We start from the raw sequence: 44,375 nt of genomic DNA on the forward strand, positions 1-44,375 counted from the left end.
GCGCGCCTTCATCGGCGAGCTGCGCTTTCGCAACGAGGACATCCCCATCTACCTGTACGGGGAGACGCGCACTTCGCAGCACATTCCCAACGACATCCTGCGCGAACTGCATGGCTTCATCCACATGTTCGAGGACACGCCGGAATTCGTCGCGCGCCACATCATCCGCGAGGCGCGCGCCTACCTCGACAGCCTGCCGCCGCCCTTCTTCCGCGAACTGCTGGAATACGCCTCCGACGGCTCCTATTCCTGGCATTGCCCCGGGCACTCGGGCGGGGTGGCCTTCCTGAAGAGCCCCGTGGGACAGATGTTCCACCAGTTCTTCGGCGAGAACATGCTGCGCGCCGACGTCTGCAACGCCGTGGACGAACTGGGCCAGTTGCTGGACCACACCGGCCCGGTGGCCGAATCGGAACGCAATGCGGCGCGCATCTTCCACGCCGACCATTGTTTCTTCGTGACCAACGGCACGTCCACGTCCAACAAGATCGTCTGGCACGCCAACGTGGCCGCGGGCGACGTGGTGGTGGTGGACCGCAACTGCCACAAGTCGATCCTGCACGCCATCACCATGACCGGCGCCATCCCGGTGTTCCTGCGGCCCACGCGCAATCACCTGGGCATCATCGGGCCGATTCCCCTCGAGGAATTCGATCCCGAGAACATCCGCAAGAAAATCGAGGCCAACCCCTTCGCGCGCGAGGCCGCCAACAAGCGCCCGCGCATCCTGACGCTGACCCAGAGCACCTACGACGGCGTGATCTACAACGTCGAGATGATCAAGGAAAAGCTCGGTTCGGAAATCGACACCCTTCACTTCGACGAGGCCTGGCTGCCGCACGCGGCCTTCCACGAGTTCTATCAGGACATGCACGCCATCGGTCCGGACCGGCCGCGCAGCAAGGACACGATGATTTATGCGACGCACTCCACGCACAAGCTGCTGGCGGGCCTGTCGCAGGCCTCGCAGATCGTGGTGCAGGATTCCGAGACCCGCGCGCTGGACCGCAATCTCTTCAACGAAGCCTTCCTGATGCACACCTCGACCTCGCCGCAATACGCCATCATCGCGTCCTGCGACGTGGCGGCGGCCATGATGGAACCTCCGGGCGGCACGGCCCTGGTCGAGGAATCCATCCGCGAGGCGCTGGATTTCCGCCGCGCCATGCGCAAGGTCGAGTCCGAGTTCGGCAAGAACGACTGGTGGTTCAAGGTCTGGGGCCCCAACCGGCTGGTGTCCGACGGCATCGGCAACCGCGAGGACTGGATCCTGGGTTCGGGCGACGAATGGCACGGCTTCGGCGACCTGGCCGACGGCTTCAACATGCTCGACCCGATCAAGGCCACGGTGGTGACGCCGGGGCTGGACATCTCGGGCACGTTCGCCGATTCCGGCATCCCGGCGGCGCTGGTCTCGCGCTACCTGGTCGAACATGGCGTGGTGGTGGAAAAGACCGGCCTGTATTCCTTCTTCATCCTGTTCACCATCGGCATCACCAAGGGCCGCTGGAACACCCTGCTGACGGCCCTGCAGCAGTTCAAGGACGACTACGACCGCAACCAGCCGCTGTGGCGGGTGCTGCCGGAATTCAGCCGCTCGCACAAGCGCTACGAGCGCATGGGGCTGCGCGACCTGTGCCAGCAAATCCACGAGGCCTACCGCCATTACGATTTCGCGCGCCTGACCACGCGGGTGTATCTCAGCGACATGGTGCCCGCCATGCGCCCGGCCGACGCCTATGCGCGCATGGCCCACCGCGAGGTCGAACGCGTCCAGGTCGACCAGCTCGAGGGCCGCGTCACCGGGGTGCTGCTGACGCCTTATCCGCCGGGCATCCCGCTGCTGATCCCGGGCGAACGCTTCAACCGCGACATCGTCGATTACCTGAAGTTCACCCAGGAATTCAACCAGCAGTTCCCGGGGTTCGAGACCGATGTCCACGGGCTGGCCTACGAGACCGACGAGCAAGGGGTGCGGCGCTACTACGTGGACTGCATCCGCGAAGGCGCCTGATTTCCGTGGGGGACCGTTTCGACGCGGCCGTGGTCGGCGCTGGCGCGGCCGGCATGATGGCCGCCGCCGTGGCGGCCCGGCGGGGCCTGCGGGTGGTCCTGATCGACCACGCCGAACGGCTGGCGGAAAAGATCCGCATCTCCGGGGGCGGGCGCTGCAACTTCACCAACCTGGGTGCGAGTCCCGCGCAGTTCCTGTCGCGCAATCCCGATTTCTGCCGTTCCGCCCTGCGGGCCTACGGGCCGGGGGATTTCCTGGACCTGCTGCGCGCGCACCGCGTGTCCTGGCACGAAAAGCACCGGGGCCAGTTGTTCTGCGACGATTCCAGCGAATCCATCATCCAGGTCCTGCGCCGCGAGTGCGAGGCGGGCGGGGTGCGCTGGCGCATGCCGTGCGCGGTCCGGGCCGTGGGCCGGGAGGCGGACGGCTTCCGGCTGGATACCGTCACGGGTCCGATCCGGGCCGCCCGGCTGGTGCTGGCGACCGGCGGCATGGCGATCCCGCAGATGGGCGCCACCGACTTCAGCCTGCGGATCGCGCGCCAGTTCGGGCTGCGCATCGTCGAACCGCGTCCGGCCCTGGTGCCGCTGACCTTCGACCCGGACCAGTGGCGGCCCTATGCGGCCCTGGCCGGCGTGTCCCTGGAAGTGCGCCTGTCGCACGAGGCCGCCGCGCCCGAGGACGGCGGAAAGCGGCCCCGCCGCCCGGTGCGCGCCGAGTTCCTGGAGGATCTGCTGTTCACCCATCGCGGCCTGTCGGGGCCGGGCATTCTGCAAATTTCCAGTCACTGGCGTCCGGGCGATCCGATCCGCATCGACCTGTCGCCCGGGCGCGACATGGCCGAAGCCCTGGTGGCCGCCAAGACGGGCGGCCGCCAGACCGTGGCCGCCGCGCTGGCCCAGGTCTGGCCCCGGCGGCTGGCCGAGGCCTGGCTGGGGGCCGCGGGCCAGGCAGCCGGCCCCGAGGCGGGAGACGCCAGGGACCGGCGGGAACTCGAAGGGCTGGCCGGCCTGCGCCTGGCCGACGCCCCCGACCGCCGCCTGCGCGCCCTGGCCGGACACATCCATGGCTGGACACTGTGGCCCACGGGCACGGCCGGCTACAAGAAGGCCGAGGTGATGAGCGGCGGCGTGGACACCGACGAACTCGATCAGCGCAGTCTGGAATCGCGCCGCTGTCCGGGCCTGCACGTGATCGGCGAGGCCGTGGACGTCACCGGCTGGCTGGGGGGGTACAACTTCCAGTGGGCCTGGTCTTCCGGCGTGGCCTGCGGTCGGGCGCTGACGGCGGATTGATCGCGGGGCGCACCGTGGACGGTCGGGCGTTCGGCCTCGCGAGCGCGGCGCCGGCCCGGGGGCGATAGAATCGTCCGGTATTCATTGTCATCGGAGGACGGACATGCGCAAACCCCTGGACGGCATCCGGGTGCTGGAAATGGGCCAGCTCATCGCCGGACCGTTCGCCGCCAAGATCCTGGGCGAATTCGGCGCCGAGGTCATCAAGATCGAGCCTCCCGGCCAGGGCGACCCCCTGCGCAACTGGCGTCTGCTGCACGAGGGCACCTCGGTCTGGTGGCAGGTGCAGTCGCGCAACAAACAATCCGTGACCCTGGACCTGCGCCAGCCGGAAATCCAGGCTGTCGTGCGCCGCCTGGCCGCCGAATGCGACGTGGTGGTCGAAAACTTCAAGCCGGGCACCCTGGAATCCTGGGGCCTGGGCTGGGACGATCTGCGCGCCGTCAACCCGCGCCTGGTCATGCTGCGCGTGTCGGGCTACGGCCAGACCGGCCCCTATCGCGACCGGCCCGGCTTCGGCGTGGTGGCCGAGGCCATGGGCGGCCTGCGGCATCTCAGCGGCGAACCGGGGCGCGCCCCCGTGCGCGTGGGCGTGTCCATCGGCGATTCCCTGTCGGCCCTGCACGGCGTCATTGGCGTGCTGCTGGCGCTGCGCGCGCGCGACCGCGACGGCGCGGGCCAGATGATCGATGTGGCGTTGTATGAGTCGGTCTTCAACATGATGGAAAGCCTGTTGCCCGAATACGCCGTGTTCGGCGAGGTCCGCCAGCCGGCCGGCAGCAGCCTGCCGGGCATCGCGCCCAGCAATGCCTATGCCTGCCGCGACGGCTATGTGCTGATCGCCGGCAACGGCGACAGCATTTTCCGGCGGCTGATGCAGGCCATCGGCCGGCCGGACCTGGGCGACGACCCGGCCCTGGCGCACAACGCCGGGCGCGTCGCCCGGGTTGCGGACATCGACGGCGCCATCGGCGACTGGGCCGCGACGCGCACCCAGGACGAGGTCCTGGAAGTCCTGAACGCGGCGCGCATTCCGGCGGGGCGCATCTACGACATTGCCGACATCGCCGCCGACCCGCACTACCGGGCCCGGGACATGATCCTGGACCAGCCGCTGCCCGACGGCACGCCCTGCCAGGTGCCCGGGATCGTGCCGAAATTGTCGGCCACCCCGGGCGGCATCGACCGTCCCGCGCCGACGCTGGGCCAGGATACCGATGCCGTGCTGGAACGGCTGGGCGTCGATGCGGACACGCGCGCACGCTGGCGTGAGCAGGGCCATATCTGAAGCCCGGGGCCGATGGGGTAGCATGTCGTCTCCCGGACCATCAGGCGCGAAGCACAAGGAAAAAGGAGATTGGCGTGAGAGCGGTTGGATATGTGGACAGTCTGCCCATCGCAGACGAGCGGTCGCTGTTTGATTTTGAATGCCCGATCCCGGAACCCGGACCCCGGGATCTGCTGGTCAGGGTGGAAGCCGTGGCGGTCAATCCACGGGACATCAAAAGCCGCAACACTTTGCGGGGCACGCCGGAACAGCCGCGGATCATCGGTTATGACGCCTCCGGTGTGGTCGAACGGGTGGGCAAGGATGTGACGCTGTTCCGTCCCGGCGACGCGGTGTTCTATGCCGGGGTGCTCGACCGGCCGGGTTCCAATGCGCAGTTCCAGCGGGTCGATGAACGGATCGTGGGGCATAAGCCGGCCACGCTCAGCCATGCGATGGCAGCCTCCTTGCCGCTGACGTCGTTGACCGCGTATGAGATGCTGTTCGACCGTCTCGAGGTCGATGTGCCGCGCCCGGCCTTGCCAGGGCGGTCGATCCTGATTCTGGGCGGCGCGGGTGGCGTGCCGTCGATGGCGATCCAGCTGGCCCGCAGAGCGGGTCTGACCGTGCTGGCCACCGCCTCCCGGCCCGAAAGCGCCGCGTGGGTCCGTGATTTGGGTGCGGATCATGTGATCGATCACAGTCAGCCGCTGGAAGCGCAGATACGGCAACTGGGGTTCAAGACGGTCGATTATGTTTTTTCGTCCTACACCGGCACCCGGGCCTGGGCTGAGATCGCCCGCTTCATCACGCCGCAGGGCCGCTTCGGCCTGATCGACGACCCCGATCCGCTGGATTTGCGGCTCTACAAATCCAAGTGCGTGTCCTTCCACTGGGAAGCCATGTTCACGCGGCCGATGCAGGACACGCCCGACATGATCCGTCAGCATGAAATCCTGAATGAAATCGCCCGCCTCGCGGATGCCGGGGAAATCCGCGCCACCCGGGCACAGGATCTGGGGCCGATCCACGCCGCCAACCTGAGGGCCGCTCATGCGCTCATCGAAGGCGGCCACACCATCGGCAAGATCGTCCTGTCGGGGTTCTGACCGCCGTGGCGGTCATATCCGGCGGGCTCCGGATCTAGAGATGCGCGGTCTTGCCTTTGCGTTCGCGGCTGGCCGCGGGTGCGGCATTGAATTCCTGCTTGCGTTCCAGCAACCAGTCGCAAAACAGCTGCACCAGACGCGAATCCTTTTTGTGTTCCGGGTAGACGAAGCAGTAGCGTTTTTCGTGCCGCAGTTCGATGTCGAACGGGATGATCAGGTCCTGCCGGTGGATCTCGTTTTCCACATAGAAACGGGGGACGAGTCCCGCCCCCAGGCCGGAACGTGCCGCCTCGATGATCATGCCGTACATATCGAACCGGATGCCCAGCGCGGACGTGCCCCGGGCGTCCTGTCCGGACAGTTCGAACCAGTGCCGCCAGGCCTCCGGGCGGGTGGATTTGTGCAACAGGGGGATGCGCAGCAGGTCTTCGGGGGCCGTGAGCTGCGACACGTCGAAGAACGCGGGGTTGACGACCGGAACCAGGCGTTCTTCGAACAGGTCCACTTTGGCCACGCCCGTCCAGCTGGGATGCTCGAAATGCAGGGCCGCGTCGAATTGCGTGTCCTGGAACAGAAAAGGCAGTGGCTTTTCCGTCATGTTGATCGTGATGTTTGGATGCCGGCTCTGAAAACTGCGCAGCCGGGGCATGAGCCAGCGGTTGGCGAATGTGGGCAGCACAGCCAGTTCCAGGACGCCGTCATTGCCCTTGTTGTTCATCAGGGACAGGGTGTGCGCTTCGAGATCGGCCAGGCTTTTGCTGATGTTCTGCAGATAGGCGCGCCCCATGTCATTCAGGATGACCTGTCTTTTGACGCGCGTGAACAGCTTGAGCTCCAGATAGTGCTCCAGGGCCGCGATCTGCCGGCTGATGGCGCTTTCCGTCAGACAGAGTTCGTTGGCTGCCCGGGCGAAGCTGCCATGTCGGGCGGCGGCTTCGAAGACGGCGAGAGCGGTCGTGTTGGGGATCTTTCGCCGCATGCCCGGCTCCTGAATCGATAGTTGATGAAACCGCATCAACTATTGAATATTAATCAATTTACGCATCATCTTCGGGCCATCATACTCGATCCAGCCTTTCAAATTCGAGTGTCTTGTACAGGAGCCCAATGATGTCGCGTTATCAACTGTTCATCAACAACGAGTGGGTCGATCCGCATTCGTCCCGCTGGCTCGAAAGCCAGGATCCGTTTTCCGGAGAGGCTTGGGCCGAAGTGCCGCAAGCCGACACGGTGGACGTTGATCGCGCCGTCCAAGCGGCGGCCGATGCCTTCGTGGGCCCCTGGTCGCGCATCTCCGCGTCGGACCGCGGCTTGCTGCTCCACAAGCTGGGCGCGCTGGTCGAGCGCGATGCGGAGCGGCTGGCCTACGCGGAAAGCCGTGACAACGGCAAACTGATGAGCGAAGTACTGGGCCAGGTCAAATACATGGCCAAGTATTTCTATTACTACGGTGGCCTGGCCGACAAGATCCAGGGTTCGGTCGTGCCCATTGACAAGCCGGGCGTGTTCAACATGGTGCGCTACGAACCCATGGGCGTCGTCGCCAGCATCACGCCCTGGAATTCGTCGCTGCTGCTGACCGCCTGGAAGCTCGGCACCGCGTTGTGCGCGGGCAATACCATTGTTTGCAAACCGTCCGAATTCACTTCGGTGTCGATGTACGAGCTGGCAAAACTGGTCGAAGAGGCCGGTTTCCCGCCGGGGGTCATCAACGTCATCAGCGGCTATGGCAAGGACATCGGCGATCACATCGTCAGCCATCCCCAGGTGGCCCGGATCGCCTTTACCGGCGGCGACGAAGCCGGTCGCAGGGTCTACACCACCGCTGCCGCGCACCTGAAACGCGTGTCGCTCGAACTGGGCGGCAAGTCGCCCAACATCATTTTCGACGACGCCGACCAGGAAAAGGCCGCCAATGGCGTGATCACCGGCATCTTTTCGGCGGGTGGCCAGACCTGCATGGCGGGCTCCCGCCTGCTGGTGCAGGAGTCGATTCACGATGAGTTCGTCGAACGTCTGCTGAAAATCACCCGTGCCGCCAAGATCGGCGATCCGAGCAAGCCCGATACGCAAATCGGCCCCGTCGCCACCCGCCCGCAGTTCGAAAAAGTCCTGCGCTACATCGATATCGCCAAGAGCGAAGGGGCGCGCTGCGTCGCTGGCGGCCGTTCCCTGGAGGGGCCGGAATACGGCGCCGGCCAGTTCGTCGAGCCGACCATCTTCGTGGACGTGGACAATTCCATGCGGATCGCCCAGGAAGAAGTCTTTGGCCCCGTGCTGTCCATCCTGCGGTTCAAGGACGAAGAGGATGCGATCCGCATCGCCAATGACATCCGCTTCGGCCTGGCGGCCGGCGTCTGGACCAAGAGCCTGCACCGCGCCATGTTGCTGTCGGAACGCCTGCGCGCCGGCACGGTGTGGATCAACAATTACCGTTCGACCAGCTATACGACGCCTTTTGGCGGCTTCAAAGACAGCGGGCTGGGCCGGGAAGGCGGTGTGGAGGCCGTCAAGGAATACATGGAAGCCAAGAGCGTCTGGATTTCCACGGACCTGAACATGCCCAACCCGTTCGTGCGTCGTTACTGACGCACCCCGCCCCGAAAAACATCGCATAAGGAGGAAGTGCCATGTCCACGCATGCGGACAATTTGGATTTTGATGTTGTCATCGTCGGTTGTGGCGCGGCTGGTCTGTCGGCCGCGATGGAAGCCCTGGAGCAGGGCGCCAGCGTGGCACTGCTTGAGCGTTCGGATATTGAAAACCGTGGCGGTCAGACCCGCTGGACCGAGGCGCTGATGCGCATGAAAAGCGAAACGGAGGTCGCCGATGACCTGGAGAGCCATTTCGCCGAAAATGCGGGTCATTATCTGGACCCGGAACTGGTCGCCGAGACAGCCCAGGATTTCGAGAACTGGTCCTCGATCGTCAAGGTGCTGAATTTCACCGATCCGGAACTGATCGGCACCCTGGCCGATCGGGCGGGGCCCTCTTTGCAATGGTTGAAACGTTATGGCGTGCGTTTCGACAGCCAGCCGGGCTATTTCATCACGACCTGCACCACGCGCCTGGGACCGGTGGGCGGTGGCCTGGCCATCGTCGAAGCCCTGGCCCCCGCGGCCGAAAAGGCCGGCGCGCGGTTTTTCTACGAGACGACGGCGCGCCGTCTGGTGTTGAACGAAGCGGGCGTCGTCGTCGGTTTGGAGGCCAGCGGCAAGGGCAACCAGCGCCTGCGCTTCCATGCCAGGTCCGTCATCCTGGCATGCGGCGGCTTCCAAGGCAATGCCGAGATGCTGGTGCGCTATCTGGGACCGAACGCGCGCTATCTGCGCCCGGTGGCCCGAGGCGGCTATTACAACAAGGGTGAAGGCATTCGCATGGCGCTGGACATCGGCGCCGCGCCTGCGGGCGATTTCAGCGAAATCCATGCCGAACCGCTGGATCCGCGCTCGGGCGCGCCCGAACCGATCGTGCTGGTCTTCAATTACGGCATTCTCGTCAACAAGCGTGCGGAGCGTTTCATCAACGAAGCGCCCAGCACCGTCGATGCCACCTATGAAAACATCACGCGCCAGATTCTCAAACAGCCCGAGGGCATTGCCTGGGTGATTCTGGATTCGAAGATCGACGACGTGCCCAACTGGAAACGTTCCGTGCGTTCGGACCAGCCGCCTGTCAGCGCCCCCAGCCTGGAAGCCCTGGCCGAAGCGCTGGGCCTGGATCCCGCCGCCTTGCGGGCCACGGTCGGGCAGTACAACGCGGCCTGCACGGACGGTCCTTTCGATCCGCTGCGGAAAGATGATCTGGCGACTGCGCCGGGTTATCAACCGCCCAAGTCCCATTGGTCGCGCCGCATCGACCAGGGGCCGTTTTTCGCCTATCCGGTGATTTGCGGCAATTGCTTCACCTTCGGCGGCATCAAGGTCAGCCCCCGGAGCGAGGTCCTGAATACGGATGGCGAGCCGATCGATGGCCTGTATGCGGCCGGAGAGATGACCGGGCTGTACTACGGCACCTATACCGGTGCCACATCCGTCCTGCGCGGCGTTGTATTCGGGCGCATCGCAGGCGCCCAGGCGGCGGCCCGCCGCCTGGCCTGATCGACCCAGCAGTCAAAACAATACCCAGGAGGAAACAATGAAGAAATCCCTAGCAACGGCGGCCCTCTTTTTGGCGGCCTCCATGGCGACGACGGCGTCGCCGGCTTTGGCCGAAACCGGCGTGACGGACACGACGATCCGCATCGGCATGTTCGGACCCCTGACAGGTCCGACGGCGATCGGCTCGCTGCCCCTGTTCGGCGCAGCCGCCATCTACAAGGACGTCAACGCACACGGCGGCATCAATGGCCGGCAGATTGAGTTGATGATCGAAGACGATGCGTGCGATCCGAACAAGACGATTTCGGCCACCAAAAAACTGATTTCGCAGGATCAGGTTTTCATGGTGCATGGCGGGTGGTGCAGCGGCACGGTCATGGCCATCAAGCCGGAACTCGCACGGAATCCCGATCTGCCCTATATGGTCCTGGGTGCCGCCAGTTCGGCGATTTCTTCGCCGGTCATGGCCAATCTGTTCCACCCGATCGCGACCACCACCACGGTCACCCACACCATGCTGGATTTCGCGCTGTCCAAGCCGGGCGCCAAGCGGATCGCGATCATCAGCCATTCCGACGAATGGGGTAAATCGCATATCAATCCGCTGCTTGAATACATGAAGAGCAAAGGGATCGAGCCTGTGGAATCCGTCTGGCTCGAACGCGGCAGTACCAGTGCGACTTCCCAACTGCTCAAACTGCGCAGCGCCAAGCCCGATGTGGTGCTGGCGATCCTGTATCCGCCCGAACTGACGCTGTATCTGCGCGATGCCGCCAAGTACGGAGTCAAGGCCCCGACCGTCACCACGCAGGGCGTGTCGATCGAGGACATGGTCCATCGTGTCGGAAACCCGGAAGCGACCAAGAACCTGTTCGTCTTCTACCCCTTGTCCAGCACGCTGGATGCGCCGGAATTCGGCAAATGGAAGGACATGTACAGCAAGTACTATCCGAATGAGCCGGTGGAAACGCTCAGCTTCATGGGTATGACGGGCGCGCTGGCGGTCGTCGAGGCACTGAAGCGGGCCGGCCCCGACCTGACGCGGGCGAAGTTCATCGATGCGCTGAACAAACTGCATGATTTCAATCCGGGTCTGCAATCCGGCCCCCTGACTTTCACGCCGGAAGTCCACGCGGGGATCAGCAGCGGCAAGATGATCTATTGGCCCAAAGACCACGCCGAGATCGTCGCCACGTATCCGGCCGGTCATTGAGATCGCCGTCCGGCACACGATAAATGCGCCGGCCGGGCGCCCCTTACGGGAGCGCCCGGAACGGCCGCGGATGGGGGTGAATGTATGCTGGCTCAGCTGATTGTGAGTGGGCTCGTGAATGGCAGTGTGTATGCGGTGGTGGCATTGGGCATGACCGTGCTCTACCGCTCCACGACGATCGTCAATTTTTGTCACGGTGAATTTTTCATGCTGGGGGCGTTCGCGATCCTGATCGCCCAGCAGACGCTGGGCTGGTCATATGCGGCCTCCATCGTGTTTGCGCTGGTTCTGCTGGCGGTGTTCGGCAGTCTGGTCGAGCGCCTGCTGATGCGTCCTTTGCAGAACGCGCCGCACATCAGTCTGGCCATGATGACGATCGCGCTGTCCTATCTTTTCAAGGGCGTGTCGCGTTTTTTCTATGGCCGCGAGGTTGCGCCGTTGCAGCCGCTGGTGGATGGCGATCCCATCGAAATGGGTTCGGTCGTGCTGCTGCCTCAGGATCTGCTGGTGGTCGGCGCTTCGGTGATCATCGTCCTGGGATTCTTCTATTTCTTCCAGCGCACGCAGACGGGCAAGGTCATTCAGGCCGCTTCGCAGACGCCGCGCGGCGCGGCGCTGGTGGGCATCAACGTGCCGCGATTCCAGAATCTGATGTGGGGCGCGAGCGCCGCGCTCGGCGCGGTGGCCGGCATTCTGATTGCGCCCAGCACGCTGGTCTATCCGGACATGGGCGCCCACATGCTGATCCAGGCGTTCGCGGCCATGACGCTGGGCGGTTTCGGCTCACTGCCGGGTGCCGTACTGGGGGCTTTGATGCTGGGGGTGCTGGAAAATCTGATCGGCGGTTATGTGTCCAGCGCCCTGGTGGAAATCACGGCATACCTGGCGATCATCATGGTCCTGGTGGTTCGGCCGCAGGGCTTGCTCGGAGAATGGAGGCAAGGTCGTGGATAAAGCGCTGCCCGTATCGACAATGCGATATGTCGTCATCATCATTCTGGCCCTGCTGATGGCGCTGCCGCTGCTGGCCAATGATTATCAACTGTTCGTGGCCAGTACCATGCTGGTCTATTGCCTGGTCGCCGTGGGCCTGAATACGGTGCTGGGCTATCTTGGCCAGCTTGCTTTCGCCAGCGCCGCCTTTTTCGGCATCGGTGCCTATGCGGCAGGCCTGTCCATGGTGCACCTGGGCTTTGGCAGCCTGTCGGCCATCCTGTTGGCAACCGTCTGCGGCGGATTGGCCGGCATACTGGTCGGCTTGCCGGCGCTGCGTGTGCGCGGCTATTACCTGGCCATCATCACGCTGGCGTTTGGCGAGCTGATGCGCTGGTTCTATGTCCATGGCGATGCCGTCACCTATGGTTCGGGCGGCTTCAACATGCCGGACGTCTCCCTGTTCGGATTCGCCCTGAGCGACATGAAGAAGTATTACTTGTTCCTGTTCATGGTGGTCATCGGTGTGGGCGCCAGCGCTTTGTTGCTGCACTCGCGCTACGGGCGGGCGTTCGTTGCCGTGCGCAATAACGAACCGGCCGCCGGGTCCCTGGGGATTGCCGTCAACCGGACCAAGATCATTGCCTTTGCCTGGAGTGGCCTGATCACCGGTCTGGCCGGCGCCTTGTATGCCATTCTCAATGGCCGGGTGTCGCCGGATACGTTCGGGATTTCGCAGATGCTCATGCATTTCGTCATCGTGATGATCGGCGGCCTGGGCAGCCTGGCCGGATCCATGATCGGTGCCGTGCTGCTGACAGGACTGCCTGAACTGCTGCGCAATTTTCCGGGCCTGGAAGAAATCGTCTTCAGCGCCCTGCTGATCGTGGTGCTGTTCTTCATGCCCAAGGGCGTCGGCGGATTTCTGGCTGCGCATTTGCCCTGGATGAGGGAACGCTTGTACCGGGAGGACCGTCGAAATGCTTGAGGTTCGTGATTTGACTGTCCGCTTTTCGGGGCTGACCGCCGTCAATGGGCTGTCGTTTTCCGTCCAGCGGGGCGAAGTACTGACGTTGATGGGGCCGAACGGTGCCGGCAAGACGACCGCATTCAACGCCATCGGCGGGTTTGTGCCGATGGCGCAGGGTCACGTCGCGTTCAAGGACCAGCCGATCACCGGCCTGCGCCCGGCGCAGATTGCCGCGCTGGGGATCCGCCGCACGTTCCAGAACAATGGCATCCTGCGAGAAATGTCGGTCCTGGAAAACGTGCTGACGGGGCTCGAACTGGATACGCCCAGCACGTTCTGGGGCTGCGTCACGCGCTGGCCCGCATCGGACCGGGCCGAACGCGCCGCGACCGGACGCGCCCGGGCGATGCTCGACAAAATGGGCATCGCCGATCTGGCGGATCGACCCGCGGGCGATTTGTCTTTCGGCCAGCAGCGGCTGGTGGAAATCGCCCGCGCCATGGTGGCCGGCGCCGAACTGATCATGCTGGACGAGCCCGCGGTGGGTCTGTCTCCCGGCGATCGCCTGCATCTGGGCGAGTCCTTGCGGGACCTGGCGGCCGAAGGCATTGCGATCCTTCTGGTCGAACACGTCCAGGATCTCGTGATGGCGGTGTCGGATCAGGTGCTGGTGCTGAATTACGGCGAAAAAATCGCCCAATGCCCGCCCGGCGAGATCCGGAACAACAAACATGTGCTGGAGGTTTATTTAGGCCATGCCTGATCCCATTCTCCATCTCTCGAATCTGGACGTGCGCTATGGCAGGACCCAGGCCCTGTCGGGCATTGGCCTGTCGCTGTACGAAGGCGAGGCGGTCGGCCTGCTGGGCACCAACGGTGCGGGCAAGACGACGCTGCTGAATGCGGTGTCGGGGTTCCTGCGGCCATCCGGCGGGACCCTGGAACTGTTCGGCGAACCGATCCATCAGTGTCCGCCGCATCAGATCGTGCGTCGCGGCCTGCTGCAGCTGTCCCAGGAGCGCGACCTGTTCGGCGACCTGACGGTGCTCGACAATCTGCGTCTGGGCTCCCTGGCGCGGGCACCCAAGACCTTCGACCGCAATCTCGAAAGAGTGTTTCACTATTTTCCGCGCCTGAAGGAACGGGTCGCCCAGCGTGCGTCGACCATGTCGGGGGGTGAGCAGCAGATGCTCGCCATTGGCCGGGCCTTGATGGCCGAACCCCGCATCATGCTGTTCGACGAACCCTCGGCCGGCCTGTCGCCGCTGTTCGTCCAGGAAATCGGTGCCATGATGCGTGCCTTGCGCAATGACGGCGATGTGTCGATCCTGCTCGTCGAGCAGAACATGCTGCTGGCCGCCCAGGTCATTGACCGGTTCTACATGTTGCGTGCCGGCACCGTGGTCGCCGAAGGCCCCGTGTCCGAACTGGAACAGGATCATGAAGAACTCGCGCGGCGGTACTACCTATGACCCGATCCATGGCGGATCCCGCATCGGATCGTCCTTTGCCGGGCACGGACAGCCTGCCTGCGGTCTTCATGCGGGGCGGCACGAGCAAGGGCCTGATCCTGCATCGCGCCGACCTGCCCGCCAGGCAAGAAGACTGGAGTGCCTTGTTCGTGGCCCTGATGGGCAGCCCGGATGCTTATGGGCGTCAGCTCAACGGCATGGGCGGAGGCGTGTCGTCCGTCTCGAAAATCTGCGTCGTGGGGCCGCCCAGTGTGCCCGGTGCGGACGTGGACTATACCTTTGCCCAGGTGATGGTGGACGAGGCGCGTGTCGATTTTGGCGGCAATTGCGGCAATATGTCTTCCGCGATCGGCCCGTTCGCCCTGGATGAAGGCCTGATCAAAGCCGCAGGTCCCGAAGCCTGTGTGCGCATTCACAATACCAATACGGGCAAGATCATCCACGCGTTTTTCCCGACGGAGGGCGACAAGGCCGGGGTGCGGGGCGATTTGCGGATTCCGGGGGTCTCGGGGACCGGGGCGCCGATCCGGCTGGAATTCCTCGACCCGGGTGGCGCCAGCACCGGCAGGCTGCTGCCAACCGGCCAGGCCGCGCAATGGCTGGAGATTCCCGGGCGGGGCCGCTTCCGGGTGTCCATGGTCGATGCGGCCAATGCCTGTGTGCTGGTCGATCCGCAGTCGGCCGGACTGACCGGCCTCGAAATGCCGGCCGAACTCACGGCACGGCCGGATGTGCTGGAGATGTTGAATGACATCCGGATTCATGCTTCGGTGGCGATGGGCATCGCCGGCAGTCTCGAAGAGGCACGTGGGCGCCGGATGATTCCTTTCGTGGGCATCGTGTCGCCGCCTCGGGATGCCGTCATGTTGTCGGGCGAAATGATCCGTGCCGAAGCGGTGGATCTGACCGTGCGGATGATTTCCAGCGGACAGCCGCATCAGGCGTTGCAATTGACGGCGTCGCTGTGCATTGCCGTGGCTGCGCGCATCGACGGCACCGTGGCGGCCGTCGCGGCCCGGCGTGACGGCCGTCGCAAAGCACTGCGGATCGGCATGCCGTCGGGGGTCCTGACGGTCGGAGCCGACGTGCGACGGGACGACGCAGGCTGGGTGGCGGAGCGCGGCTATTTCTTTCGCACGGCCCGACGGCTGTTCGAGGGGCGTGTCTATCCGATGCCCTGACCCGGATTGCGGCGCCCGGGACCGGGTGCCTCAATCCGGCCGGGGGCGATTGTTGAACCGCCCCGTTTCAGAGTATGCTTCATCCTTGCTGTCACCCGATGCGGGTGGGAGAGCGCCGCACCGCGCATCGGGCGGCCGCCGAAGGCGCAATTCGCCCGGAATCGCTCAGGCACCCCGTACCATTCGCATGATGCCGTCATCGCATCGCAGCATTCTGGAGAGACCCGTTCCCCGATCCGGGCGCGGGCGCCGAAGGTGAACCCCCAGCAGTGCGGGGCAACTCTCAGGCAAAAGGACAGAAGGGCGCTGCCGGCATTCACTGCCGCCCCTTTTTCTCGTCCGGAGTTTCCATGCCCGCGCAAACCCCCCTGTACGAAACCCACGTCGCCCTGGGCGCCAAGATCGTCGACTTCGGCGGCTGGGACATGCCCCTGGCCTATGGCTCCCAGCTCGAAGAGCACCACGCCGTCCGCCGCGCTGCGGGCATGTTCGACGTGTCCCACATGCTCAACGTCGATATCGCGGGCGAGCGCGCCCAGGATTTCCTGCGCCATCTGCTGGCCAACGACGTGGCGCGCATCGCCGGCCAGCCGGGCAAGGCCCTGTATTCCTGCATGCTGCGGCCCGACGGCGGGGTGATCGACGACCTGATCGTCTACTTTTTCGCTCCGGAGCGCTGGCGCGTGGTCGTCAACGCCGGCACGGCGGACAAGGATCTCGCCTGGATGCGGGAGCAGGCCGCCGCCTACGGCGTGACCGTCGCCCCCCGGCGCGACCTGTCCATGGTGGCCGTCCAGGGCCCCGCTGCGCGCGAGGCCGTCTGGTCCGTCCATCCCGACTGGAAGCCCGCCACCCAGGACCTCAAGCCCTTCACCAGCACGGCGATCGACGAGAACACCCTGGTGGCGCGCACCGGCTACACCGGCGAGGACGGCTTCGAGATCGTGCTGTCGGCCTCGGCCGTCAAGGCCTTCTGGGACGCCCTGGCGCAGGCCGGCGTGCGGCCCTGCGGCCTGGGCGCGCGCGACACCCTGCGCCTGGAAGCCGGCATGAACCTCTACGGCCAGGACATGGACGAGACCGTCCACCCCCTGGAATCCGGCCTGGCCTGGACCATTTCCCTCAAGGACGAGTCCCGCGACTTCATCGGCCGCGCCGCCCTGACATCCGCCCCGAAGACCCGTGAACTGGTGGGCCTGAAGCTGCTCGATCGCGGCATCATGCGCGGCCACATGAAGGTCCGTACCGCCCAGGGCGAAGGCGAACTCACCAGCGGCACCATGGCGCCCACGTTGGGCTTTTCGATTGGCCTGGCCCGCGTGCCGGTCGGCTCGGCGCCGGGCGACCGCGCCGAAGTCGAGATCCGCGGCAAGTGGCTGCCCGCCGAAATCGTGCGCCCGCCCTTCGTGCGCAATGGCCAGGCCCTGGTCTGACTCTGATCGGCCGCGTCCGCGCTCCCTTTCCTTTTCATTCTTATCACTGACAACGGGGTACATCATGTCCATTCCCAACGACCGCAAATACACGGCCTCCCATGAATGGGTCAAGGCCGACGGCGACTGTTTCCTGGTCGGCATCACCGACGATGCCCAGGACCAGCTCGGCGACCTGGTTTTCGTCGGCGACGTTCAGGTCGGCGCGCATCTGGCCGCCGGCGACACGGCCGCCGTGGTCGAATCCGTCAAGGCCGCCTCCGACATCTACGCGCCGGTCGCCGGCGAGATCGTCGCCTTCAACGAGGCCCTGAACGACCAGCCCGCCCTGATCAACGAGGCCGCCTACGAGCAGTGGATCTTCAAGATCAAGCCCGACAATGCCGCCGACGCCGACGGCCTGATGGACGCCGCCGCCTACGAGGCCCAGGCCTGATCCACGGCCCGCCGTTCATTCCCTGAGTCACTCGGTTTCACCCCGGAGAACCCCATGCTGCGCGATTCCGCCACGCATTCCGAATTCATCGCCCGTCACATCGGGCCGTCCGAAGCCGACCAGCGCGCCATGCTGGCGGCCATCGGCGCCACCAGCCTGGACGCCCTGATCCGCGAGGTCGTGCCGGAAAACATCCTGTCCGAAGCCCCGTACCTGGATCTGCCGGGGCCGCTGGGCGAAGTGGAGGCGCTGGCGGACCTGAAGGCCATCGCCGGCCGCAACCAGGTGCTGCGCAGCTACATCGGTCAGGGCTACTACGGCACCTACGTGCCGCACGTGATCCTGCGCAACATCCTGGAAAATCCCGCCTGGTACACCGCCTACACGCCGTACCAGCCGGAAATCTCGCAGGGCCGCCTCGAGGCCCTGCTGATCTTCCAGACCATGATCACGGATCTCACGGGGCTGGACATCGCCAACTCGTCGCTGCTCGACGAAGCCACGGCCGCGGCCGAAGCCATGACCCTGGCGCGTCGTGTCTCGCGCGCCAAGTCCGACTGCTTTTTCGTGTCCATCCACGTCCACCCCCAGACCGTGGCAGTCCTGCGCACGCGCGCGGCCGGGCTGGGCATCGAGCTGGTGGTCGGCGACGAGGCCGACGGACTGCCCGACTGCTACGGCGTGCTGCTGCAGTACCCGCACAGCCTGGGCGGCGTGGCCGACTATCGCGCGCTGACCGAGCAGGCCCATGCCGCCGGCGCCATCGTCGCCGTGGCCACGGACCTGCTGGCGCTCGCGCTGCTGACGCCGCCGGGAGAATGGGGCGCCGACATCGCGGTGGGCTCGGCCCAGCGCTTCGGCGTGCCCATGGGCTACGGCGGCCCGCACGCCGGCTTCATGGCCTGCAAGGACGCCTACAAGCGCAACCTGCCGGGCCGCCTCGTGGGCGTGTCCCAGGACGCGCGCGGCGAACCCGCCCTGCGCCTGGCGCTGCAGACCCGCGAACAGCACATCCGCCGGGAAAAGGCCACGTCCAACATCTGCACCGCGCAGGTGCTGCTGGCGGTGATGGCCGCCATGTACGCCGTCTGGCACGGTCCCCAGGGCATCGCCCGCATCGCCCGGCGGGTGGCCACGCACACCGGCCAGCTGGCCGGCGCCCTGCGCGCCATGGGTCTGAAGGTCCGCAACGACACTTTCTTCGACACCCTGCATGTGGAAACCGGCGCCCGCACCCAGGCGGTGCTGGACGCGGCGGTGGACGGCGGCATGAACCTGCGCCGCGTGGACGGCGCCCACGTCGCCCTGTCGCTGGACGAGACCGTCGGCACCCAGGACATCGAGATCCTGGTCGGCGCGCTGGCGACCGGCATGGGCGTGGCGCGCGTCGCCCCGGACTTCTCGGCCGGGACCGACGGCATCCCGGCGGCCCTGCGCCGCCAGGGCGCCATCCTGGCGCATCCTTCCTTCTCGCGCGTCAAGTCCGAGACCGACATGCTGCGCTACCTGCGCGCCCTGGCCGACAAGGACCTGGCGCTGGACCGCACCATGATCCCGCTGGGCTCCTGCACCATGAAGCTCAACGCCACGGCGGAAATGATCCCCGTGACCTGGCCCGAATTCGGTCACATGCACCCGTTCGCCCCCGCGGGCCAGGCGCAGGGCTACCAGGAAATGATCGAACGCCTGTGCGCCGCGCTGTGCGAGATCACCGGCTACGACCGGATCAGCCTGCAGCCCAACTCCGGCGCCCAGGGCGAATATGCCGGCCTGCTGGCCATCCGCGGCTATCACCAGGCCAACGGAGAGCACCAGCGCAACGTCTGCCTGATCCCGGCCTCGGCGCACGGCACCAACCCGGCCTCGGCCCATCTGGCGGGCATGGACGTGGTGGTTGTGGCGTCGGACGACCACGGCAACATCGACATGGACGATCTGCGGGCGAAGATCGCCCAGGTGGGCGACCGCCTGGCCGCCCTGATGATCACCTATCCGTCCACGCATGGCGTGTTCGAGACCACGGTCACCGAAATCTGCGAACTGATCCACGAAGCCGGCGGCCAGGTCTACCTGGACGGTGCCAACATGAACGCCATGGTGGGTGTCGCCCAGCCGGGCCGTTTCGGCTCCGACGTGTCGCACCTGAACCTGCACAAGACTTTCTGCATTCCGCACGGCGGCGGCGGCCCGGGCGTCGGCCCGGTGGCGGTGCGCGCGCACCTGGCCCCGTACCTGCCCGGCGTGGTGGGCGAGGACGGCCGCTTGCCGGCGGGGCAGTCCGGCCCGGTGTCGGCCGCGCCCTACGGTTCGGCCAGCATCCTGCCGATCTCGACCCTGTACATCATGATGATGGGGGCGGAAGGCCTGCGTCGCGCCACCCAGGTGGCCATCCTCAACGCCAACTACCTGGCCGCGCGCCTGGCGCCGCATTATCCGATCCTGTACGCCGGGGCCAACGGCCGGGTGGCGCACGAGTGCATCCTGGACATCCGTCCGATCAAGGACGCCAGCGGCATCGGCGCCGAGGACATCGCCAAACGTCTGATGGACTACGGATTCCACGCGCCCACCATGAGCTTCCCGGTCGCGGGGACGTTGATGGTCGAGCCGACCGAATCCGAAGGCCTGGATGAACTGGACCGTTTCGTGGACGCGATGATCGCCATCCGCCAGGAAATCGCCGCCGTGGAACGCGGCGAGCAGCCGGCCGACGACAATCTGCTGGTCAACGCCCCGCATCCGGCGACCACGTTGCTGGTGCAGGACTGGACGCACCCGTACACCCGTGAACAGGCGGCCTTCCCGCTGCCCGGCATGGCGGCGCGCAAGTACTGGCCGCCGGTCGCGCGGGTGGATAATGCCTGGGGTGATCGCAACCTCAGCTGCGCCTGCCCGCCGGTCGAGTCCTACGCCGCCGAACCCGTCACGGCCTGACCGCTCTTCCCCGCCCGGGTCCGCAGAGACCCGGACCCACCGCCTGCCCCACCCGGCGAGTTCCGCGTTGCACGGACCGCCGGGTTTTTTTACCGTCGGGCCGCCCCAAGGTAAAAGCGCCCCCTTGGGGGGCAGCAAGCAAGCGGAGCTTGCGCGGCGTGGGGGTATTTCCTATCCTCTTCTTTTCCTCTTTGCGATCCGGAGACCGCCCCATGCCCTACGTCAACATCAAGATCACCCGCGAGGGCGCCACCGCCGAGCAGAAGGCCCGCCTGATCGAGGGCACGACCCAATTGCTGGTGGACGTGCTGGGCAAGAACCCCAAGACCACGTTCGTGGTGATCGAGGAAGTCGACACCGACAACTGGGGGATCGCGGGCGAACCGGTGACGGCGATCCGGGCGCGCGCCAAAGCGTCGGGCGGCTGAGGCGCGCCCCCGCGTTCAGGCGGTCTTGGTCCCGGGGACGCGCCGATACGTGACGAAGTCGTAGGCCAGGCCGTTTTCCGGCGGTTGCGGCAGGCGTTCGGCTTCCCGCCAGTGCCCGGCGGGCAGTGCCGGAAACCAGGTGTCGCCGGCCAGTTCGGCGTGGATTTCCGTGGCGACCAGCTCGTCGGCCAGGGGCAGGGCCAGCCGGAAGATCTGTTCGCCGCCGATGATGCAGACGAGATCGGTCTGCGCGCAGCTGGCCAGCGCGGATTCAAGGGTGGCATGGCATTCGGCGCCGGGCGCGGCGAAGGCCGGATCGCGGCTCAGCACCAGGTTGCGACGACCGGGCAGGGGACGCCCCAGGGACAGCCAGGTCTTGCGCCCCATGACGATGGGATGGCCCAGCGTGCTGCGCTTGAAGTGCGCCAGGTCGGCGGGCAGGTGCCAGGGCATGCCGCCGTCGCGGCCGATCACACGGGTGTCGGTGTAGGCGACGACCAGGCGGATGGCGGGACTGGACGGCATGGTGGGGGCGCTCCGTGAAGACATGCGCGCCAGTGTAAACCAGGTGATGAACCGCGCGCGCCGGCCGGTCCTGCCGGAAGGGGCCTCAATCCGCGAGGTCAGGCACCCGGAAGCACCCCAGGAAACGGTCCAGGGCGGCCCGTTCGCCGGAGATCCGCGCCAGTCCCGCCGCCACCGCGGCGTCCGGATCCGCCGCACCGTAGGCCAGATGCAGCAGGGTGGTGGGGGACGTGTCCAGCGTCGCTTCGGCCTCGGGATCCGCCGGCCCCTGGCGATGCACGTCCAGCCGGCCGCAGGCCACCCGGGCTGAAAAAGGCTGGTCGTCCAGGACCAGGCGGACCCGGGCGTCCCGGCCCGAGGCCGCGATGGGGTCGAACAGGGCGCGCATCGACAGCACCATGGCGTCCACGCCCAGCGGGGCGCCGCGCGCGAAACCGGGGGAGCGCACGCCCCAGCGGACCAGTTGCAGGAGGATGGGTTCCAGTTCCCGGCCCCAGGGGCTCAGGTCGTAGGCCATGCCGCCCGGTGGCGGAAGCCGGCGCCGGACGACGATCCCGGCCGCCTCCAGCTCGGCCAGCCGCTGGGTCAGCACATTGGCGCTGATGCGGCCCAGGCCGGCCCGCAGGTCGGTGAAACGTTTCGGGCCGAGCATCAGTTCGCGCACGATGAGCAGCGACCAGCGTTCGCCGATCAGGTCCAGGGCGTGGGCGGCCGCGCAGCCGTCGGCATAGCTTCTCTTGGTGCTCATGGGACGCCATCTTATCATGTAGTCCTAAAAAACAATTTGTTAGTTATTTTTTAGGATTAAAGAATGCTATAGTGCGCCGGATGAAAGCATCGGCGCCCACGGGCCGCGATCCTCGTGGCCGATGGGTGGGCGGCGAAAGAGAGGAGATGGAAATGGAGCACAAGAAACAGAAGGAAGCTGCGCAGGCCGGCATCCGGCAGGTGCTGGACGATTGGGCCGCGGCCGTGGGCCGGAACGACATGGATGCGCTGGCGGTCTGCTACGCGCAGGACGTGGTCGCCTATGACGCCATCAAGACGCTGCGTTTCGCGGGGCGGGAGCGCTATCTCGCGCACTGGGAAGAATGCCTGCGGATGTGCCCGGGCAGCGTGCGCTTCACGTTCAGGGACCTGGACGTCCAGGCGGCGGACGACCTGGGCTATGCGCACGCGTTGCTGGCCTGCGCGGCCGGCGGAGACGCGGGCGAGGCCTGGAGCCGCATGACCACGGGATTCCGGCGCGAGGCCGGCCGCTGGGTCATCGTCCATGAGCATTTCTCCTTTCCCTTCGATCTGAAGTCCGGCAAGGCGCTGATGGGCCTGTCGCCCGATGCGGTCGGGGGGCCTTCGCCGGTGCCGACCGACATGCACGCGGTGACGCCGCACCTGGTCTGCCGGGACGCGGCCGGCGCGCTCGATTTCTACCAGCGGGCTTTCGGCGCGACCGGGACCGTCCGGCTGGACGGTCCGGACGGCCAGTTGATGCACGGCTGTCTGTGGATCGGCGATTCCGCCGTGATGCTGATGGAAGAAACGCCCGCCTGCCAGTCCAGCAGTCCCGCCACACTGGGCGGGACACCGGTGTCCCTGCACCTGTATGTGCCCGATGCGGACGCGGCGTTCGAGCGGGCGGTGCGGGAGGGCGCCACAGCGGTGATGCCGCCGGCCGACATGTTCTGGGGCGACCGCTACGGCGTGGTCCAGGACCCCTACGGACATCGCTGGTCGATCGCGACCCACGTGCGCGACGTGAGTCCGGAGGACATGCGGGCGGCGATGGCCGGGCTCGCCGGCGCCTGAGGCCGGCCGGCCGCGGGTGGATCTAGCGGACCAGCCGCCGGATGGCCTGGTCCGCGCAGCGCGCCAGCAGGGCTTCCAGTCCGCCTTGAGCCAGTGTCAGGCCGGGCGCCAGGTCCATCAGGGGCCGCAGGACGAAGGCGCGTTCGTGCATCCGGGGGTGGGGGACCGTCAGGGTGGGCAGGCCGAGGGATCGGTCGCCGTACAGCAGCAGGTCCAGGTCCAGGGTGCGGGGGGCGTTGCGATAGGGCCGTTTCCGGCCATGACGCTGTTCGATGGCCTGCAGGGCCGACAGCAGATCCAGCGGCGGCAGCGTGGTGTCGAGGCCGGCCACGGCGTTGACGTAGTCCGGGCCGGAGGAATCCACCGGTGCCGTGCCATATAGCGGCGAGAGCCGCAGGGCGGACACGCCGGGCACGGCGGCCAGTTCGGCCGCGGCACGGCGCACTGTGTCGGCGGCGTCGCCCAGATTGGCGCCCAGGCCGATGTAGGCCTGGACGGTTGGCGGGTCTGGGGGCGGGCCGGAAGGACTCATGCGGTGTGGCGCGGTTTCGATGCGTCGCGCCGGGCGCGGGCGGGTCGAAGGCGGACGTTCAGGCGGCGCCGCCTTCCGGCGCATCGGCGGCCCGCGTGGACTGGCCGCCCACGCCCGCGGATGTGTTGCGACGGCGGCGACGCTTGCGGGTCGCGCCGGAGCTGGCGCGACGGGCGCCGGCGTGGCCTGCCTGCCAGGTGTCGATCATCTCTGAGCGGCGTTCATCGTTGCTGTCGGACAGGTCCATCCACCATTGGGCCAGGACGCTGTCGACCTCGCGGGCCTCGGCCCGCAATTGCAGGAAATCCACGGCGGCGCGGAAGCGCGGCTGTTCCATCATGCGCCAGATCGAGCGCACCGTGGCGCGCTCGAAGCGGGCCTGCATCAGCCAGATCTCGCGCATGTCGGCCTGGTGGCGGCGCTGGATGGCGAGCTTGTCCATCTGTTCCTCGATCACCGAGTCGGCGGCGCGGATCAGGGCCTCGTTGCGTTGCACGCCCTGGGCGGTCAGGGCGGCCCAGCGTTTCTGCACCAGCCGCCACAGCAGGGCGGCGAACAGGAAGCTGGGGCTGACGGGCTTGCCTGCCCGCACCCGGGCGTCGGTGCGCGACAAGGCGATCTCCACGAAGGCCTCGCCGCCGTCTTCCTCGAAGATGCGGTCGATCAGCGGGATCAGGCTTTTCGTCAGGCCCGAGCGGCGCAGTTCGCGCAGGCAGTCCATGGCGTGACCGCAGGTCAGCAGCTTGAGCGTCTCGTCGAACAGGCGCGAGGCCGGAACGTGCTCGATGAGCGCCGACAGCCGGCTGATCGGCGCCTCGGTGCCCGGGTCGATGCGCGCGCCCAGCTTGGCCTGGAAACGCAGTGCCCGCAGCATGCGCACCGGATCCTCGCGGTAACGCGTGTCCGGATCGCCGATCATGCGCACCACGCGGTTTTTCAGGTCCGCCACCCCCTGGTGGAAATCGATGACCTCTTCTTTCAGGGGGTCGTAGTACAGGGCGTTGATGGTGAAGTCGCGTCGCGCGGCGTCTTCTTCGTGCGTGCCGAATTCATTGTCGCGCAGGATGCGGCCGTGTTCGTCGGTTTCCTGGTTGCCGGAGGACGGTGCGCGGAAGGTCGAGGTCTCGATGATTTCCTGGCCGAACACGACGTGTACCAGCTGGAAACGCCGGCCGATGATGCGGGCGCGCCGGAACAGCGGCCGGACCTGGTTGGGCGTGGCGTTGGTGGCGACGTCGAAATCCTTGGGTTCCAGGCCGACGATCAGGTCGCGCACCGCGCCGCCCACGATGTAGGCGTCGAAACCGTGCTGGTTCAGGACTTCGCAGACTTTGATGGCGTGCCGCGACACCAGGCGCCGATCGATGCCGTGCTTGTCGCGCGACAGGCGCACCGGGCCGCTGGGCGGGGTCGCGAACAGGCGCGAGACGAAATTCTTGATGGTCTGCTTGAGCATGGCGCGTATTTTAAGGCTTTGTATCGCCGCTGTCCCCGCTCAGGATTTCGCGTCCCGCAGGGCGCCGAACAGGTCCAGGACGCGCCAGCCACGGCCGACGGCGGTTTCGCGCAGCGCCGGACTGGGGTTGGTGGCCACCGGGTGGGTCACCGCCTCGAGCAGGGGCAGGTCGTTCATGGAATCGCTGTAGAACCAGGATTCGTCGAAATCCTCCAGTTGCCGGCCCTGTTCCCGCAGCCATTCGCGCACGCGCAGGACCTTGCCCGCCTTGAAGCTGGGCGTCCCTTCGATGCGGCCGGTGTAGCCGCCTTGCGCGTCGCGCTGCGGGATGGTGGCGATCAGGTGGTCGATGCCCAAAGAACGGGCGATGGGAGCGGTGACGAAGGCATTGGTCGCCGTGACGATGGCGCACAGTCCGCCGCGATCCTGGTGTTCGGCCACCAGTTCGCGCGCGGGCGGCAGGATGCCCGGTTCGACGACCTCGGCCATGTAGTCCAGGTGCCAACGGTCAAGCTCGTCCGGCCGGCCCAGGCGCAGCAGGCCCAGCATGAAGTCGGCGGCCTCCTCGGCGGACAGGGTGCCCTCGTTGTAGCGGCGCATCAGGTCGTCGTTGCGGCGGCGGGCGGCTTCCGGGTCGCCGGCGCGGCCGGTGCGCGCCAGGAATTCGGCCCATTGGTAGTCGCTGTCGAAAGGCAGCAGGGTGTGGTCCAGGTCGAACAGGGCCAGATGAGTCGGCGTGGTCATGGGTTCCTCTGGGGGGGCGGCGCGTCGGCCAGCAGGTCTTTCAGCAGGGGCAGGGTGATGGGGCGGTGGCGGGCCAGGGAATACTGGTCCAGGCTGTCGATCAGTGTCGTCAGGCGTCCCATGTCGCGGTCGCAGCGGGTCAGTATCCAGTGCAGGACTTCGTCGGACAGTTGCAGACCGCGCTGCCGCGCGCGATCGCGCAGGGCCTGTGCACGGTCCTCGTCGGACAGCTGCTCCAGGCGGAACACCAGGTCCCAGCCCAGGCGGGTGCGCAGGTCTTCGCGCAGCGGCATGGTCAGGGGGGCGCGGTCGCCCGCGGTCAGCAGGGCGAAGGCGCCCGGCGTGCCGGCGGCGGTGCGCCAGCGGTTGAACAGGGCGAACAGGGCCGCCTGTGCGGCGGGATTCAGGTCGGCGACGTCGTCCACCGCCACCAGGGACAGGGCCTGGTCCTCGTCCGTCGCCAGGGCGTGCAGCCGCTGTGCCGGGGATCGCGCATCCAGGTAATGGCAGCCCGCGCCTTGCGCACGGGCGCGCAGCAGGTGGCTGCGCCCCGAGCCGATACCGCCCCAAAGATACACGGCGCGTCCGGGGCCGAGCAGCCGCACGGATTGCAGCGCGGCCAGGTTCGCGCCGGGCACGAACGCGTCCAGCGACGGCATCGTGCCCGGCAGGATGTCGAGCAGCAATTGCTGCGCCTGGGGCTGCGCGAAGGGCGGTGTCCGGTCTTGCGTCATGCTGGGGTGCAGTTCATCGTAAAATCAGGCGAATATACAAACTTGCAATTCTTGCACATTCGGCGGTTTTTCTCATGACACAAGGCACCTCTCCCTCCATGACCTACCGCGACGCCGGGGTCGACATCGATGCCGGCGACGCACTGGTCGATCGCATCAAGCCCCTGGCCGCCCGCACGATGCGGCCCGGCGTGATGGCGGGGATCGGCGGCTTCGGCGCCCTGTTCGAAATCCCGCGCCATCTGCGCGAACCGGTGCTGGTGTCCGGCACCGACGGCGTGGGCACCAAGCTGCGCCTGGCCTTCGAATGGCAGCGTCACGACACGGTCGGCATCGATCTGGTCGCCATGAGCGTCAACGACATCCTGGTCCAGGGGGCGGAGCCCCTGTATTTCCTGGATTACTTCGCCTGCGGCAAGCTGTCCGTGGATACGGCGGCCCGCGTCGTGGGCGGCATCGCGCGCGGTTGCGAACTGGCCGGCTGCGCCCTGATCGGCGGCGAGACGGCGGAAATGCCCGGCATGTATCCGGACGGCGAATACGATCTGGCGGGTTTCGCCGTCGGCGCGGTCGAAAAGTCCGCGATCATCGACGGCGCCGGCATCCGGTCCGGCGATACGGTGCTGGGCCTGGCTTCCAGCGGCGCGCACTCCAACGGCTATTCCCTGGTGCGCAGGATCCTGCAGCACGCCGGCGCGCATCCCGACCAGGATCTGGACGGCCGCCCCTTGGGCGACGTGGTCATGGAACCCACCCGCATCTACGTCAAGTCCGTGCTGGCCGCCCTGGCGGCCCACGGCGCGGCGATCAAGGGCCTGGCGCACATCACCGGCGGCGGCCTGCTGGAAAACGTGCCGCGCATCCTGCAGCCGGGGCTGTGCGCCCATCTGCATCGCGACGCCTGGCAATGGCCGGCGCTGTTCCAATGGCTGCAGGCCCAGGGCGGCGTGGCCGACCAGGAAATGGCGCGCGTGTTCAACTGCGGCATCGGCATGGTGCTGGTGGTGGATCCGGCCCAGGCCGACGCCATCGCCGCCACCCTGCGCGCCCAGGGCGAGACCGTCTACGCGCTGGGCGCGATCGAAAACCGGGCCGAAGGCGGCGCGCAGACGATCGTGGACTGATCCGGCGCGGGCCCGGGCGCCCGCGTTTCAATCCCCCAGCATGCGTGCGCAGTGCCGCGTGATTTCAGCCGCGGCCCGATCCGACAGGCAATCCACAGGGATCCGCTGCGGCAGCGACCGCAGCCAGGTGATCTGGCGCTTGGCCAATTGGCGGGTGGCGGCGATGGCCTGTTCGATGGCCTGATCCAGGGAAATCCGGCCATCCAGGTGATCCCAGAGCTGCCGGTAGCCCACGCAGCGGATCGACGGCAGGCCCGGGTGCAGGTCGGCGCGGGCATGCAGGCTCCGCACCTCGTCCGGCAAGCCCGCAGCGATCATGGCCTGGTAGCGCCGGGCGATGCGGGCGTGCAGCACGGCCCGGTCCGAGGGCTCCAGGCTGATTGTCTCGAAACGCCAGCCGGGCAGGACCGGCATCGGGGGTTGCGCCAGCCAGTCGCTCATGGGGCGGCCGCTGCTGTGCCAGATCTCCAGCGCGCGCTGCAGGCGCTGGCTGTCGTGAGGCGCCAGCCGGGCGGCGGTGACGGGGTCCACGCGCGCCAGCTCGGCGTGCAGGGCGGGCCAGCCGCGTTCGAGGGCCTGCGCGTCCAGGTGCCGGCGGATTTCCGGATCGGCTTCGGGCAGGTCGTTCAGCCCTTCGCGCAGGGCCTTGTAGTACAGCATCGTGCCGCCGCACAGCAGGGGAATCCGGCCGCGCGCGCGGATGTCCCGCGCCAGCGCGGCGGCATCGCGGGCGAACTCGGCGGCGGAATAGGCCTGCGCCGGATCGCGGATGTCCAGCAGGTGATGCGGCACGCGTGCCTGTTCCTCGGCCGTGGGCTTGGCCGTGCCGATGTCCATGCCCCGGTAGATGGTGGCCGAATCCATGACGATGATCTCGATCGGCCAGCGCCGCGCGAGCGCCATCGAGGCCGCCGACTTGCCGGACGCCGTCGGACCGGCCAGGCAGATCAGCAAGGGCGTATGGTCCGGATTCACGAGGCGGGGTCCGGGCGGGATGGGGCGTGCGGCATCGAGTCACTGTCCCCGCATGAACAGTTTGTCCAGATCGCCCAGGCTCCATTGGAACCAGGTCGGGCGCCCGTGATTGCACTGGTCGGCGCGCTCGGTTCGTTCCATCTGGCGCAGCAGGGCGTTCATCTCGTCCAGCGTCAGCCGCCGGTGGGCGCGCACCGCGCCATGGCAGGCCATGGTCGACAGCAGTTCGTTGCGCTGCTCGGTCAGCCGGGCCGAATGGCCAATGCGTTCGACGTCGGCCAGCACCCCGCGCGCCAGGGATTCGATGTCGCCCCGGGCGAGCAGGGCCGGGACGGCGCGCACGGCCAGCGAGGCCGGGCCGGTGGCGCGGATCCGCAGACCCAGTTCGTCCAGCGCGTCCTGGTGCGCCTGGGCGGTGGCGACCTGGATTTCCGTGGCGGTGAACACCACCGGGACCAGCAGGTCCTGGGCCGGCAACGGCGCCTGGTCCAGGGCCTGTTTCAGGGATTCGTAGACCACGCGCTCATGCGCCGCATGCATGTCGACGAGGATCAGGCCGCGCGCATTCTGGGCCAGGATGTAGATGCCGTGCAACTGGCCCAGCGCCATGCCCAGGGGCAGGTCGGCCTGCGCCGTGGGGACGGTGTCCGCGGGCGATCCGCCCGCGCGGGCCGGATCGCCCGATGCCGCGCGATCGCGGCCTGCCGGGTCCCGTTCCGGACCCGCCGCGTCGGCGGCATCCAGCGGCTGGTACAGCTTGCGCCAGTCCTGGGCTGGGAGACGGTCGTTCAGCGCGAAGCGCTGCTGGACCGGGATGCGGGCGGGGTAGGGGGATGCGGGACGGGGTGCCGTGTGCGCCGCCGCGCCAGGCGTCTCGAACCGCGATGGTTCGGCCCCGTCGCCGGCCGTCGGCTCGGGGGGCGCGTCGACCGGCCCGTCCGCAGCGGCCCCGCCGCGCCCCGCGAGGGCTTCGCCCAGCGTCTGGGCGACATAGCGGTGCACCGCCCCGCTGTCGCGAAAGCGGACCTCGTGCTTGGCCGGGTGCACGTTCACGTCCACGCCTGCCGGGTCCAGCGTCAGGAACAGCACGAAAGCCGGCTGCCGGTCGCCGTGCAGCACGTCGGCGTAGGCCTGGCGCACCGCGTGGGAGACCGTGCGGTCGCGCACGTAGCGGCCGTTGACGTACAGGTATTGCCGATCGGCCCGGCTGCGGGCGAAAGTCGGGCGCGTGATGCAGCCTTCCAGTGCGACCAGCCCCTGTTCGGCCGACACCGGCAGACTCTGGGTCGTGAATTCGTCTCCCAGCACATCGCGGATGCGGCCGAGGATGTCGGTGGCCGGCCAGTTGCGCTGGGGCCTGTCGTTGTGGAACACGCGCAAGGCCACCTGGGGATGCGCCAGCGCGATGCGTTCGATGGCGTCCAGGCAGTGGGCGTATTCGGTCTGTTCGCTGCGCAGGAACTTGCGCCGCGCGGGGATGTGGTCGAACAGCTGGCGTACATCCACGCGCGTACCCACGGGGCCCGCCGCCGGGGCCGGATCCGCCTGGCCGGCGGCGAGCTGCCAGGCCTGCGTGTCCCCGGCGGTGCGCGAACTCAGGGTCAGGTGGGCGACCGAGGCGATCGAGGCCAGGGCCTCGCCCCGGAATCCCAGGGTGGCGACCGACTCCAGTTCCGCCAGGGAGGCGATCTTGCTGGTCGCATGGCGTTGCAGGGCCAGTGGCAACTGGCCGGGCGGGATGCCGTGGCCGTCGTCGGCCACCAGGATGCGGCGGATGCCGCCGCCGTCCAGGCGGATCTCGATGGCCCGGGCGCCGGCGTCCAGGGCGTTTTCCAGCAGTTCCTTCAGCACGGAGGCGGGGCGTTCGATGACTTCGCCCGCGGCGATCTGGCTGATGAGGATGTCGGGCAGGGCGGCAATGGTTCGCGTCATGAAAACGATTATAGTGAGGGCTCGTTCCCGTCCCTGTTTTTCGAGGTCTCGTGGCCAAATGGCTGAACTGTTCCAACTCATTCTGCACATCGACCAGTACCTGGGTGTCTGGGTGGCGCAATACGGCGCATGGATCTATCTGATCCTGGCGCTCATCATTTTCGGTGAAACGGGGCTGGTGGTGCTGCCGTTCCTGCCCGGGGATTCGCTGTTGTTCATCGCCGGGGCGTTCGGCGCTTCCGGCCTGCTCGATCCGGTCCTGCTGGGGGGCATCCTGATCGCGGCCGCGATCCTGGGCAACACCGTCAATTACCAGGTGGGGCACTTCATCGGTCCCAAGGTCTTTTCGCGCGATTACCGGTTCCTGGACCGCAAGGCCCTGATCAAGACCCACGTCTTTTATGAGAAACACGGCGGCAAGACCATCGTGCTGTCGCGCTTCCTGCCGCTGTTCCGGACCTTCGCGCCCTTCGTGGCCGGGGTCGCCGGCATGCGCTGGCTGACCTTCCAGCTCTACAACGCCCTGGGGGCCATCGTCTGGGTCGCCGGCCTGATCACCCTGGGTTATTTTTTCGGCAACGTCCCCATCATCAAGGAACACCTCAACACCATCGTGCTGATCGGCGTGGGGGCGGCCGCCGGGCCGGCGGCCGGCGGCGTGCTCTGGAAGCTGCTGCGCGGCAACAAGGCCGGGCAAGTCTGAGTGCCCACCTCGCGGCTTGCAAGCCGCTCGGATTCGTCAGGCACCCAATCGCCCGCAGGGGCGATTGGGTGCCCTGCCTCATTCACGTCGCGCGAGGGCGGGGTGCGCTGAAAAATAGTCCTGGATCCCGCTGAGCACGGCATTCGCGATGCGCTGCTGGTGCGCCGAGGTGCGCAGCAGCTGTTCTTCCTGGGGGTTGCTGATGAAGGCGGTCTCGATCAGGATCGACGGGATGTCCGGCGCTTTCAGCACGGCGAAACCGGCGCGCTCGATGCGGTTCTTGTGCAACTGGTTGATCTTGCCGATCTCGTTCAGGACCTGCGTGCCGACCCGGATGGAATCGTTGATCTGCGCGCCGGTGGACAGGTCCAGCAGCACTTTGGCGACCTGGGCGTTGTGCGCGCCCAGATTCACCCCGCCGATCAGGTCGGCGTCGTTTTCCTTTTTCGCCAGCCAGCGGGCGGCGGAACTGGTGGCTCCGTGCTGCGACAGGGCCCAGACCGACGAGCCGCGCGCCGACGGCTTGATCCATGCGTCCGCGTGGATGGAGATGAACAGGTCGGCCTGGACTCGACGAGCCTTCTGCACCCGCACGTTCAACGGTACGAAATAATCGCGGTCCCGGGTCAGGTAGGCGCGCATGTTCGGCTGTGCGTCGATCAGTTTCTTCAGCCGTTGGGCGATTTGCAGGACGATGTCTTTTTCGCGTGTGCCCCGCCTGCCGATGGCGCCCGGATCCTCGCCGCCGTGGCCGGGGTCCAGTGCGATCAGGATCGGGCGTCCGAGCCGGGCGCCGGGCGCCGGGCGCGGCTGGGGCGGCGGGATGACGGGCTGTGCGTTCCGGGCGATCGGCGGCAGTTTCTGCCCTTCCACCGAGGGGATGGGCGCTTCGGTGGGGCTGTTCTGGGCGAGGTTTTCCAGGATGCCGGCCAGCGGATCGTTTTCCGCGTCCTTCAACAAGGCCATCAGGGGGTCTTGCGCGACCTTCGGATAGAGGTCCAGCACCAGACGGTACTTGTATTCGCCAATCGGTTTCAGGGTGAAGACCTGCGGAGCGACATCCTGTTTCAGGTCGAACACCAGGCGCACCACGTTGGGGCGGTTCTGGCCCGCGCGCACGCTGCCGATGTAGGGGTCGTTGGGCCGGATCTTGGAAACCAGGTCGTTGATGGCGGGGCTCAGCCGCAGACCCTCGATGTCCACCACCAGCCGGAACGGATGGTCGAGCGTGAAGTGTTCGGCCTTCAGCTCGGTGTCCATTTCCAGCGTCACGCGCGTGTATTCGTCGGCCGGCCAGGTCCGCACCGCCAGGATGGTGGCGGCCCGCGCCAGGCGCGGCACGACGGGCAGCAGCAACAGGGCGCCGCCGCCAGCGATCATCTTGCGACGCAGCGGGGCGGCGGGGGCGCTCATCGGCGAGGCGGGTCCAGATGCATCAGCCATTGTTGTCCTTTTTCGCTGTGGGCGGCCAGGTGGGCGTGCCGACCGTTGCCAGCGTATTCCAGCCGGATGTCCAAGTCTGGTGGCGGTAATTGCGTACCGGCCTGCTCGGGCCATTCGATCAGGATGACCGCCTGTGTGTCGAGCAGTTCGTCGAAACCCACGTCCCGCCATTCGTGGGCATCGCTAAATCTATAGAAATCAAAGTGATAGAAGTATAAGTTAGAAACGTTATAGCTTTCAAGAAGTGCGTAGCTGGGACTCTTGATCCGGCCGGTCACGCCACAGGCCCGCAGCAGGGCCCGGGCGAGGCTGGTTTTGCCCGCGCCCAGTTCGCCGCGCAGGTGGATGCGGCCTCCGGCGGCGGGGCCATCCGGTGCCGGGCCGCGGACCAGTCCGGCCAGTCGTTGCGCCAGGGCCACGGTGGCCTCCTCGTCCGGAAGGGGCCATTCAAGCGTGGAAAGCGGGGTCGTCATCGGGAGCGTCTCCGGGGGTCAGGTCACGGCGTCGAGCCACAGCGGAAGGGTCACGGCCGACAGCAGCGTGCCGATCGACATGGTGACCGCCACCAGCCGGCCGTCGCCGCCCATGCGGGCTGCCAGTACGTGGGCCGAGGAGGCCGTGGGCAGGGCGCTGAAGAGGACCAGCACGAGCCGTTCGCCGGCCGACAGGCCCAGCGCCCAGGCCAGTATCAGCGCAACCGGTGGCAACAGGACCAGTTTGGCGGCCACCATCCAGGCCATCAGCGGCGCGTGCGCCCGGCCGCCCCTCAGGGACAGGGTGGCGCCCACGCACAGCAGGCCGATGGCCAGGGCGCAGGCCCCCAGCCGTCCCAGGGCGACGTCGAGGACGTGAGGGATGGGCACGCGCAGGAAATTGCAGGCCAGGGCGGCCAGTGTGGCCAGGATGTATGGGTTGCGCGCGATTTCCCGCAGGGCGTTCCCGCCATGGCGGCTGGCCAGGGCATGCACCGCGCCGATGTTGCTGATCGGCACGGCGAAGCCGACGAGCACCGCCATGGTCGTTTGCGCACCCGGCCAGGGCAGGCCGCCGGCCAAGGACAGGGCGAGGTAGGTGTTGAAGCGAAAGCCGCACTGGGCGACCGAGGCGTGCGCCGCCGGATCGGGGCGCACGATCAGGCGGCCCAGCCAGGCCAGGACGATGCCGCCGAGCATCACGCCGATCGTGGCGGCCATCAGCACCGTGGTGTTGCCCAGGCTCAGCGGTGTACGGGTGATCGAATGGAACAGCAGGGCGGGAAACAGGACGAAATAGACCAGTTTTTCCGCCCCGTCGAAGAAGGTCCGGTCGAATCCCAGACGATGCAGCAGAAGCCAGCCCAGGGCGATCAGCAGAAAATCGGGCAGGATGAGCAGGATGACGGACATGAGCGGCGGCGTGAACAGGCCCTGAGGCGGGGCTGGCATGATTGTACGTGGCTTGCGCCGCGATCGTGCGTGCGACGAGGTCTCCGGCCTTTGCGAATGCCCGGGGAGCCGTGCGGAAGGCCTGAAGCCCACGCGGTTTGCATGGGATTTACCCTTAAATAGGGCTGATTAGGGGTTTAGAAGGGTGTCAATACTAGTCACAGTTGCGCCGTATTTGTACAATGTGGCTACGTTTTGATTCTAAAGCGTACCAAGACGCAAGTTCATGCTTCAAGAACTCTGACCGGAAGCCAGAGGCTCCGACTTGCCACCGGGTGAAAATCCCTTCTTATCATGCAAATCCGATCTTGATGCGCGGGTGGCGATTGCGCCGCCGCCCAGGGGGGGGCGTGTGCGTCGCATCACAACGCAGGCATGGTATCTTCGGTCCCCGTCTGATTGATCTCGTCGATCGTGATGCCGGCACCCGTTTCGGTCACAGGCGTTCGCCTGGGCAAACGATCCGGGTGCGTGTATATCAATAAGGGACGCGGTGGCTTCCCGGCCGCCCTGGTCTCCGAGTTCAGGAGCATTGAACATGGCCAGCCATAAAAAAAACACGCTTCCCGCCCTCTGGACGGCGTTCGCTCTGGCATTCGGCCCCACGGCCTTTGCCGATAACGCCACGCTGCCCCAGGCGGTCGAGACCGCCGTGCTCCACAATCCCGAGGTCGCGGCGCAATTCCACAACTTCCAGTCCGGCGTCGAGGGCCAGAAGGTCCGCCGCGGCGCCCTGCTGCCCGAAGTCAATCTGCAAGGCTGGACGGGCCGCGAATATCGCGGCAGCACCAGCACCAACGGCTCCGCCGACTGGTCGCGCACCGGTTACAGCCTGTCACTGCGCCAGTTGCTGTTCGATGGCTTCTCCACGATCAACGACGTGCGCCAGCTGGGTTTTGAAAAATTGGCGGATTACTACACCCTGAAAGCCACGGTCGACGATCTGTCCCGGCAGGCGACCCAGGCCTACCTGGACGTCCAGCGCTATCGCGAGCAGGTCAACCTGGCGCAGCAGAACTACAACCTGCACAAGGACATCCTGGGTCAGATCTCCGAGCGCAGCTCTTCGGGCGTCGGCCGAGGGGTGGACGAGGTCCAGGCGCAGGCCCGCCTGGCCCTGGCCCAGACAAACCTCATGACCGCTGCGGGCAACCTCAACGACGTCACCCAGCGCTACCAGCGCATCATCGGCCAGGTGCCGGCCGAAACCCTCGCCGATGCGCCCGATGTCGAGTCCGCCCTGCCCAAGGCGCCGACCGATTTCAGCCAGTCGGTGCGCGTCAGCCCCACCGTGTTGGCAAAACAGGCGCTGGTCCAGGCCGCCGAGCGCGGCAAGGCCTCGGCACAAGGCCGATTCTCCCCCACGCTGGAACTGCGCGCCGCCACCGGTCGCGACCGCTCCGATCCGCCCTACATCAACGACGAGACCACGCAGAGCTCGAATGTCCAACTGATGGCGACGTTCAATCTGTTCCGGGGCGGCGCGGATGCCGCCCGTGTCCGCCAGACCGCGGCCCAGACTTACGCCGCCCGGGACGTGCGCGACTACACCTGCCGCAACGTCCAGCAGGAACTTTCCATCGCCTGGAACAACATCGTGCGACTGCGCCAGCAGATGCCGTTCCTGCAACAGCACGAGCGCGACATCACCCAGGTGCGCGTGGCCTACATGCAGCAATTCAAGATCGGCCAGCGCACCCTGCTGGACCTGCTCGACACCGAAAACGAACTGTTCGATGCCCGGCAGGCGCTCACCAACGGGATCTTCGACCTGCGCGCGGCGGAATACCGCTGGCTGGCGCTGTCCCACCGGATATTGCCGACGCTGGGGCTGGCCGATCCCTACCAGGAACAGCCCGAAGAGGCCGCCAAGCTCCAGTTTCCCGACGAAATCCTCAAGGCCTGCCTGACGCCGCTGCCGGATACCCGCAACCTGCGGCCCGTCCAGATCAATTACCAGTCCGGATTCAAGCCGCCCGTGCTGGCGCCCGCCGGCAAGTCGTCCGGAAAGGCCAGTGGCTGGAACTAAGCTTCCTCCGTCTAAACTAAAGCACTATCCGGGTCTCGCGGCCCGGCCCGAAGGTGAAGGCCCGGAGGCCCGTCGCAGCCGCGACAATCCGGCTTTCCCCGCCGATCGAGGGAATGTCGATGGCTTCTGATCACGAACGTTTCAAACAGGATCTCTCGGAACTGGACGCCGGATTCATCCGCGTCCTGGAGGATCTGATCGACGCATTGATCGCCAATGGGTCCTTGCGCCTGACCGATCTGCCGCCCCAGGCTCTGGAAAAGCTCGCCGAACGCAAGCGCACCCGCCAGCGCCTGCAAGGCGCCCTGAACCTGATTTCCGACGACGATGCCATCCTCTGAAGCCATTGCCGACATGGCAGCGCAACCCGAAACAAACTCCAACCCGTCCGATGCCGCGCCGGAAATTCCGGGGGCCGCGCCGCACCAGTTGCACGATGACTCCCTGCTGGCCAGCCTGGTCCTGGTCACCCGGCTGCTGGGGCGGCCCTGCACCGCACAGCAGTTGTCTTCGGGCCTGCCCCTGGTGGATCAGCGGCTGACGCCGTCCCTGCTGGGGCGTGCCGCCAGCCGCGCCCAGTGCAGTGCGCGCATCGTGCGCCGCGCCCTGGGCAACTGGTCGCGCGGCGTCATGCCGGCCATCCTGTTCCTGAAGAACCAGCGCGCCTGTGTGCTGATCCTGGAGCGACGCGACCACTACCTGGTCCATTATCCCGAGGCGGCCGAACCCGTCGAAGTCCCGCGTGCCGAGCTCGAGGCCGAATATGCCGGCCTGGCCTGTTTCGTGCAGCCCCGCTATCGGACAGAGGACCGGACCCAGGACGCCCACATGCGGGCGCGCAGCGGCCATTGGTTCTGGGCTGCGATGCTGGGCAACTGGAAGCTCTACCGCGACGCCGTGGCGGCCGCCGTGCTGATCAACCTCTTCGCGCTGGTCATGCCGCTGTACACGATGAACATCTACGACCGGGTGATTCCCAACAGCGCGGTCGAAACGCTCTGGGCGCTGACCATCGGCATCGCCCTGGCCATGGTATTCAACCTGGTGCTGACGGCCATTCGCGCTTATGTCGTGGACATCGCCAGCAAGCGGGTGGATGTGGAGCTGTCCTCGCGCATCATGGAGCAGGTGCTGGACCTGCGCATGGAAAGCCGCCCGGTGTCCGTGGGTTCCTTCGCCTCCAATCTGCGTTCCTTCGAATCCGTGCGCGATTTCATCGCCTCGGCCAGCCTGACCACGCTGGTGGACCTGCCCTTCGTGCTGCTGTTCCTGGCGGTGCTGGCCTGGATCTCGCCCTGGATGGTGCTGCCGCCCCTGGTGGCCATCGCCGTGATCCTGATCGTATCGCTGTTCTCCCTGGCCCGCGTCGAAAAGATGACCCTCGAATCCTTCCAGGCCGGGGCGCAGCGCAACGCCGGCCTGATCGAGGCCCTGAATGGCATGGAAACCGTCAAGGCGTTGAACGCCCAGAGCCATTCCCAGCGCATGTGGGAAGAATCCACCCGTTGGCTGGCCGAACTGGGCGCGCACATCAAGCTCACTTCCTCGGTCACCGTCAGCTTCGTGCAGACCTGCCAGCAACTGGTCAACATCGCCGTCGTGGTGATCGGTGTCTATCTGGTCCAGGAGGGCATGACCATGGGCGGCATCATCGCGGCCTCCATGATTTCCGGGCGCTGTCTGGCGCCACTGGGCCAGGTCGTGGGCCTGATGATGCAATACCACAACGCCAAGGCGTCGCTGAAGTCCATCGACAACTACATGGGCATGCCGGTCGAGCGCCCGGCGGACCGGTCCTTCATGCCGCGTCCCGTCTTGCGGGGCGGCATCGAATTCCAGGGTGTGACCTTCGCCTATCCCAACAGTTCCCTCGCCGCGCTGGACAACATCAGCTTCCGCGTCCAGCCCGGTGAAAAGATCGGCATCATCGGCCGCATCGGCTCGGGCAAGACCACCCTCGAAAAGCTCATCCTGAAACTCTATGCGCCGACTTCCGGCGCCATCCTGATCGACGGCATCGACCTGAATCAGATCGACCCGGCCGATGTGCGCCGCGCGGTCGGCTACGTGCCTCAGGATCCGGTGCTGTTCTATGGCACCCTCAAGCACAATCTGACCATCGCTTCGCCGTTCGCCACGGACGAGGATGTGCTGCGCGCCGCCACCCTGGCCGGCGTGGACGAATTCGCGGCCAGCCACCCCGAGGGCTACGACATGATCGTCGGCGAACGCGGCGATTCCCTGTCCGGCGGCCAGCGCCAGTCCATCGCCATCGCCCGCGCCCTGGTGAACGACCCCCAGATCCTCCTGCTGGACGAGCCCAGCAGCAATATGGATCATCAGAGCGAATCCCAGCTCAAGACCCGCCTGCGGGCCGCCAGCGAGGGCAAGACCCTGATCCTGGTCACGCACCGCACGTCCCTGCTGGATCTGGTCGACCGCCTGATGGTCGTCGACCATGGCCGCATCGTGGCCGACGGGCCCAAGGCCCAGGTCGTCGAGGCGCTGCGCCAGGGCCGCATCGGCGGCGCCCGCAGGAGCTGAGGTCATGGGGATGCTGCCAGACTTCCTCGCCGGCCCGCGGCGGTCCTTCGCGCCCAAGCGCGAGGGCGGACGCGACGACATGATCGGCGAGGCCACCTGGGCGCTCAGCCAGCAGCGCACGCGCGGCTCGCGCCTGCTGATCTGGATGTCGCTGCTGACGATGGGCGTACTGATCGCCTGGGCTTCCACCGCCAATATCGATGAAGTCGTGCGCGGCGAGGGCAAGGTCGTGCCCTCGCGCCAGGTCCAGGTCATCCAGAGCCTGGACGGCGGCGTCGTCCAGCAGATCCTGGTGCGCCCCGGCGACAAAGTGGTCAAGGACCAGGTCCTGCTGCGCATCGATCCCACGCGTTATTCCTCTTCCCTGGGGGAAAACCGCGTCGAGGCCCTGGCCCTGAAAGCCAAGATCGCCCGCCTGGAGGCCATCGCCAACGACACGCCCTACCAGGCGCCGGAGGACGTCCAGACCCAGGCGCCGGCCCTGGCCGAGCAGGAACGCAACGTCTGGCAGGCCCGTACGCGCGAACTGCAGGCCAATCTGGAAGTCGCCCGCGAGCAACTCAACCAGCGACAGCAGGAACTGCGGTCCACCATCGCCAATCGCGACCAGGCCGCCACCAGTTGCGCCCTGGCCTCGCGCGAATACGCCATGACCAAGCCGTTGCTGTCCAGCGGCGCGGTGTCCCAGGTGGACCTGCTGCGTCTGCAGCGCGACGTGGCGCGTTTCTGCGGCGAGCAGAAGTCCGCCGCCGCCCAGATCGACAAGATCCAGGCCTCGATCCAGGAAGCCGAGGCCAAACTCAGGGAAACCGAGGTCGCCTTCCGCAATCAGGCACGCACCGATCTGTCCGACGTCCGCGCCAAGCTCTCCGCCCTGCTGGAAAGCCAGGTCGCGCTGGCCGACCGCGTGACCCTGTCCAACATCCGTTCGCCGGTCAACGGCACGGTCAAGACCTTGGCGGCCAACACGGTGGGCGGCGTGGTGTCGCCCGGCAAGGACATCATGGAAATCGTCCCGTCGGACGACACCCTGCTGCTGGAAGTGCGCATCAACCCGCGCGACATCGGCTTCCTCTATCCGGGCCAGAAGGCCGAGGTCAAGTTCACGGCCTACGATTTTTCCATCTACGGCGGCCTGCAAGGCCATGTCGAGGAAATCGGCGCCGACTCCATCACCGACGAAAAGGGAAACTCCTACTACATCGTGAAGGTCCGCACGGAAACCGCCTATGTCGGCAGCGACGAGCGGCCCATCATTCCCGGGATGATGGCCGAGGTCCATATCCTGACGGGCAAGCGCACGCTGATGCAGTACCTGCTCAAGCCCGTGCTGCGCGCACATTCCAACGCCTTTCGCGAACGCTGAAAGGATTCGCCATGACGATACCTGTGTTGTTGTTGACCGCCGACGATGCCCTGTACCGGCATTGGTCCGGGCTGGGCGGGCTGGATTGGGCGCCCGCGCGTGGCCACCGCCTGACCGACCTGGCGCCCTGGGGCCGGCGCGGCGTGCTGGTCGTCGTGGACGCCCGCCTGCTGCCCAAGGCGGGAGGCGCCATCCCGGACGTGCCGGCCGGACTGCAGGTTGTCGTCGCCAGTACGCATCCCGGCGACCCCGAGGGCCAGCGCGCCCTGGTGGCGGGCGCCGTCGGCTATGTGCATGCCTACATGCCGGTCACCGGCCTGGATCGCGTCCTGCGCCACGTCATGGGCGGCGAAATCTGGGTGGGCAAGGGCATGCTGTCTCGCATGCTCAGCCAGATCGGCCAGGCTGCGCCTGAGCCCAACCAGGACTGGGCGCGCGACCTGACCGTGCGCGAACGCGACGTGGCCCGCTACGTCGCCCTGGGCCATTCGAACCAGTCCATCGCCGACAGCCTGGGCATCACCGAGCGCACCGTGCGTGCGCACATTTCCGCCATCTTCGAAAAGCTGGGCGTCACCGACCGCCTGATGCTGGCCCTGCGGGTGCACGGCATCGACCAGTACGCCGCGCAGGCGGCGCGGGGCGTGGACGCGTAGCCCGGACCAGGGTCCGGGTCGTATTGTCTTTTCCGCCAATACGCAGAGCATCGGTGCACGCGTAGCATCCAGACAAACGATCGCCGTTTCCGCGCGTTTCCCGTGCTGGCCGGCGTCGCCGAATTCATCACGGGGATTCCGACATGGCTACCGATACCGTTCTGATCACTCACGTCACCGGCAAGGCCTGGATGCGCGCATCCGACGGCACGATGGTCGCGCTGCACGAAGGCATGCGCGTGCCGGTGGACGCACACATCGTGACGGGCGAGGGCGCCAGCGTGACCCTGCAGGCCACCGGCGTGCCGCCGGTGATCGTCGGCCAGAGCACCGACATGCTGGTGTCCGAGGACCTGGCCGCGGCGCAGCCGCAGCCGGCCGACCACGCGGTGACGCCTCCGGCCGATTCCGTGGTCGACCAGGTCCTGGCCGCGCTGGACGCGGGCCAGGATCCGTTCGCCGTCCTGGATCCGACTGCGGCGGTGCTGACTGGCGGCGGTGGCGGCGGCGACAGCTTCACGCGCCTGGCCAGCATCACGGAAACCACCACACCCCTGGCGCTGGCCTATCCGCGCCCAGGCGTGGAGACGCCTGAATTCGTGCAGTTGGGCGGCGTCGCCGCCACGGCGGATGTCACGACCGCGCCGGTGCCGGTGCCGGTTCCGGCGGCGCCGACGATTGACGTCAGCGGCGACCCCGACGGGGGCGAGGGTGGCCCCGAAGTGCCCGCCGGCGTTTTCTCCATCCCCGAAGACAATACGGAAGGCGGGGTGTCCGGTTCGTTCGCCTTCACCGCAGCCGCGGGTCTGAACAACCTGCAATTCACCTTCACTCCCGAAGCCGGCCAGCCCGGCGGCGTGACCGTGACGCAGGCGGAATTGAACCTCCTGTCCTCTCCGGGGGCGACGCCGATCGTCATCGATACGGAAAAGGGCTCGTTGACCCTGACCCACTACGATCCCTCCGCCGGGACGGTGGATTACACCTACCGGTCCGACGGCGCTCTGGATCATCCCCAGGACCAGGACGCGCTGCCCGACGGCATCACCATCATCGTCAATGACAGCCTGGGCCGCTCGACCTCGGCCGATCTGGTGGCGAACATCACGGACACGGTGCCGGTGGCCATCGATGACACCAATGCGATTGGTGAGGACGACACGTCTGTGGCCGGGAATGTCCTGACTATCGATGGCGCCGCGGCGGGCGATCATGCGGACACGCAGGGCGCCGACGGCTCGACGGTGACGGGCATCCAGGCTCCGGGCGCGGCGGCCGGCGAGACGGTGCCGGCCAGCGGGACGACGGAGGTGCATGGCAAGTATGGCGACCTGACGATCGATGCCGAAGGCCACTACACCTATACGCTGGCGACGGAAGGAGACGATCGCTACCTGGCCCTGCAAGCGCTGAGCGAGGGCGAGGAAGCCGTCGAAACCTTCAAGTACACGCTGACCGATGGGGATGGCGATACGTCCCAGGCGGACCTGGTAATCACGGTCACGGGGGCCGATGATGGCGTGACGGTGGACGTGCCTCCGGGAAAGACCGGCGACAACGACCAGCCGGTGTCGGGCGACATGACCGACCGCGTGGTGTATGAAAGCGGCCTGACCTCGGGCAGCGATCCGAAGCTGGCCGACCTGACCGCTGAATCCCATTTCACGATCAAGGCGCTGGATGGGCTGGATGATACGGACGCGGTGACGCTGGGCTATACCGATGCCGGCGGCCACCCGGCCACGCTGGTGCTGAGCAAGACGGAACTGGAGGCCTTGGGCACTGAGTCCAAGACTGTGGACAGCCGGTACGGCACGATGGAGTTGCATGGCTACAGTCAGGACGCCGATGGCACGATTACGATCGATTACACCTATACGCTGGTCAATGCGCCGGAGGTGAGCGGCGTCGCGACGACCGATGGCTTCACGGTCGTGGCCAAGGATGCGGATGGCGATACCGACAGCCAGAATCTGGGCATCAGGATCGTGGACGACGTGCCGCATGCGCATGCGGACGCGGACAGCGTGGCCGCGGGCCAGTTCACGGCCGAGACGGGCAACGTGATCACGGGCGAGGGCACGGCCGGCGGCACGGCCAATGCCGACGTGCAGGGCGCCGACGGCGCGCACGTGAGCGCGATTGCCAGCAACAACGTGGCGGCCAACACGGCCACGACGGACGGCTCGGGCAATCTGGTGATCAACGGCCAGTACGGCGTGCTGACGATCGGCGCGGACGGCGGGTACAGCTACGTGCGCAATGCGGGCACGCCTGGCGGGGTGAACGACGTGTTCACCTACACCTTGAGCGATGGGGACACGGACACCGACACGGCGACGCTGACGATCCAGATCGGCAACTCGGTGCCGACGCTGGGTGACATCCCGGCGGCGGGCGAGGCCGGGGCCGTCGTCTCCGAGGCGGGCCTTCCGGCCCGTGGCGGCGAGCCCGAGGGCTCGCATGCGGGCGATGGCTCGGCGACCACCAGCGGGACGATCGCCTTTACCTCCCTGGATGGGTTGAGTGGCGTATCTTTGGGCGGCCAGCCGATCTCCAGCACGGATTCGGCCAGCCCGACGGACCTGGGCAATGGCCTGAGCGCATACTACACGTACAACGTGGCGACGGGCGCGGGCACGATCCACTACAGCTATACGCTTCCGGACAATACCTCCGGGGACGACACGTCGGTAAGCTTCGACGTGCAGGTGAGCGATGCCGACGGCCAGTCCTCGGGCACGGGGCACCTGGTGATCGACATTGTGGACGATGCGCCGACGGCGCATCTGGACGTGGACAGCGTGGCCGCGGGCCAGTTCACGGCCGAGACGGGCAACGTGATCACGGGCGAGGGCACGGCCGGCGGCACGGCCAATGCCGACGTGCAGGGCGCCGACGGCGCGCACGTGAGCGCGATTGCCAGCAACAACGTGGCGGCCAACACGGCCACGACGGACGGCTCGGGCAATCTGGTGATCAACGGCCAGTACGGCGTGCTGACGATCGGCGCGGACGGCGGGTACAGCTACGTGCGCAATGCGGGCACGCCTGGCGGGGTGAACGACGTGTTCACCTACACCTTGAGCGATGGGGACACGGACACCGACACGGCGACGCTGACGATCCAGATCGGCAATGAAGCGCCGACGATCGGCACGATCCCGGCGGCCGGTGGCGCGGACACGCAGGTGTACGAGGCGGGCCTGCCGGCCACGCGCGGCACGGGCGAGTCGGCGGGCTCGGATGCCAGCCAGTCGACGGTGGCCGACGGCACGATCGGCTTCACCTCGAAGGACGGCGTCAGCGCGGTGAGCCTGGGCGGCCACCTCCTGAGCGACGATGCGGGCGCTCCGACGACGTTTGCCGATGGGACTCGCGGCACGGTGAGCGCGTACTACGAGTACGACGCGGCCACGGGCGCGGGGACGATCCACTACGCGTACACGCTGGTGGACAACACGGGCGACGACACGTCGGTGACGTACGCGGTGGATGTGACCGATGCCGATGGCCAGGGCAGCGGCGCGGGCCACAACCTGGTGATCAACATTGTGGACGATGCGCCGACGGCGCATCTGGACGTGGACAGCGTGG

Annotated in this window: 37 protein-coding genes, 1 pseudogene and 2 riboswitches (1 of these 40 only partly in view); of the genes and pseudogenes, 26 read left to right on the top strand and 12 right to left on the bottom strand. The window is 66.9% G+C overall.

Annotated elements, in window-relative coordinates; all coding sequences use genetic code 11:
- From O4H32_RS07090 to O4H32_RS07105, 4 genes are all read left to right on the top strand, one after another.
- A protein-coding gene (locus O4H32_RS07090) for an arginine/lysine/ornithine decarboxylase (RefSeq protein ID WP_269357876.1) crosses the window boundary here: on the top strand, window positions 1–2,014 show its 3' portion. It extends 251 nt beyond the left edge of the window; only the last 2,014 of its 2,265 coding nucleotides appear in the window; its start codon lies off the left edge, out of view; the stop codon is at window positions 2,012–2,014.
- 53 nt (window positions 2,015–2,067) lie between these two features.
- Window positions 2,068–3,309, top strand: coding sequence for a BaiN/RdsA family NAD(P)/FAD-dependent oxidoreductase (locus O4H32_RS07095; protein ID WP_407932629.1), 1,242 nt, complete (start codon window positions 2,068–2,070; stop codon window positions 3,307–3,309).
- A 103-nt stretch (window positions 3,310–3,412) separates the two neighbouring features.
- The gene (locus tag O4H32_RS07100; RefSeq protein ID WP_269357878.1) at window positions 3,413–4,597 is read left to right on the top strand and encodes a CaiB/BaiF CoA transferase family protein; all 1,185 of its coding nucleotides are present in this window, start codon (window positions 3,413–3,415) and stop codon (window positions 4,595–4,597) included.
- 74 nt (window positions 4,598–4,671) lie between these two features.
- Window positions 4,672–5,685 carry a zinc-binding alcohol dehydrogenase family protein gene (locus O4H32_RS07105; RefSeq protein WP_269357879.1) on the top strand — a complete coding sequence of 338 codons (1,014 nt, stop codon included), beginning with the start codon at window positions 4,672–4,674 and terminating at the stop codon, window positions 5,683–5,685.
- 34 nt (window positions 5,686–5,719) lie between these two features.
- Here O4H32_RS07105 and O4H32_RS07110 read toward each other — a convergent pair whose 3' ends face one another.
- Window positions 5,720–6,664 carry a LysR family transcriptional regulator gene (locus tag O4H32_RS07110; protein ID WP_269357880.1) on the bottom strand — a complete coding sequence of 315 codons (945 nt, stop codon included), beginning with the start codon at window positions 6,662–6,664 and terminating at the stop codon, window positions 5,720–5,722.
- A 131-nt stretch (window positions 6,665–6,795) separates the two neighbouring features.
- On the opposite strand from O4H32_RS07110, the gene O4H32_RS07115 reads away from it, so the two are divergent.
- The 12 genes from O4H32_RS07115 to O4H32_RS07170 all read left to right on the top strand — a co-directional run bounded on the left by O4H32_RS07115 (window position 6,796) and on the right by O4H32_RS07170 (window position 20,785).
- Entirely contained in the window at window positions 6,796–8,274 is a 1,479-nt protein-coding gene (locus tag O4H32_RS07115) for an aldehyde dehydrogenase (protein ID WP_269357926.1), read from the top strand.
- A gap of 62 nt (window positions 8,275–8,336) precedes the next feature.
- Window positions 8,337–9,785, top strand: a complete 1,449-nt coding sequence (tcuA, locus tag O4H32_RS07120) for an FAD-dependent tricarballylate dehydrogenase TcuA (protein ID WP_269357881.1) — start codon at window positions 8,337–8,339, stop codon at window positions 9,783–9,785.
- A 37-nt stretch (window positions 9,786–9,822) separates the two neighbouring features.
- A complete protein-coding gene (locus O4H32_RS07125) occupies window positions 9,823–10,998 on the top strand; it encodes an ABC transporter substrate-binding protein (RefSeq protein ID WP_269357882.1) in 1,176 nt (391 codons plus the stop codon).
- 84 nt (window positions 10,999–11,082) lie between these two features.
- Entirely contained in the window at window positions 11,083–11,952 is an 870-nt protein-coding gene (locus O4H32_RS07130) for a branched-chain amino acid ABC transporter permease (RefSeq protein WP_269357883.1), read from the top strand.
- Between the two features lie 19 nt (window positions 11,953–11,971).
- Complete coding sequence (locus tag O4H32_RS07135; RefSeq protein ID WP_269357884.1) at window positions 11,972–12,919, top strand: branched-chain amino acid ABC transporter permease; 948 nt, start codon at window positions 11,972–11,974, stop codon at window positions 12,917–12,919.
- Window positions 12,920–12,929: 10 nt separating this feature from the next.
- A complete protein-coding gene (locus O4H32_RS07140) occupies window positions 12,930–13,664 on the top strand; it encodes an ABC transporter ATP-binding protein (RefSeq protein ID WP_269357885.1) in 735 nt (244 codons plus the stop codon).
- A complete protein-coding gene (locus O4H32_RS07145) occupies window positions 13,657–14,373 on the top strand; it encodes an ABC transporter ATP-binding protein (protein WP_269357886.1) in 717 nt (238 codons plus the stop codon). Before O4H32_RS07140 ends, O4H32_RS07145 begins: the two co-directional genes overlap by 8 nt.
- An 8-nt stretch (window positions 14,374–14,381) precedes the next feature.
- Entirely contained in the window at window positions 14,382–15,554 is a 1,173-nt protein-coding gene (locus tag O4H32_RS07150) for a 2-methylaconitate cis-trans isomerase PrpF family protein (protein ID WP_269357887.1), read from the top strand.
- Between the two features lie 95 nt (window positions 15,555–15,649).
- A riboswitch (glycine riboswitch) is annotated at window positions 15,650–15,746 on the top strand.
- Window positions 15,747–15,758: 12 nt separating this feature from the next.
- Window positions 15,759–15,863: riboswitch (glycine riboswitch) on the top strand.
- Between the two features lie 41 nt (window positions 15,864–15,904).
- Window positions 15,905–16,987, top strand: coding sequence for a glycine cleavage system aminomethyltransferase GcvT (gene gcvT / locus O4H32_RS07155; protein ID WP_269357888.1), 1,083 nt, complete (start codon window positions 15,905–15,907; stop codon window positions 16,985–16,987).
- 64 nt (window positions 16,988–17,051) lie between these two features.
- The gene (gcvH, locus tag O4H32_RS07160) at window positions 17,052–17,423 is read left to right on the top strand and encodes a glycine cleavage system protein GcvH (protein ID WP_269357889.1); all 372 of its coding nucleotides are present in this window, start codon (window positions 17,052–17,054) and stop codon (window positions 17,421–17,423) included.
- Between the two features lie 54 nt (window positions 17,424–17,477).
- Entirely contained in the window at window positions 17,478–20,357 is a 2,880-nt protein-coding gene (gene gcvP, locus O4H32_RS07165) for an aminomethyl-transferring glycine dehydrogenase (RefSeq protein WP_269357890.1), read from the top strand.
- 212 nt (window positions 20,358–20,569) lie between these two features.
- Window positions 20,570–20,785, top strand: a complete 216-nt coding sequence (locus O4H32_RS07170) for a tautomerase family protein (RefSeq protein ID WP_269357891.1) — start codon at window positions 20,570–20,572, stop codon at window positions 20,783–20,785.
- Window positions 20,786–20,800: 15 nt separating this feature from the next.
- Here O4H32_RS07170 and O4H32_RS07175 read toward each other — a convergent pair whose 3' ends face one another.
- The gene (locus O4H32_RS07175; RefSeq protein ID WP_269357892.1) at window positions 20,801–21,310 is read right to left on the bottom strand and encodes a dihydrofolate reductase; all 510 of its coding nucleotides are present in this window, start codon (window positions 21,308–21,310) and stop codon (window positions 20,801–20,803) included.
- 85 nt (window positions 21,311–21,395) lie between these two features.
- Window positions 21,396–22,058 carry a winged helix-turn-helix transcriptional regulator gene (locus tag O4H32_RS07180; RefSeq protein ID WP_269357893.1) on the bottom strand — a complete coding sequence of 221 codons (663 nt, stop codon included), beginning with the start codon at window positions 22,056–22,058 and terminating at the stop codon, window positions 21,396–21,398.
- A gap of 152 nt (window positions 22,059–22,210) precedes the next feature.
- Between O4H32_RS07180 and O4H32_RS07185 the strand changes: the two are divergent.
- Window positions 22,211–22,594: pseudogene (locus O4H32_RS07185) on the top strand (YybH family protein); the annotation flags it as partial.
- 36 nt (window positions 22,595–22,630) lie between these two features.
- Window positions 22,631–23,116 (top strand): VOC family protein, encoded by a 486-nt coding sequence (locus tag O4H32_RS07190; RefSeq protein ID WP_269357927.1) that lies wholly within the window; start codon window positions 22,631–22,633, stop codon window positions 23,114–23,116.
- A gap of 22 nt (window positions 23,117–23,138) precedes the next feature.
- Here O4H32_RS07190 and O4H32_RS07195 read toward each other — a convergent pair whose 3' ends face one another.
- Genes O4H32_RS07195 through hda form a run of 4 tightly spaced genes read right to left on the bottom strand, consistent with a single transcriptional unit; the run spans window position 23,139 to window position 26,582 of the window.
- On the bottom strand, window positions 23,139–23,648 hold the full coding sequence (locus O4H32_RS07195) for a 2-amino-4-hydroxy-6-hydroxymethyldihydropteridine diphosphokinase (RefSeq protein ID WP_269357894.1): 510 nt from the start codon (window positions 23,646–23,648) through the stop codon (window positions 23,139–23,141).
- A gap of 58 nt (window positions 23,649–23,706) precedes the next feature.
- On the bottom strand, window positions 23,707–25,104 hold the full coding sequence (pcnB, locus tag O4H32_RS07200) for a polynucleotide adenylyltransferase PcnB (protein ID WP_269357895.1): 1,398 nt from the start codon (window positions 25,102–25,104) through the stop codon (window positions 23,707–23,709).
- Between the two features lie 39 nt (window positions 25,105–25,143).
- On the bottom strand, window positions 25,144–25,848 hold the full coding sequence (locus tag O4H32_RS07205; protein ID WP_269357896.1) for an HAD family hydrolase: 705 nt from the start codon (window positions 25,846–25,848) through the stop codon (window positions 25,144–25,146).
- Window positions 25,845–26,582, bottom strand: coding sequence for a DnaA regulatory inactivator Hda (gene hda, locus O4H32_RS07210; protein ID WP_269357897.1), 738 nt, complete (start codon window positions 26,580–26,582; stop codon window positions 25,845–25,847). Before hda ends, O4H32_RS07205 begins: the two co-directional genes overlap by 4 nt.
- Window positions 26,583–26,656: 74 nt before the next feature.
- On the opposite strand from hda, the gene purM reads away from it, so the two are divergent.
- The gene (purM, locus tag O4H32_RS07215) at window positions 26,657–27,706 is read left to right on the top strand and encodes a phosphoribosylformylglycinamidine cyclo-ligase (RefSeq protein WP_269357898.1); all 1,050 of its coding nucleotides are present in this window, start codon (window positions 26,657–26,659) and stop codon (window positions 27,704–27,706) included.
- A gap of 27 nt (window positions 27,707–27,733) precedes the next feature.
- On the opposite strand, the gene miaA is transcribed toward purM, so the two are convergent.
- Window positions 27,734–28,681, bottom strand: a complete 948-nt coding sequence (gene miaA, locus O4H32_RS07220) for a tRNA (adenosine(37)-N6)-dimethylallyltransferase MiaA (RefSeq protein ID WP_269357899.1) — start codon at window positions 28,679–28,681, stop codon at window positions 27,734–27,736.
- A gap of 39 nt (window positions 28,682–28,720) precedes the next feature.
- The gene (gene mutL, locus O4H32_RS07225) at window positions 28,721–30,613 is read right to left on the bottom strand and encodes a DNA mismatch repair endonuclease MutL (RefSeq protein WP_269357900.1); all 1,893 of its coding nucleotides are present in this window, start codon (window positions 30,611–30,613) and stop codon (window positions 28,721–28,723) included.
- A 58-nt stretch (window positions 30,614–30,671) separates the two neighbouring features.
- On the opposite strand from mutL, the gene O4H32_RS07230 reads away from it, so the two are divergent.
- The gene (locus O4H32_RS07230; RefSeq protein WP_269357901.1) at window positions 30,672–31,316 is read left to right on the top strand and encodes a VTT domain-containing protein; all 645 of its coding nucleotides are present in this window, start codon (window positions 30,672–30,674) and stop codon (window positions 31,314–31,316) included.
- 78 nt (window positions 31,317–31,394) lie between these two features.
- Here the strand turns inward: O4H32_RS07230 and O4H32_RS07235 are convergent, their stop codons facing one another.
- Genes O4H32_RS07235 through O4H32_RS07245 form a run of 3 tightly spaced genes read right to left on the bottom strand, consistent with a single transcriptional unit; the run spans window position 31,395 to window position 34,183 of the window.
- Window positions 31,395–32,759, bottom strand: a complete 1,365-nt coding sequence (locus tag O4H32_RS07235) for an N-acetylmuramoyl-L-alanine amidase (RefSeq protein ID WP_407932625.1) — start codon at window positions 32,757–32,759, stop codon at window positions 31,395–31,397.
- Window positions 32,726–33,232: a tRNA (adenosine(37)-N6)-threonylcarbamoyltransferase complex ATPase subunit type 1 TsaE gene (gene tsaE, locus O4H32_RS07240; protein ID WP_269357903.1), complete on the bottom strand. Its 507-nt coding sequence runs from the start codon at window positions 33,230–33,232 to the stop codon at window positions 32,726–32,728. Before tsaE ends, O4H32_RS07235 begins: the two co-directional genes overlap by 34 nt.
- Before the next feature lie 18 nt (window positions 33,233–33,250).
- Window positions 33,251–34,183: an AEC family transporter gene (locus tag O4H32_RS07245; protein ID WP_269357904.1), complete on the bottom strand. Its 933-nt coding sequence runs from the start codon at window positions 34,181–34,183 to the stop codon at window positions 33,251–33,253.
- Between the two features lie 538 nt (window positions 34,184–34,721).
- Between O4H32_RS07245 and O4H32_RS07250 the strand changes: the two genes are divergently transcribed.
- The 6 genes from O4H32_RS07250 to O4H32_RS07275 all read left to right on the top strand — a co-directional run.
- Window positions 34,722–36,212 (top strand): TolC family outer membrane protein, encoded by a 1,491-nt coding sequence (locus O4H32_RS07250; protein WP_269357905.1) that lies wholly within the window; start codon window positions 34,722–34,724, stop codon window positions 36,210–36,212.
- Between the two features lie 119 nt (window positions 36,213–36,331).
- Window positions 36,332–36,553, top strand: a complete 222-nt coding sequence (locus O4H32_RS07255; RefSeq protein WP_407932626.1) for a hypothetical protein — start codon at window positions 36,332–36,334, stop codon at window positions 36,551–36,553.
- A gap of 13 nt (window positions 36,554–36,566) precedes the next feature.
- Window positions 36,567–38,756, top strand: a complete 2,190-nt coding sequence (locus tag O4H32_RS07260) for a type I secretion system permease/ATPase (RefSeq protein WP_269357907.1) — start codon at window positions 36,567–36,569, stop codon at window positions 38,754–38,756.
- Window positions 38,757–38,835: 79 nt separating this feature from the next.
- Window positions 38,836–40,122: an HlyD family type I secretion periplasmic adaptor subunit gene (locus O4H32_RS07265; protein WP_269357928.1), complete on the top strand. Its 1,287-nt coding sequence runs from the start codon at window positions 38,836–38,838 to the stop codon at window positions 40,120–40,122.
- Between the two features lie 11 nt (window positions 40,123–40,133).
- Complete coding sequence (locus O4H32_RS07270) at window positions 40,134–40,778, top strand: response regulator transcription factor (RefSeq protein ID WP_269357908.1); 645 nt, start codon at window positions 40,134–40,136, stop codon at window positions 40,776–40,778.
- Between the two features lie 143 nt (window positions 40,779–40,921).
- Window positions 40,922–44,375 (top strand): retention module-containing protein (locus O4H32_RS07275; RefSeq protein WP_269357909.1); only part of this gene is annotated, 3,454 nt, incomplete at its 3' end.

The sequence above is a fragment of the Castellaniella denitrificans genome (assembly GCF_027214045.1).
Taxonomy (GTDB): Bacteria; Pseudomonadota; Gammaproteobacteria; order Burkholderiales; family Burkholderiaceae_B; genus Castellaniella; species Castellaniella denitrificans_A.

Coding starts and splice junctions, on each gene's coding strand:
- O4H32_RS07150 (WP_269357887.1), top strand. CDS start 14,382: ATGGCGGATCCCGCATCGGATCGTCCTTTGCCGGGCACGGACAGCCTG.
- O4H32_RS07265 (WP_269357928.1), top strand. CDS start 38,836: ATGATCGGCGAGGCCACCTGGGCGCTCAGCCAGCAGCGCACGCGCGGC.
- hda (WP_269357897.1), bottom strand. CDS start 26,582: ATGACGCAAGACCGGACACCGCCCTTCGCGCAGCCCCAGGCGCAGCAA.
- O4H32_RS07115 (WP_269357926.1), top strand. CDS start 6,796: ATGTCGCGTTATCAACTGTTCATCAACAACGAGTGGGTCGATCCGCAT.
- pcnB (WP_269357895.1), bottom strand. CDS start 25,104: ATGCTCAAGCAGACCATCAAGAATTTCGTCTCGCGCCTGTTCGCGACC.
- gcvH (WP_269357889.1), top strand. CDS start 17,052: ATGTCCATTCCCAACGACCGCAAATACACGGCCTCCCATGAATGGGTC.
- O4H32_RS07235 (WP_407932625.1), bottom strand. CDS start 32,759: ATGGCTGATGCATCTGGACCCGCCTCGCCGATGAGCGCCCCCGCCGCC.
- tsaE (WP_269357903.1), bottom strand. CDS start 33,232: ATGACGACCCCGCTTTCCACGCTTGAATGGCCCCTTCCGGACGAGGAG.
- O4H32_RS07230 (WP_269357901.1), top strand. CDS start 30,672: ATGGCTGAACTGTTCCAACTCATTCTGCACATCGACCAGTACCTGGGT.
- O4H32_RS07130 (WP_269357883.1), top strand. CDS start 11,083: ATGCTGGCTCAGCTGATTGTGAGTGGGCTCGTGAATGGCAGTGTGTAT.
- gcvT (WP_269357888.1), top strand. CDS start 15,905: ATGCCCGCGCAAACCCCCCTGTACGAAACCCACGTCGCCCTGGGCGCC.
- purM (WP_269357898.1), top strand. CDS start 26,657: ATGACACAAGGCACCTCTCCCTCCATGACCTACCGCGACGCCGGGGTC.
- O4H32_RS07180 (WP_269357893.1), bottom strand. CDS start 22,058: ATGAGCACCAAGAGAAGCTATGCCGACGGCTGCGCGGCCGCCCACGCC.
- O4H32_RS07095 (WP_407932629.1), top strand. CDS start 2,068: ATGATGGCCGCCGCCGTGGCGGCCCGGCGGGGCCTGCGGGTGGTCCTG.
- O4H32_RS07205 (WP_269357896.1), bottom strand. CDS start 25,848: ATGACCACGCCGACTCATCTGGCCCTGTTCGACCTGGACCACACCCTG.
- O4H32_RS07100 (WP_269357878.1), top strand. CDS start 3,413: ATGCGCAAACCCCTGGACGGCATCCGGGTGCTGGAAATGGGCCAGCTC.
- O4H32_RS07145 (WP_269357886.1), top strand. CDS start 13,657: ATGCCTGATCCCATTCTCCATCTCTCGAATCTGGACGTGCGCTATGGC.
- O4H32_RS07125 (WP_269357882.1), top strand. CDS start 9,823: ATGAAGAAATCCCTAGCAACGGCGGCCCTCTTTTTGGCGGCCTCCATG.
- O4H32_RS07195 (WP_269357894.1), bottom strand. CDS start 23,648: ATGAGTCCTTCCGGCCCGCCCCCAGACCCGCCAACCGTCCAGGCCTAC.
- O4H32_RS07170 (WP_269357891.1), top strand. CDS start 20,570: ATGCCCTACGTCAACATCAAGATCACCCGCGAGGGCGCCACCGCCGAG.
- mutL (WP_269357900.1), bottom strand. CDS start 30,613: ATGACGCGAACCATTGCCGCCCTGCCCGACATCCTCATCAGCCAGATC.
- O4H32_RS07175 (WP_269357892.1), bottom strand. CDS start 21,310: ATGCCGTCCAGTCCCGCCATCCGCCTGGTCGTCGCCTACACCGACACC.
- O4H32_RS07260 (WP_269357907.1), top strand. CDS start 36,567: ATGGCAGCGCAACCCGAAACAAACTCCAACCCGTCCGATGCCGCGCCG.
- O4H32_RS07245 (WP_269357904.1), bottom strand. CDS start 34,183: ATGCCAGCCCCGCCTCAGGGCCTGTTCACGCCGCCGCTCATGTCCGTC.
- O4H32_RS07255 (WP_407932626.1), top strand. CDS start 36,332: ATGGCTTCTGATCACGAACGTTTCAAACAGGATCTCTCGGAACTGGAC.
- gcvP (WP_269357890.1), top strand. CDS start 17,478: ATGCTGCGCGATTCCGCCACGCATTCCGAATTCATCGCCCGTCACATC.
- O4H32_RS07135 (WP_269357884.1), top strand. CDS start 11,972: ATGCGATATGTCGTCATCATCATTCTGGCCCTGCTGATGGCGCTGCCG.
- O4H32_RS07110 (WP_269357880.1), bottom strand. CDS start 6,664: ATGCGGCGAAAGATCCCCAACACGACCGCTCTCGCCGTCTTCGAAGCC.
- O4H32_RS07190 (WP_269357927.1), top strand. CDS start 22,631: ATGGGCCTGTCGCCCGATGCGGTCGGGGGGCCTTCGCCGGTGCCGACC.
- O4H32_RS07270 (WP_269357908.1), top strand. CDS start 40,134: ATGACGATACCTGTGTTGTTGTTGACCGCCGACGATGCCCTGTACCGG.
- O4H32_RS07250 (WP_269357905.1), top strand. CDS start 34,722: ATGGCCAGCCATAAAAAAAACACGCTTCCCGCCCTCTGGACGGCGTTC.